General features: G+C 65.4%; 49 protein-coding genes and 1 tRNA gene (1 of these 50 running past the window's edge). 24 read left to right on the top strand and 26 right to left on the bottom strand.

The window, feature by feature from the left end; translation table 11 throughout:
• Window positions 1-49 precede the first annotated feature (49 nt).
• Window positions 50-1291 carry a CaiB/BaiF CoA transferase family protein gene (locus tag AC3WUT_RS11220; protein WP_492347157.1) on the top strand — a complete coding sequence of 414 codons (1242 nt, stop codon included), beginning with the start codon at window positions 50-52 and terminating at the stop codon, window positions 1289-1291.
• 23 nt (window positions 1292-1314) lie between these two features.
• Here the strand turns inward: AC3WUT_RS11220 and AC3WUT_RS11215 are convergent, their stop codons facing one another.
• On the bottom strand, window positions 1315-2601 hold the full coding sequence (locus AC3WUT_RS11215) for an MFS transporter (RefSeq protein WP_492347156.1): 1287 nt from the start codon (window positions 2599-2601) through the stop codon (window positions 1315-1317).
• A gap of 134 nt (window positions 2602-2735) precedes the next feature.
• On the opposite strand from AC3WUT_RS11215, the gene AC3WUT_RS11210 reads away from it, so the two are divergent.
• On the top strand, window positions 2736-3383 hold the full coding sequence (locus AC3WUT_RS11210; RefSeq protein ID WP_492347155.1) for a TetR/AcrR family transcriptional regulator: 648 nt from the start codon (window positions 2736-2738) through the stop codon (window positions 3381-3383).
• Between the two features lie 7 nt (window positions 3384-3390).
• Here AC3WUT_RS11210 and AC3WUT_RS11205 read toward each other — a convergent pair whose 3' ends face one another.
• Both AC3WUT_RS11205 and AC3WUT_RS11200 read right to left on the bottom strand, forming a co-directional pair.
• Entirely contained in the window at window positions 3391-3810 is a 420-nt protein-coding gene (locus tag AC3WUT_RS11205; RefSeq protein ID WP_492347154.1) for a Rap1a/Tai family immunity protein, read from the bottom strand.
• A 14-nt stretch (window positions 3811-3824) separates the two neighbouring features.
• Window positions 3825-4178 (bottom strand): hypothetical protein, encoded by a 354-nt coding sequence (locus AC3WUT_RS11200; RefSeq protein ID WP_492347153.1) that lies wholly within the window; start codon window positions 4176-4178, stop codon window positions 3825-3827.
• A 301-nt stretch (window positions 4179-4479) separates the two neighbouring features.
• On the opposite strand from AC3WUT_RS11200, the gene AC3WUT_RS11195 reads away from it, so the two are divergent.
• Window positions 4480-4556, top strand: a tRNA-Arg gene (locus AC3WUT_RS11195).
• 113 nt (window positions 4557-4669) lie between these two features.
• Here the strand turns inward: AC3WUT_RS11195 and AC3WUT_RS11190 are convergent.
• From AC3WUT_RS11190 to AC3WUT_RS11150, 9 genes are all read right to left on the bottom strand, one after another.
• The gene (locus tag AC3WUT_RS11190) at window positions 4670-5794 is read right to left on the bottom strand and encodes a tyrosine-type recombinase/integrase (RefSeq protein WP_492347152.1); all 1125 of its coding nucleotides are present in this window, start codon (window positions 5792-5794) and stop codon (window positions 4670-4672) included.
• A 330-nt stretch (window positions 5795-6124) separates the two neighbouring features.
• Window positions 6125-6661 (bottom strand): hypothetical protein, encoded by a 537-nt coding sequence (locus AC3WUT_RS11185; protein ID WP_492347151.1) that lies wholly within the window; start codon window positions 6659-6661, stop codon window positions 6125-6127.
• A 114-nt stretch (window positions 6662-6775) separates the two neighbouring features.
• Complete coding sequence (locus AC3WUT_RS11180) at window positions 6776-7084, bottom strand: hypothetical protein (protein WP_492347150.1); 309 nt, start codon at window positions 7082-7084, stop codon at window positions 6776-6778.
• A 26-nt stretch (window positions 7085-7110) separates the two neighbouring features.
• Window positions 7111-8307, bottom strand: coding sequence for a phage/plasmid replication protein, II/X family (locus tag AC3WUT_RS11175; protein ID WP_492347149.1), 1197 nt, complete (start codon window positions 8305-8307; stop codon window positions 7111-7113).
• A gap of 243 nt (window positions 8308-8550) precedes the next feature.
• On the bottom strand, window positions 8551-8703 hold the full coding sequence (locus AC3WUT_RS11170) for a hypothetical protein (protein ID WP_492347148.1): 153 nt from the start codon (window positions 8701-8703) through the stop codon (window positions 8551-8553).
• Window positions 8704-9083: 380 nt separating this feature from the next.
• Window positions 9084-9875, bottom strand: a complete 792-nt coding sequence (locus tag AC3WUT_RS11165; RefSeq protein WP_492347147.1) for a helix-turn-helix domain-containing protein — start codon at window positions 9873-9875, stop codon at window positions 9084-9086.
• Between the two features lie 95 nt (window positions 9876-9970).
• Entirely contained in the window at window positions 9971-10543 is a 573-nt protein-coding gene (locus AC3WUT_RS11160; protein ID WP_492347146.1) for a helix-turn-helix domain-containing protein, read from the bottom strand.
• A gap of 349 nt (window positions 10544-10892) precedes the next feature.
• Complete coding sequence (pap, locus tag AC3WUT_RS11155; RefSeq protein WP_492347145.1) at window positions 10893-12476, bottom strand: polyphosphate:AMP phosphotransferase; 1584 nt, start codon at window positions 12474-12476, stop codon at window positions 10893-10895.
• A 27-nt stretch (window positions 12477-12503) separates the two neighbouring features.
• Entirely contained in the window at window positions 12504-12755 is a 252-nt protein-coding gene (locus AC3WUT_RS11150) for a hypothetical protein (RefSeq protein ID WP_492347144.1), read from the bottom strand.
• 231 nt (window positions 12756-12986) lie between these two features.
• On the opposite strand from AC3WUT_RS11150, the gene greB reads away from it, so the two are divergent.
• Complete coding sequence (greB, locus tag AC3WUT_RS11145; protein WP_492347143.1) at window positions 12987-13556, top strand: transcription elongation factor GreB; 570 nt, start codon at window positions 12987-12989, stop codon at window positions 13554-13556.
• 51 nt (window positions 13557-13607) lie between these two features.
• On the opposite strand, the gene AC3WUT_RS11140 is transcribed toward greB, so the two are convergent.
• The 4 genes from AC3WUT_RS11140 to AC3WUT_RS11125 form a co-directional block, all read right to left on the bottom strand.
• Complete coding sequence (locus AC3WUT_RS11140; protein WP_492347142.1) at window positions 13608-15881, bottom strand: RelA/SpoT family protein; 2274 nt, start codon at window positions 15879-15881, stop codon at window positions 13608-13610.
• A gap of 96 nt (window positions 15882-15977) precedes the next feature.
• Window positions 15978-16178, bottom strand: coding sequence for a DNA-directed RNA polymerase subunit omega (gene rpoZ / locus AC3WUT_RS11135; RefSeq protein ID WP_027478290.1), 201 nt, complete (start codon window positions 16176-16178; stop codon window positions 15978-15980).
• Window positions 16179-16194: 16 nt separating this feature from the next.
• Window positions 16195-16815 carry a guanylate kinase gene (gene gmk / locus AC3WUT_RS11130; RefSeq protein WP_492347141.1) on the bottom strand — a complete coding sequence of 207 codons (621 nt, stop codon included), beginning with the start codon at window positions 16813-16815 and terminating at the stop codon, window positions 16195-16197.
• A gap of 33 nt (window positions 16816-16848) precedes the next feature.
• Complete coding sequence (locus AC3WUT_RS11125; RefSeq protein WP_492347140.1) at window positions 16849-17766, bottom strand: YicC/YloC family endoribonuclease; 918 nt, start codon at window positions 17764-17766, stop codon at window positions 16849-16851.
• A gap of 71 nt (window positions 17767-17837) precedes the next feature.
• Between AC3WUT_RS11125 and AC3WUT_RS11120 the strand changes: the two genes are divergently transcribed.
• The 5 genes from AC3WUT_RS11120 (at window position 17838) to hemW (ending at window position 22464) form a co-directional block, all read left to right on the top strand.
• A complete protein-coding gene (locus tag AC3WUT_RS11120) occupies window positions 17838-18848 on the top strand; it encodes a serine/threonine protein kinase (protein ID WP_492347139.1) in 1011 nt (336 codons plus the stop codon).
• Complete coding sequence (locus tag AC3WUT_RS11115) at window positions 18845-19747, top strand: PP2C family protein-serine/threonine phosphatase (protein WP_492347138.1); 903 nt, start codon at window positions 18845-18847, stop codon at window positions 19745-19747. The genes AC3WUT_RS11120 and AC3WUT_RS11115 overlap by 4 nt, the downstream gene beginning before the upstream one ends.
• Before the next feature lie 130 nt (window positions 19748-19877).
• The gene (gene rph, locus AC3WUT_RS11110) at window positions 19878-20618 is read left to right on the top strand and encodes a ribonuclease PH (RefSeq protein ID WP_492347137.1); all 741 of its coding nucleotides are present in this window, start codon (window positions 19878-19880) and stop codon (window positions 20616-20618) included.
• Window positions 20619-20647: 29 nt separating this feature from the next.
• Window positions 20648-21262: an RdgB/HAM1 family non-canonical purine NTP pyrophosphatase gene (rdgB, locus tag AC3WUT_RS11105; RefSeq protein WP_492347136.1), complete on the top strand. Its 615-nt coding sequence runs from the start codon at window positions 20648-20650 to the stop codon at window positions 21260-21262.
• A gap of 23 nt (window positions 21263-21285) precedes the next feature.
• Window positions 21286-22464 (top strand): radical SAM family heme chaperone HemW, encoded by a 1179-nt coding sequence (gene hemW, locus AC3WUT_RS11100; protein WP_492347440.1) that lies wholly within the window; start codon window positions 21286-21288, stop codon window positions 22462-22464.
• Between the two features lie 14 nt (window positions 22465-22478).
• Here hemW and AC3WUT_RS11095 read toward each other — a convergent pair whose 3' ends face one another.
• Together AC3WUT_RS11095 and AC3WUT_RS11090 are read right to left on the bottom strand one after the other, a co-directional pair.
• Entirely contained in the window at window positions 22479-22913 is a 435-nt protein-coding gene (locus AC3WUT_RS11095; protein WP_492347135.1) for a YidB family protein, read from the bottom strand.
• Between the two features lie 103 nt (window positions 22914-23016).
• Window positions 23017-23925: a LysR family transcriptional regulator gene (locus tag AC3WUT_RS11090; RefSeq protein WP_492347134.1), complete on the bottom strand. Its 909-nt coding sequence runs from the start codon at window positions 23923-23925 to the stop codon at window positions 23017-23019.
• A 77-nt stretch (window positions 23926-24002) separates the two neighbouring features.
• Between AC3WUT_RS11090 and AC3WUT_RS11085 the strand changes: the two genes are divergently transcribed.
• From AC3WUT_RS11085 to AC3WUT_RS11050, 8 genes are read left to right on the top strand one after another with little or no spacing between them, the layout of a single operon-like run.
• Window positions 24003-25229 (top strand): CaiB/BaiF CoA transferase family protein, encoded by a 1227-nt coding sequence (locus AC3WUT_RS11085; RefSeq protein WP_492347133.1) that lies wholly within the window; start codon window positions 24003-24005, stop codon window positions 25227-25229.
• Window positions 25230-25243: 14 nt separating this feature from the next.
• A complete protein-coding gene (locus tag AC3WUT_RS11080; protein WP_492347132.1) occupies window positions 25244-25720 on the top strand; it encodes a MaoC family dehydratase in 477 nt (158 codons plus the stop codon).
• Between the two features lie 17 nt (window positions 25721-25737).
• Window positions 25738-26730 carry a tripartite tricarboxylate transporter substrate binding protein gene (locus AC3WUT_RS11075; protein ID WP_492347131.1) on the top strand — a complete coding sequence of 331 codons (993 nt, stop codon included), beginning with the start codon at window positions 25738-25740 and terminating at the stop codon, window positions 26728-26730.
• Window positions 26731-26767: 37 nt separating this feature from the next.
• Complete coding sequence (locus AC3WUT_RS11070) at window positions 26768-27757, top strand: Bug family tripartite tricarboxylate transporter substrate binding protein (RefSeq protein WP_492347130.1); 990 nt, start codon at window positions 26768-26770, stop codon at window positions 27755-27757.
• Window positions 27754-29028, top strand: coding sequence for a CaiB/BaiF CoA transferase family protein (locus AC3WUT_RS11065; protein WP_492347129.1), 1275 nt, complete (start codon window positions 27754-27756; stop codon window positions 29026-29028). The genes AC3WUT_RS11070 and AC3WUT_RS11065 overlap by 4 nt, the downstream gene beginning before the upstream one ends.
• 40 nt (window positions 29029-29068) lie before the next feature.
• Complete coding sequence (locus AC3WUT_RS11060; RefSeq protein WP_492347128.1) at window positions 29069-30244, top strand: acyl-CoA dehydrogenase family protein; 1176 nt, start codon at window positions 29069-29071, stop codon at window positions 30242-30244.
• Window positions 30245-30281: 37 nt separating this feature from the next.
• A complete protein-coding gene (locus AC3WUT_RS11055) occupies window positions 30282-31304 on the top strand; it encodes an acyl-CoA dehydrogenase family protein (protein WP_492347127.1) in 1023 nt (340 codons plus the stop codon).
• An 18-nt stretch (window positions 31305-31322) separates the two neighbouring features.
• Entirely contained in the window at window positions 31323-32126 is an 804-nt protein-coding gene (locus AC3WUT_RS11050) for a crotonase/enoyl-CoA hydratase family protein (RefSeq protein ID WP_492347126.1), read from the top strand.
• Here AC3WUT_RS11050 and AC3WUT_RS11045 read toward each other — a convergent pair.
• The 4 genes from AC3WUT_RS11045 to AC3WUT_RS11030 form a co-directional block, all read right to left on the bottom strand.
• Complete coding sequence (locus AC3WUT_RS11045) at window positions 32117-33598, bottom strand: efflux transporter outer membrane subunit (protein WP_492347125.1); 1482 nt, start codon at window positions 33596-33598, stop codon at window positions 32117-32119. The two genes, AC3WUT_RS11050 and AC3WUT_RS11045, sit on opposite strands and share 10 nt — an antisense overlap.
• Window positions 33595-34923 (bottom strand): efflux RND transporter periplasmic adaptor subunit, encoded by a 1329-nt coding sequence (locus AC3WUT_RS11040; RefSeq protein ID WP_492347124.1) that lies wholly within the window; start codon window positions 34921-34923, stop codon window positions 33595-33597. The genes AC3WUT_RS11045 and AC3WUT_RS11040 overlap by 4 nt, the downstream gene beginning before the upstream one ends.
• 1 nt (window position 34924) lies before the next feature.
• The gene (locus tag AC3WUT_RS11035; protein WP_492347123.1) at window positions 34925-38143 is read right to left on the bottom strand and encodes an efflux RND transporter permease subunit; all 3219 of its coding nucleotides are present in this window, start codon (window positions 38141-38143) and stop codon (window positions 34925-34927) included.
• A gap of 221 nt (window positions 38144-38364) precedes the next feature.
• Complete coding sequence (locus AC3WUT_RS11030) at window positions 38365-40863, bottom strand: EAL domain-containing protein (RefSeq protein ID WP_492347122.1); 2499 nt, start codon at window positions 40861-40863, stop codon at window positions 38365-38367.
• A 487-nt stretch (window positions 40864-41350) separates the two neighbouring features.
• Here AC3WUT_RS11030 and ccoG point away from each other — a divergent pair, with 487 nt between their 5' ends.
• Window positions 41351-42787 (top strand): cytochrome c oxidase accessory protein CcoG, encoded by a 1437-nt coding sequence (ccoG, locus tag AC3WUT_RS11025; protein WP_492347121.1) that lies wholly within the window; start codon window positions 41351-41353, stop codon window positions 42785-42787.
• On the opposite strand, the gene AC3WUT_RS11020 is transcribed toward ccoG, so the two are convergent.
• The 4 genes from AC3WUT_RS11020 to thiD form a co-directional block, all read right to left on the bottom strand.
• Window positions 42788-44164, bottom strand: coding sequence for a sigma-54 interaction domain-containing protein (locus AC3WUT_RS11020; protein ID WP_492347120.1), 1377 nt, complete (start codon window positions 44162-44164; stop codon window positions 42788-42790).
• A 105-nt stretch (window positions 44165-44269) separates the two neighbouring features.
• Window positions 44270-44449, bottom strand: coding sequence for a hypothetical protein (locus tag AC3WUT_RS11015; protein WP_019577134.1), 180 nt, complete (start codon window positions 44447-44449; stop codon window positions 44270-44272).
• A 112-nt stretch (window positions 44450-44561) separates the two neighbouring features.
• Window positions 44562-45878 (bottom strand): glutamate-1-semialdehyde 2,1-aminomutase, encoded by a 1317-nt coding sequence (gene hemL, locus AC3WUT_RS11010; RefSeq protein ID WP_492347119.1) that lies wholly within the window; start codon window positions 45876-45878, stop codon window positions 44562-44564.
• Window positions 45862-46794, bottom strand: coding sequence for a bifunctional hydroxymethylpyrimidine kinase/phosphomethylpyrimidine kinase (thiD, locus tag AC3WUT_RS11005; RefSeq protein ID WP_492347118.1), 933 nt, complete (start codon window positions 46792-46794; stop codon window positions 45862-45864). The genes hemL and thiD overlap by 17 nt, the downstream gene beginning before the upstream one ends.
• Before the next feature lie 92 nt (window positions 46795-46886).
• Between thiD and AC3WUT_RS11000 the strand changes: the two genes are divergently transcribed.
• The 6 genes in view from AC3WUT_RS11000 to AC3WUT_RS10975 are tightly spaced (at most 50 nt apart) and all read left to right on the top strand, a layout consistent with a single transcriptional unit that may run on beyond the window.
• Window positions 46887-47060 (top strand): rubredoxin, encoded by a 174-nt coding sequence (locus AC3WUT_RS11000; RefSeq protein WP_492347117.1) that lies wholly within the window; start codon window positions 46887-46889, stop codon window positions 47058-47060.
• A 50-nt stretch (window positions 47061-47110) separates the two neighbouring features.
• Entirely contained in the window at window positions 47111-47509 is a 399-nt protein-coding gene (locus tag AC3WUT_RS10995) for a response regulator (RefSeq protein ID WP_019577131.1), read from the top strand.
• On the top strand, window positions 47509-47874 hold the full coding sequence (locus AC3WUT_RS10990; protein ID WP_492347116.1) for a response regulator: 366 nt from the start codon (window positions 47509-47511) through the stop codon (window positions 47872-47874). The genes AC3WUT_RS10995 and AC3WUT_RS10990 overlap by 1 nt, the downstream gene beginning before the upstream one ends.
• Window positions 47875-47902: 28 nt before the next feature.
• On the top strand, window positions 47903-48448 hold the full coding sequence (locus AC3WUT_RS10985) for a chemotaxis protein CheW (protein WP_492347115.1): 546 nt from the start codon (window positions 47903-47905) through the stop codon (window positions 48446-48448).
• 25 nt (window positions 48449-48473) lie between these two features.
• A complete protein-coding gene (locus tag AC3WUT_RS10980; RefSeq protein WP_492347114.1) occupies window positions 48474-50798 on the top strand; it encodes a methyl-accepting chemotaxis protein in 2325 nt (774 codons plus the stop codon).
• A 38-nt stretch (window positions 50799-50836) separates the two neighbouring features.
• Window positions 50837-56746, top strand: the 5' portion of a protein-coding gene (locus AC3WUT_RS10975) for a hybrid sensor histidine kinase/response regulator (RefSeq protein WP_492347113.1). Its footprint extends 606 nt past the window's final position; 5910 of the gene's 6516 nt are visible here — the first part of the coding sequence; its start codon is at window positions 50837-50839; its stop codon lies beyond the right edge, outside the window.

Below are 56746 nucleotides of genomic sequence, written 5' to 3'. Positions count from 1 at the left end.
TGTCAGGCCGTGGTTATAGAATTGTCCGTACAAATAAAGGACGTTCAACATGACTTCGCCCGAAACATCCCAAGAGACAAATGGCCGGCTGCCGCTGGCGGGCCTGCGTGTGCTGGCTGTGGAGCAATATGGCGCCGGCCCCTTTGGCACCTCTTACCTGGCCGACCTTGGGGCGGAGGTGATCAAGATCGAAAACCACCGCGATGGTGGTGATGTGGGACGGCATGTCGGGCCCCATTTCTTTGGCGATGACGACAGCCACTTTTTTCAGACCTTCAACCGCAACAAGAAAAGCCTGACGCTGGACCTCAAGCACCCCGAAGGCATGGCGGTGCTGCGCCGCCTTGCCGCTGGTGCCGACGCCTTGCTGGACAACCTGCGTGGCGATTTGCCTGGCAAGCTGGGGCTGACGTACGACGCACTGCGTGAGGTCAACCCTCGCCTGGTATGTGCACACCTTTCGGCCTATGGGCGCAGCGGGTCACGCCAGGCCTGGCCCGGCTACGACTATCTGATGCAGGCCGAGGCGGGGCATCTGTCGCTGACGGGCGAGCCTGACGGTCCGCCCGCGCGCTACGGGTTGTCGATTGTCGATCTCATGACGGGTCTGGCGGCCGCCTTCGGCCTGCTGGCCGGCGTGGTCAAGGCGCGTGCCAGCGGGCAAGGCATGGACATCGATACCTCGTTGTTCGATGTGGCTCTGCACAACCTCAATTACCCGGGTACCTGGTACCTGAACGCCCAGGTGGTGACCGGGCGCACCGAGCGCAGCGGCCACCCCAGTCTGGTGCCCAGCCAGCTTTATCGAACCCGCGATGGCTGGATTTTTGTCATGTGCAACAAGGAAAAGTTCTGGCCCTTGCTGGCGGCCGAACTGGGCCACCCCGAATGGGCCGATGACCCTCGCCTGGCCACGTTCGCTGTCCGCCTGCAGCACCGGGGCCTGGTCACGGAGTTGCTCGACGCTGCTTTCATGACCCGTGACACGGCCGATTGGTTGCAGGCCTTGAGCGGCAAGATCCCTGTGTCTCCGGTGTTCGATGTGGCTCAGGCCCTGGACAACCCCTTTGTCCACGAGCGGGCTGGGGTGGAGGACTTTCGTTACAACGATGGCCGCAGCGCCCGCATGGTTGCCAACCCGATCCGCGTTGCGGGCACGGCCCTGCCTCACCGCGCGGCCCCCGCCATGGGGGAGCACAACGAAGCCTTGCTGCGCGAGGCCGGCTTTGATGCTGAGGCCATCGAGCGCCTGCGGGGGCTGGGCGTCATCACCCCGGCGGCCACGGCTTGAGGCGGGCCGCCGCAGGCGGCTCTTCAGCGGCTGGTGGCGTTGGCTTTTACGGCGGCGGGCTGCAGCCGCATGATGATCAGGGCGGCGATCAGGCAGGCCCCGCCTGCCACGAACAGGGCCGGTGTGTAAGAGGCCAGCACCGAGCGCGACAGGCCGGCGCCATAGGTGGCTGTGGCAGCACCCAGTTGGTGGGCCGCAAACACCCAGCCAAAGACGATGCTGGCACGCTCAGGGCCGAACTCGGCGGCGGCCAGCTTCACGGTGGGGGGCACCGTGGCGATCCAGTCGAGTCCGTAGAACACGGCAAACATCGACAGGCCGACCAGGGTGAACTCTGAATACGGCAGCCAGAACAGCGACAGGCCGCGCAGTCCGTAGTACCAGAACAGCAGCTTGCGGCTGTCATAGCGGTCGGACAGGTAGCCCGACAGGGTGGTGCCCACCAGGTCGAACAAGCCCATCATCGACAACACCGAGGCGGCCGGCACCGGCCCCAGGCCGTTGTCGCCGCACAGCGAGATGAAGTGCGTCTGGATCAGGCCGTTGGTGCTGAGCCCGCAGATGAAAAAGCTGGCTGCCAGAACCCAGAATGAGGGCACCTTGACGGCGCTGGCCAGTGTGCGCAGGGGCAGGCCCCAGTCCGCACGGGCTGCGGCAGGCTGCACGTTCACGCCCGCGGGGGCGCCGTAGGCATTCAGGTTCAGGTCGGCCGGATGGTCGCGCATGAACAGCAGCATCATCACGAACACCAGCAGTGAAGCCGCGATCACCGGGGCCAGGGCCCAGCGCCAGCCATATTGCTCGATGAGCCAGACCACCAGGGGCAGGAAAACCAACTGACCGGTGGCGCTGCTGCCGGCCAGCAGGCCCATCACCAGGCCCTTGCGCTGAACAAACCAGCGGTTGGCCACCGTGGCGCCCAGCACCATGGCCGTCAGGCCCGTGCCCACGCCCAGCAGCAGGCCCCAAAGCGCAAAGGCCTGCCCCAGGCTGTGCATGAACACCCCCAGCAGCAACGAGCTGGCAATCACGGCTGCGGCAATGGCCACCATGCGCGACACGCCATAGCGCATCAACACCATGGCAGCAAAAGGCCCCAGCAGTCCATACAGCGCAAAGCGGATGGCAAAGACCGACGACAGTTCGGTGGTGGTCCAGCCAAACTCCTGGCTCAGGGGCTGCATCAGGGCGCCGGGCAGCCCGAGTGCCGCCGAGGTGACCAGCATGGCCAGAAAGGTCAGGGCGGCGATCACCCAGGCGTAATGGATGCCCAGGTGTTTCAGATACAAAGCCAGGCGGGGTGCGAGCATGCTGTGGCGTCCTAGGGGGTGAAGGGCCGCTTCGCCCGGCGTTGGACGAAGAAGGCGGCTGGCTTCGGGTTGTCGATTGTGTGGGCGTTTATGATAATGGTCGAAATCAAAAAAAGTCAACGAGGTATCCAGCCATGAAAGTGACCAAGGAACAGGCTCAGCAGAACCGGCAGGCCTTGCTGGACGCGGCCGGCAGGCTGTTCAAGAAGCACGGGATCGATGGCATTGGCGTGGCCGACGTGAGCCGCGAGGCGGGCTTGACGCCGGGGGCGCTGTACAAGCACTTTGCGGACAAGCAGGACCTGGCGGCCCAGGCGTTCAGCCACGCCTTCCGACGTGGCTTCGACCGGGTCAATGCCCCGCGGCCTGGGGCGGAGCGCAGTGTGGACACCTACCTCAAGGTCTACCTCAACCCGCGCATCCGGGACGACCTGGAGGCCGGGTGCCCCCTGATCGCCACCGCCTGCGAAACAGCACGCCAGGGTGAGCTGCTGAGTCAGAGCTTTGCGGATGCCTTCGTTGAGTTCCGCACCGGGCTGGAGTCGGTGCTGCCGGACACCGGGGATGCGGCCCAGCGGTCTGCACTGGCCAGTGTGTTCGTGGCGGCTTTCGTCGGGGCGACCGCCATTTCGCGGGGTGTGCTCAAGTCCGACCGGGCCCTGGCGGACGAGGTGCTGGACCAGGTCCGTGGTGTGCTGGCCTCGCTGGCAACAGTGCCTGATGACAAGGGCGCAGATGGCAACGGCGCAGATGGCACTTCCCCTGCGCCCGGGCCGCGCTGAAGCCAGGTCAGTTCTTGTTTTTGCAGCGGTAGGCGCGAAGGGCAGCTTCGCGGATCAGGTAGTCGGCCGGCAGGCCCCATTTTTCAGGGTGCTCGCGCACGTGTTTGGCCACGATCTGGTACATCTGCATCGACGCAAAGTCGTCGGGCGTGCACAGAAAATCGCGCTCACCGAGGGTCGAATCCCAGACGCCCATGACGTAGCCCATGAACATCAGGATGTCGCGGCCGTCCTTGGCGCTTTGAAGCCCTTGGCGCTGCCGCTCGTAGGCCTCTGACCATCGATTGAGTTCGGCGCCGTCAATGAACTCGGCGCAGGCCCCCATGCACAGCAAGCCTCCCAGCAAGGCGGCAACCCCTTGGCGAACCCAGGTCCTGGTGGGGCGGGTGACAGGGCTTTTGTCGTGGCGGGCAGAGCGTGGGGACATGGGTTCTGGGTCAATCAGGGCTGGTGGCGATTGGCTGGGCCGGGCTGTGAGGTCGAGACGCCGTTGACGTCGGTCTTGGCTGAGGCTGTGGCGTCGGCGCGGGCCAGCTCCTGGGCCGGGGGGCGGCTGGTCTCTGGCGGGCGGGCCGAGGGCAGGGGGGTTGAGTTCCAAAGCAGCATCAGCCCGACCGTGCACATCAGGGTGGCGGCCATCAAGGCGATGGCCACCGTCTGAAGAATGCGGTTGGAGGGCTCGTTGCTGGGGTGTGCACCGGTGCCAGCTTCTCCACGCCAGGCTTTGCAATGAGGGCATACGAACGCATCGGATGCGAACGTGGTACCACATTCACGGCAAGTCACCGTTGCCATCGCCTGCTCCCTGTCTGGCTCATTTCGCCACCTCCATGTGAAACTTGATTTTGCCCAATTCCTGCACTTTCCGGGCCTTGGGCCCACAGTATTCTTGGCAACCTCAGCGACCGGGCCAGCGTCGACACCGATTGCAAAAAAATCGCGGGTTTCCCCGAGGGGCCTTGAAAATGGTGCATAATTGCGGTCTTCGCACAACGAAGCGCTTCTGACCTGAAGCAACGCGATGCAAAGCAAGTAAGAAAAAATTTTTCAAACTTCGCAAAACACGCAAAAAAATCAGGTTAGAATACAAAGCTCAGCGGCTGTAGCTCAGTTGGATAGAGTACTTGGCTACGAACCAAGGGGTCGTGGGTTCGAATCCTGCCAGCCGCACCAAACGACAAGCCCTAGAACAGTGATGTTCTAGGGCTTTTTCGTTTCTAGGTCTCACTCAGCCTTGCATCTCTGCGTGACTTTTTGCGTGACTTTTCAGCCACGCCTTTTCCTCTCTACCCGTTCACCACCCTCAGAAGGGTTGTCCTGTCTTCGGTCTGGGTCACCTTGTTGGCCATTTCGACCAGGCGGGCGATCGTCGCCGTTGCATAGTGCTGCGGCATCCCTTCCATGGCATGGCCCAGCAAGAGGGCGCGATCTTCGGCAGGAACCCCGGCATCACGCAAACGCTGACCGAAGGTGTGGCGCAGGTCGTGAACTCGCATTCGCTCCAGGCCGACGAGCTTCCTGGCCGATTGAAACGCCGTGTTGTTCATGGTCCCGACTGGTTGGTAGTCCATGGCTGGAGCCTGGTCGAAGTTCTTCACCCTTTCGCGGCGCCACACGAATACGAAATCCTTGTGGCGACCGCGGCAGGCTTCGACGATATTCCAGGCCGCATCATTGAGGATCAGCACGTGAGGGCGCTTACCTTTGAACTCTTCGGCTGGGATCACAAAAACGCTGCGCTCAAGATCCGGTAGCTTCCTTTCCCAGGACCATTGCAGCCGGCAGATGTTGTCGTCACGGGCGCCGGTATTGAGTGCGAATGTGACCATCTCCCGGAGGTGTGATGGCAGCACCATGGTCAGCATTTTTTCCTGCTGCCAGGTGATGGGGTATGGCTGTCGTTTCGTCTCCTTTTCATCCAACATTTCGATCAGTGGGCTGCTTCCGAGCCAGGGCCTACCACCAGTGCGCCAGACCCGGGCAGCACGATTCAGGATCGTGCGGACCACCTCCAGAGAGCGATTGACTGTTGAGGGCTTTGCACCCTCTCGGAGCCTCGCATCCTTGAACGCCTCAAGAGACTCGTTACACACGTCAATGAGCCTCAGCATGCCAATGAAAGGCAGCAGGATTTCGACGTGGTAGCTGATGGTCTCAATTGAGCGGACGCCTTTTTGCATGCACTCCATCAGGTACTTCTGCGCAGCAGCTGCGAACAGCTGTTGATCGCCGCTTCGAAGTTCGTTTTCCCGTTGCGTGTCGATGTCGGCTTGTCTGCCCCTGAGCCAGGCTTCCGCCTCATCCTGGGAGACCTGGCCGAGGCGTTCAAAAATACGGGTGCCTCTGTATTGCTTGTCGATGCTTCGGCTTCCATCGCTGGAGAGCTGAATTCCTTTTGTCCTGGTTCGCATGTTGATCTTCCTTTCCCGGTGCGACCAGGGCGCCCACGGGATTCCTTGTAAAAGTCCGCCCAGTCGTCCAGTTCCTGGCGGTCGAATGCAATGCCCCGTTCACCGATGGGGATCTCGGTCAGCGTGGGGCGAACATCAGCATTGAAACGATTCCGATCCATGCCGAGATACGAGGCGGCCACATGGGCTCGAATGAAGCGAGGGAGGATCATTGCGCCCCCTTGAACACGTTGATAGCTGAGGCCGCCCCGCTGGGTTCATCGAGGGGGCTTCGCGGCGCGTGCTGCGAGCTGGTGAGGGAGGAAGCGTATGCCACTGCCAAATCCTCGATTAATGAACCATCGCGCGTACCTTCGGCGGCTTCGCATGCCGAACCTTTTGGACTTCGGTCGAAATGTTGGGTCGATACGTTGAATCCGTTGTCGAACGCGCATCAGGTTGATCGTTGCGCAGTAGTTCAGCAGGGGCGTGATGAGCGGTCTTTGACGGCCGGTAAGGCGACGAGGGCAGTTCATAAAATTCAGTGAGATCTGTGTAGATGGCTTCATTGGCTGAGCCGGCATGCAAGCGACGAAGGCCTGCAACAATGTCTTTGGCGCGGATGTACTGTTCTTCCACCAGGCACAGCCGCCTGTACAAATGGCGAATCTCGTTCACCTGGTCAGTGAAGATATGAGAGCGCCCAATGCTCGATTCCCAGAACAACGCCAGCACAGCAGATCGCGGCGGATTGCCCTCACGAAGCCAGCGCTTGACGGTTTTCTCCGAGACATGGAGATAGACGCTGACGATCTTTGGTCCACCCAACTCGCCGACAAAGATTTCGAACAGGTTGGGACCGTAGGTGTGTTTGGGTGCAAGGAACATGGGGCCTCATTTCTGGCCTCTGACAGGCATATCGAGTAAGCTGTCAGCGCCAATCACGGAGATGGTTTTGTGGTTTGGTATGCGCTCAGGTGTTACAGCACTTGAGCGCTTTTTTCATTCCGCCTGAGGCAGTGCAAAGGCTTGAATGAACTTGGCCTTTGTGAGGACGACTGTTGCGGTGCCGTCTTTTCCAGGCTTCACGCGAGTGGTGATGTCGTAGATCCCTGGTGCGCCGTGCTGCTTGATGGCGCTGAAAACCTCATCGGTGGTCGATACCTTCATCGGCTTCTCGCCAATGGAATTTGGCGTTTCGACCTGGCCGTCGCTGATGAAGTACACATTTGTCCCCTTGATGATTTCGCCGGTCTTTTCGCTGGGGAATTCGTAGCGGTCAGAACGCAGGATCAGGACGGTTTCGCTCATGGTTTGGGTTCCTTTCGGAGATGGCCTCATGCGGCCAGTTGGAGTAGTCCGCGCTGGAAATCGAACGCGGGTCTTTCGCGCACCGGGCACGTGCAGCGCCTCGGATTCGCACGAACTGGGGAGAAGTCAGCAGGCAGCATTTGCCCCTGACGCTCAATGAGTTGCATGTCTGTTGCGAGCCAGGAAACGCCCACGTCGACAAGTTGTTTGCGGCGGCGGTAGAAGGTGGCGCGAGTGCCTCGCTTCTTCATGTCGTCTTCGCCATGGGTGGCAAGGCCCAGCCAAAAGCCATGCAGCAGGCCGGCCAGCTCGGGCGAATAGAAGGCTTCCAAGCGATCACGCACGGCCAGGCTTGACCGGACGATGGCGGTGCCTTCTTTGCCCTCACGGAGTAGGCGCCGGATCTCTTTGTCGAACACGGCCTGCAGGTACTCGGTGGTGATCTCTTTCACCTTGGGCTTGTGCCCGAAGTCGTAGTCCAGCTTTTCCGCGTGGATTTCCACTTCGGCGCGAAGCCGGTTGTTCGCAAGGCGTTGGAGTGCTGCGACACGCCGGGATGCCTGACGGTGCGCCCAGTCGGCCCCTTCATGGGGTGGCTTGTTCTGCTGAAAGATGCCCCGCTGAACCACGTAGAGGCGCTTGCGGTCGTTCTTCTCGAATTCCGGGCCCTTGTGGTACAGCTTCACAGTGGTGGTCGTGCCAGGCACGAACACGGCTTCATTGCTGTACTTCTGCATCTTGCGACGTGGGAAAGCCACGTGATAGATGCCCTCGAAGAACTCTTGGACCGCCTGATATGGCAACTGGAAGTTTTCGGCCCAGTCCACCCGCTGAACCGTCCAATTGGCGGTGGGGGGCAGTGGCACATCGAGCAGGCGCTGCAACAGTTCCCGGAGGCGTTCTGATGCTTCCTGCAGGTCTTCAATGACCCCGTATGCGTTCTGGCCGTGCATGGCCTTTGGCAGCGAGCATTCAATGACCAGGTAGGGCGGGCTGGGGTGCCATTCGGGTTTGCCGTTCTTGGACTTGGCGCAGTCTTCGTACATGGGTTTGACCATGATCCGAGAGTCGAATGAGCCCTGCAGGTTGGTGCGGGTGATTTCCCACACGACTTCGCCAGTGGTGTTCGCGACGCGGCAATAGCTTTCGCCCTGAGCCTTGATCTTGTCCACGATGTTGCGATCCATATAGGGGGTTTTGAACCTGACCGTATCGAGTCCCATGAGCCTCTTCGCTGCGCTTGTGGTTGTCTCACTCATGAGACTCATACGGGGTGTTACTTCCCGTGAAGCGGAAAATTTGAGCCGTTTTCAAAGCCGACTCCGATCCGGATTGCACGGGTCGAATCGGCTTTGAGAAAGGACGACGCACCGGTGCTGCAATGGCGGCAGGGGCGGCCGAAGACCAGGCGCGCTGGGTGGGGGTGGCCCACCAGGCGAAAGGACGGGAGACGGTGTTTTTCTGGGTCATGCGGCCACCCGGGAAATCGTGACGGTGCGGGGATCTGCCCAGCTCAAGGCGAAACCGGCTTCACGCCAGGTGCGCACGTAGGCGTCGAACAGATGCAGGTCGATGAAGCGCATGACGCGCCCATTGGGGATGGTGACGCGGCCAATCATGCGAAGTGGTCCTGAGGAAAAGACCGAACAGCCCGCCTGGTGCCATGAGTGGTTCCCAATCCAGCGAGAGACGCAGCGTTGAGTCGTCGAGCCTCTCGCTGAGCCGAGGTCTTGGTGAGATGGTCTGAGACAGCGCAAAACTCGCCTTGAGGCCGGCGGTATGCGACTACAAAGCCACCTTGGCAGGGAAGCGTGATGAAAGTGCCGGCGCGGGCAGGGGAGCGCAGGCGCAACGCCCTGGGCAGGGTTCCCTCCCCCCCCACTTGCACATACGTGCTCGTGGGTGCCCCGGTCGGCGCCTGGTGGCGCCCTGCCTGGTGACCGCAGAGGGGCACAACGGCCCCGTTGTCATCAATGTGGTGGCTCATCGCCGCTCCGCCTCAACCGACCAATGCCTGCAGCACTTCGGTCGGCTCCGCGCGCGCCTTTCGGCGTGCGTGGGCATCCTTATCTCCGTGGACCACGTGAAGGTGCAAGTCCGCCATGGCAACACTGAGGAGGTCGCCGACAGTTTCAGCTGCAGTCGATGCCAGACTGAGCAGGGAGCCGGACTTCGGTGATTGCTCGTCAGCAATCACCGGCAGCGGGATCAGATCGCGCCCCATCAGGCGAGCGTAGAGCAAGCCGTTTTCAGCCAGGCGGCGAAGCAAAGCGACTGCTTGGGCTTGAGATGCGGGGGATGGGGCATCGCTCAAAAAGCCTTGCCTGACAGGCTGCTTCAGGCCTGTGTAAATCGCAACTTCGTTGTCTTCGATGCAGCCGAAAGCGCGGTCGATTTGCTCCGAAGTCAGCGCGGGAGAGATGCGCATGAACTGCAGGTTTGCAGCTTGCGGACGAGGCAGTTTTCCTTGGTTTTCCGAGGGAGAACCAGTGGTTTCCAGAGGGAAACCGGCAGTTCCACCGACTACGCCAGCGGGGAAAACATCCCCTCGCGCTTTGGCTTTTGCGCCCGGTGCATCCTCGTCATGGAAGTTGTACCCCTCACCCTCATAGAACTCGCGCAACTCGTCCAGGAACTGAGCATCCGGGACGTAGTTTCCGGTTTCAAAGCGCTTGATCTTGTGGTTGGGGAGGTTGGACTTCTCGGCGGCTTGTGCTTGGCTAAGGCCGAGGAAGTTACGAGCGGCGCGGGACTCGTTCGGGGAAAGCGCCAGATTGGAAAAGTCGATCATGGGTACTCCAGTCATTGGTTATCAAAACAGCGAATTGCTGTTTTGGTAACTTTATGACTGGTTACCCAAAATGTCAAACTGTTTATTCGTAACTTTTAAGGGATGGGATCGTGGCCCTGTCTGTTCATAAAGGCTTCGATCGCTTCGTCAATCTCCTGCTGGCTCCATTCCTTACCTGCGTTTGTCTTGTCACGGAAGATCTGCATTAGGAGTCGCGAAAGGCCGACCATTACGTCTGCAGCGCCGATGCGCTCTTTGACCTTTTCCTGACCGTGACGAGAGATCGCCATTGACTGAATGATGGTGAGGATGGCATCACGCTCGTCGGATGAAAGCATGCCCAAAAGGACGGTTGCCCGACCACGGGCAACCTGCTCATCTTCGCCCTCTCCTTCTGTAAGTAGGTTGGCAAAGGTCCTCGGTAGGAACGGAGCTTCGGTGCCAAAGAGAAGCTTGTTTGGAGAGATCTCCAGTGCTTGGCATAGCTCCCTGAGTTCTCGGGCCCCTGGTAAGTTGCGCCCCGTTTCATAGGCCTTGATTGCAGAAGCAGACAGGCCACTTTTCGTCGCAACTTGACTCTGTGTCAGCCCAAGCTCTGTTCGTGCTTTGATCAATTCCGACGAGAAAGCCAGTGGTGAGGGGAGAGGGGGAAGCTGGTCTGGTGTCACGGTGGGGTCCTACGAATCGCCCCTAGGATACCGCCTCTTCAAATTGCCCAGATATGGCCTTCTCTATGACAAATTGTTTGCGTAATTTTTGCGTGGGTCTCTGAAGCGCTACGAGGCATTTGGCTGCAAGCCGGCAGGCAGGGGCAACTCTAGATCGTTGATTAGATTGCCTTTTTGAAGCGGTCCTCGGGCTACGAACCAAGGGGTCGTGGGTTCGAATCCTGCCAGCCGCACCAAACGACAAGCCCTAGAACAGAAATGTTCTAGGGCTTTTTCGTTTCTGGGTCTCGTCTTTGGCCATCGCGGGGCGACCTTCAGGCCGGGCTGAGCCCGGCCCTCGCCCTGGGCGTCAGGCTTTCTTGGGTTTCTTGCGCGTTGCGGCCGGTGCGGCCTTGGGTTGCGCCGAGGCCTTGCGTGTCTTGGCCTTGCCCGCCTTGCTTGTCGCTTGATCGAGTTCGGCTTCGAGCCGTTCGCAAAGCGTGCGCAACACCTTCACCCGCGCGTGATTCTTGTCGTTGGCCTCCACCAGGGTCCAGGGCGCATTGCCTGTGCTGGTGCGTTCGACCATGTCGCAGATGGCTTGTTGGTAGGCATCCCATTTCTCGCGGTTGCGCCAGTCTTCTTCGGTGATCTTGAAGCGCTTGAAGTCAATCGATTCGCGCTCTTGAAACCGCCGCAATTGCTCCTCTTGGCTGATCTGCAGCCAGAACTTCACCACGATGGTGCCGGCATCGGCCAGTTCGTGCTCGAAATCGTTGATTTCAGAGTACGCGCGCTGCCAGTCGGCCTCGCTGCAAAAGCCTTCGATGCGCTCGACCAGCACGCGCCCATACCAGGTTCGATCAAAGATGCTGACGTTGCCCTGGCGCGGCAGGTGGCGCCAGAAGCGCCACAGATAGGGTTGGGCGCGTTCCTCCTCGCTTGGGGCGGCAACGGGAATCACCTGGTACTGGCGTGCATCGAGGGCTGCCCCGATGCGCCGGATGGCGCCGCCTTTGCCTGCGGCATCGGGTCCTTCGAATGCGCAGACCAGGGCTCTCTGGCGAAAGCCGGGGTGGCGCACCAGTTCAGCCAGACGCCCCTGCCAATGGGCCAACTCGGTCTTGTAGGACTTGTCGGCCAGAGAGCGCGCCAGGTCGAGTTGGGACAGCACGTTGCGTCCATCGGTGTCCACCCGCAGCAGGGGCGCCGCGGGCGGTGGTGGGGCGCTGGCGGCGGCGGGCTGGCCCAGGCGCTCGCGCAGCGCCTTGAGCACCAGTTGCCCGACCGTCAAGGAGCGGTAGCGATCGTCATTGCCTTCCAGCACGATCCAGGGGGCCTGGGCGGTGTTGGTGATGCGCAGCAGGTGGCCGGCGGCATCTTGCAGTTGGTCGTAGGTTTTCAGCCGATCCCAGTTCCAGGCGCTGACCCGCCAGGCGGTGCGTGGATCGCTTTCCAGGGCTTTGAGGCGCTCGCGCTGGGCGTCCTTGGTCAGGTGGAACCAGAACTTCAGGATCAGGGCGCCCTCCTGGGCCAGCATCGCCTCAAAGCGGTTGATCTGTGCGGCACGGGCGTCCAGTTCGGCCACGGTGATCTCACCGGCGATGCGCTGCCGGATGGGGTCGGAGTACCAGGATCCGGCAAAGATGCCCAGTCGGCCCTTGGGCGGCAGCGAGCGCCAATAGCGCCACATTGGCGGGCGTTCGCGTTCTTCGTCCGTGGGTTCGGAGAAGGCCAGGGTCGACAGGAACCGAGAGTCCATCCACTCGTAGAGCAGGTTGATGGCTTCACCCTTGCCAGCACCGTCCTGGCCGCTGATCAGCAACAAGACAGGGAAGGGCTTTTTTTCATACAGCTCGGCCTGGGCCTGGAGCAGGCCTGTGCGCAGTTCGGGAACGGCCGCTTTATACGCGGCTTTGCTGATCTTGTGGCCCAGCTCGGCAGATTCAAACATCGGGTCGGATTCCTGTGGGTGGGGGCGTCAGGGCTTGGCGACTGGGCGCCCTGGGTGTGGCAGGCGCTTGGCCGTCATCACCAGCACCAGGCAGTCCTGGGCGCTGAGCATCGGAAACCGCTCTTTCAGGGCGCGGTAGGCCAGATGATCATGGGAGCTGGCGCTGCCCCAGCCATTTTGCTGCGAAAAAAACGGCGCCAGCATTTCAAAGGCCTCGAAGAAGATGGCGCGCAGATCGTGCCGCGCGCGGCGCTCTGGCGAAGGGGCTTCGATGGACATGGTTTCCTTTCCGGGGCGGGGGCACCTGCCAGGGGCGAGGTCACCACAGAATGTATCGATTGCGGTCCCCTCTGTGTGGGTTGCCGGATTGACGTGGGGCAAGCTCGGGCCAAATCAGGGGCCCTCAATCGGCGATGGCCGGGCCTGCGGCAGATTCGTGCACACTCGGAGCCCTGCGGCCCACCACGGGTCAGAGGCCCTGTGCTGGCCGGGATTGTTGAAGAGGGGATCATGAACAAGGCGTTCACGCGAGAGTCAGACGCTGGGGCGGACGACGACGAAGACCTGGGTCTGCCGGCCCTGCCTGCTGGCACGCGCAACTACATCACGGCGGCAGGCTACCAACGCCTGCGCGACGAGTTATTCCAACTGATCGACGAAGAGCGGCCCAAGGTGGTCGACGTGGTTCACTGGGCCGCCAGCAATGGCGACCGTTCGGAAAATGGTGACTACCTGTATGGCAAGAAGCGTCTGCGCGAGATCGACCGGCGCATCCGCTTTCTGACCAAGCGCTTGGAGATCGCCGAGGTCACCAACCCCAGCGTGCACCATGGCAGTGATCAGGTGTTCTTTGGCGCCACCGTCACCTACGAAGACGACGAAGGCGTGCAGCGCACGGTCACCATCATGGGCATCGACGAGGCCGACAGTGCGCTGGGGCAGGTCAGTTGGGTCTCGCCGGTGTCGCGCGCCTTGCTCAAGGCGCGTGAGGGCGATGTGGTCAAGCTGATCACCCCTTCGGGTCCGCGCGACATCGAAATTCTGCAGGTGGTCTACCCGGCGCCGACGGCCGCGGACTGAACCCGCCCGACAGGGCCACTGCGCGGCCCGCGGAACGTCGTCCGGGCCTTCTCAGGCCCCCGGCTTGATGCGTGCAGCCCTCAGCACGGTGGGCGTGCGCTGCAGATGCCGCAAGGCGGCATCCAGGTGCGGGGTGTCCTGAACCGACACCAAGAAGCGCAGCTCGGCTGTGCTGGCCGGGCCTTCATCGCCCATGTCGACATGGGTGATGTCTACCTCGGAGGCGGCCAGATCGGCGGCCACGCGGGCCAGCACACCCTTGCCGTTGGTCACGGTCACCACCAGCCCGGTCTCGAATGGGCGAACCGGCTCGTCGGCCCAGTCCACCGCAATGAAGCGCTCACTGTCCTTGTGCTGCAGGCGTTTGGCGGTGGCACAGTCGGCAGTGTGAACCACCAAGCCTTCGCCGCGCCCCAGGTAGCCGACGATGGCGTCGCCCGGGATCGGGCGGCAACAGGGGGCGTACTTGACCGATGCGTTCTCGCTGCCATCGAGCAGCACGGCGCCCTGCGACAGCTTTTCGTGCGAGGTGTAGCGTTCGCGGGTCAGCAGCAGGGCATCGCGCTTCTCGCCACCCTCGGTCATCAGCACCGTCAGGCGCTTGGCCACCATGCTGGCAATGCGCTTGCCCAGGCCGATGTCGGTCATCAGCTCGCTGCGGGTCTTGTTGCCGGTGAAGCGCAGCAATTTGTCCCAGATGCCCGGGAAATGCGGGTCACGAGCTTCAGGCAACCGGTCGATGCCCTCGGCACGCAGGGCCTGGATCAGCAGCTTTTCGCCCAGCGATTCGGATTCTGTCTGGGCCAGCGTCTTCAGGTAGTGCCGGATCTTGGAGCGGGCCCGCCCTGTGCGCACAAAGCCCAGCCAAGCGGGGTTGGGCGAGGACACGGGGGCCGTGACCACCTCCACCACATCACCGTTCTTGAGTTCGGTGCGCAGCGGCACCTGCTCGCCATTGATCTTGCCCGCCACCGTGCGGTCGCCGATGTTGCTGTGGATGGCGTAGGCAAAGTCGACGAGGGTGGCGCCCCGTGGCAGGGCCATGATCTGGCTCTTGGGGGTGAACACATAGACCGCATCGGGGAACAGGTCGACCTTGACGTGGTCCCAGAACTCAGCGGCATCGCGTGTTTCGTTCTGGATGTCGAGCAGCGACTGCAGCCATTGGGTGCCCAGGCGCTCGGACGGGTCGCCTTCGTGGTCGGAGGCCTTGTACAGCCAGTGCGCGGCCACGCCGGCTTCGGCCACCATGTGCATCTCTTCGGTTCGCATCTGGAACTCGATGTTGATGCCCGAAGGGCCCACCAGCGTCGTGTGCAGCGACTGGTAGCCGTTCACCTTGGCGATGGCGATGTGGTCCTTGAACTTGCCCGGCACCGGCTTGTACATCTGGTGCAGCACGCCCAACGCCGTGTAGCAATCGGTGATGCCCGGCACGATGATGCGAAAGCCGTAGATGTCGGTCACCTGGGCAAAGCTCAGGTGTTTTTCATCCATCTTGCAATAGATCGAATACAGCGTCTTTTCCCGCCCGGCGATGCGGATGCGCATGCCCAGCGTGGCAAAGGCGGCATCGACATCGGCCTGCACCTTCTGGATCAGGTCGCGGCGTCGACTGCGGGCCTTGGCCACCGCTTTGCCCAGGATGGCGTAGCGCCAGGGGTGCAGGTGGCGGAACGACAGGTCCTGCAGCTCGCGGTAGGTCTGGTTCAGGCCCAGGCGGTGGGCAATCGGCGCATAGATTTCGAGCGTTTCGGAGGCGATCCGGCCCCATTTGCTCTTGGGCATGTCCGACATCGTGCGCATGTTGTGCGTGCGGTCGGCCAGTTTGATCAGGATCACCCGCACATCGCGTGCCATGGCCAGCAGCATCTTGCGGAATGACTCGGCCTGGTTTTCTTCGCGGGTGTTGAACTGCAGCTTGTCGAGCTTGGTCAGCCCGTCGACCAGTTCGGCCACCTGCAGGCCGAAGCGATCAACCAGCTCGGCCTTGGTCACGCCGCAGTCTTCCAGGGCGTCGTGCAGCAGGGCCGCCATCAAGGCCTGGGCATCGAGTTTCCAGACGGCGCATTGGGCCGCCACGGCGATCGGGTGGGTGATGTAGGGTTCGCCGCTGTTGCGCAACTGGCCCAGGTGGGCTGCGTCGGCAAAGCGGTAGGCCTGGCGCACCTGCTCGATGCCGGTCGGGCCCAGGTAGCCGAGGCCGTCGACCAGGGCGGCAAAGCTGGCGGCGGCGGCATTGGCGGCTGCAGTCGTGGCTGAACCGGCGGCCGCGGCAGCACTTTTCGGGGGCGTGGCAGAGGAAGAGGGCAGCACCGCAGTCATGCTTCTAATGTAGCGCTGTCAGGGATGTGTGGGACAGAGGGCAAAAAAAAGCACCGCGGCTGCGGTGCTTTTCCGGCGCCAGGGGCGCGAGCAGGTTCAGGGAACCTTTTTGAGCATTTCCAGGCCGATCTTGCCTTCTGCGATTTCACGCAGGGCAGTCACGGCCGGCTTGTTCTTGCTTTCGATCTTGGGCGAGTGGCCCTGACTCAGCATGCGGGCGCGGTAAGTGGCCGCCAGAACCAGCTGGAAGCGGTTCGGGATATTGACCAGGCAATCTTCAACGGTAATGCGTGCCATGAGGGTTCTCCGCGGGCTAGTCGATGTTCAGTGAGTGGAAGGTGTCAGCCCGGGCGCGTCGCTGGGCTGCATACTTGAGACGTTGGGCGTGCACCACGGCTTTCATGTCGAAAAGGGCGCGCTCAAACAATTCGTTGATTATAACGAAGTCGAATTTGGAAGCCTGCGCCATCTCGATGGCGGCGTTCTTCAGGCGCAGTTCGATCACGTCCGGCGCGTCTTCGCCGCGGCGCTCCAGGCGCGATCGCAGCTCTTCCCAGCTGGGGGGCAGGATGAAGATCAGGATGGCGTTGGCAAACGCTTTCTTGATCTGGATCGCGCCCTGAAAGTCGATCTCCAGCACCACATCGGCGCCTTCGGCAATGCGTTCTTCGATGGCTTTTTTCGAGGTGCCGTAGCGGTTGCCGTGCACATGGGCCCACTCGATGAAGGCGTTGTTGGCCACCATCGCGTCGAATTCGGGCTGGGACACAAAGAAGTATTCGCGTCCGTGCTTTTCCTGGCCACGGGGTGGCCGGGTGGTGTGCGACACCGAGGGCTGGACACGCGAGTCCAGCTCCAGCAGCGCCTTCACAAGGCTGGACTTGCCGGCCCCGCTGGGGGCGGCCACGACAAACAGGTTTCCTGGGTAATCCATGATGGGCTCGGAGTCTGGGTTGGGCTCTGGGGCTTATTCGATGTTCTGGACTTGCTCGCGCATCTGCTCGATCAGCACCTTCATGTCCACGCTGATGCGGGTCAGTTCCAGGGCGGCCGATTTCGAGCCCAGGGTGTTGGCCTCGCGGTGCAGTTCCTGGATCAGGAAGTCGAGCCGTTTGCCCAGCTCGCCGCCCTTGGTGAGCAGGCGCTCCAGCTCGTCCAGGTGCGAATCCAGGCGGGTGATCTCTTCGGCCACGTCGATTCGGATGGCGAAAGCGGTGGCCTCGGACAGGGCGCGGTCCTGGGCCGCCTCGGGCAGGGTGCTGCCTTCGGTCAGGTTCATGGCTTCTTTCCAGCGCTCCAGAAAGCGCTGGCGCTGCTGCTCCACCAACTGGGGCACCAGCGGGGTGGCCTGGGCGGCCAGGGCGCGCAACTGGCCGATGCGGTCTTGCAGCATGGTGCTCAGGCGGGCGCCTTCACGCTGGCGCGCCGACAGCAGTTCCTTGACCACCTTGGCGGCCAGGGCCTGCACCTCTTCGGCACTGGGCAGCAGGGTGTGGGCATCCGAGCCCCCCAGCCGGATCACATCCGCCACGCTCAGCGGCGTGGCCTGCGGCAGCCAGGCCCGCACCTGGTCCTGGATGGCATTGAGTTTTTGCAGTTGGCGGGTGGTGGGCTCTTTCAGGCCGTCGCCGCCTTCCTGGTCCAGGGCGGCGCGTACTTCCACCTTGCCCCGTTTGAGCTTGGCGGTCAGCAGCTCGCGCAGGGCGGGCTCGTGCTGGCGCAGCTCTTCGGGCAGCCGGAAGCTCAGGTCCAGAAAGCGGCTGTTCACGGCGCGGATTTCCAGGCCGAACCGGGTGGTGGCACTGCTTTTGGCGTCGCCGCCGACCTCAGGGGTGGCCACGTCCTGCTGGGCAGTGGCGTAACCGGTCATGCTGTAAACTGGCATTGGGTTCTATTACATAAATCAATACAGGGATTATCCCGCCTGGACGGGGTACCCGTCCCGTCTATCTCCACATGTCGAAGGTCAAACCGGCACCGCTTCCACCGGATACCGTCATCGGTGGCTACCGTGTGGTGCGCCGTCTGTCTGCGGGCGGCTTCGGCGTGGTGTACCTGGCCCTCGACATGGAAGGTCAACAGGTCGCTGTCAAAGAGTACCTTCCCTCGTCGCTGGCCACGCGCGGTGCCGGTGAGTTGCTGCCCAAGGTCCAGCCCGAAAAGCTGTCGCTTTACCGACTCGGCCTGAAGAGCTTTTTTGAAGAGGGGCGCTCGCTGGCCCAGATCTCCCACCCCTCGGTGGTGAGTGTGCTGAACTTCTTCCGCGAGAACGAAACCGTCTACATGGTGATGAACTACCTGGAGGGGGCCACCCTGCAGGATTTCATCATCACCGCGCGCGACCTGAAAACCCAGAAGGTGTTCCGCGAGTCGACCATCCGGTCCCTGTTCGACGAGGTCTTGCGCGGCTTGCGCATCGTGCACCAGCACAAGATGCTTCACCTGGACATCAAGCCGGCCAACATCTTCATCACCGACGACAACAAGGCCGTGCTGATCGACTTCGGGGCGGCCCGAGAAGTGCTGTCCAAGGAGGGCAACTTCATCCGCCCGATGTACACGCCTGGCTTTGCGGCCCCCGAGATGTACCGGCGCGATGCTGCCATGGGCCCCTGGACTGACATCTACGCCATCGGTGCCTGCATCTATGCCTGCATGCAGGGCTATCCCCCCAACGAGGCCCCCCAGCGCATCGAAAAAGACCGCCTTTCGCTGGCCTTGTCGCGCCTGCGCGGTGTCTATTCCGACAACCTCATCGAGGTGGTCGAGTGGTGCATGGCGCTCGACCCACTGGCCCGACCGCAGTCGGTGTTCGCGCTGCAAAAAGAGCTCAGCCGCGAAGGCGAGCGCCGCTACACCAAGCTCTCCGTGGGTGAGAAAGTTCGGCTGCAATTCGACACCCTGGTGTCCGACAACAAGAAAAAAACCGGCCGTGAAGCCACGGACGTGGGTGCCAAACCGAAATGAAATTCTCAGTTTTCCAGGTCAGCCGCCGAGGTGGTCGCGAAAAGAACGAAGACCGCATGGGCTATTGCTATACCCGTGATTCAGCCCTGTTCGTGCTGGCCGACGGCATGGGCGGTCACCCCGAAGGCGAGGTGGCGGCCCAAATTGCCTTGCAGACCATCTCGGCGCTGTTCCAGCGCGAGGCCCAGCCCCGTTTGGCTGACGTGACCGAGTTTCTGACCACGGCGCTGATGGCCGCACACCACCAGATCCTGCGTTACGCCGCCGACAAAGGCATGCTGGACACCCCGCGCACTACCCTGGTGGCCGGGGTGGTGCAAAGCGGCAGTGCAAGTTGGGTGCACTGTGGTGACTCCCGCCTGTACCTGGTGCGTGATGCCGAGTTGCTCACCCGCACCCGCGACCACTCTTACCTGGAGCACCGCAGCCCGGCCATGATGCTGCCCGAGCGCATCAACCGCAACGTGCTGTTCACCTGCCTGGGGTCGCCCACCAAGCCCGTCTTTGATGTGACCGGACCGGTCATCCTGCAGCAAGGCGACAAGATCATGCTGTGCTCCGACGGGCTTTGGGGCAGCGTCCATGACGACGAAATCGTGCGTCAACTCAGTCGCTCCTCGGTCTCGGAGGTGGTGCCTGAGCTGGTCGAGACCGCCCTGCGCAAGGCCGGCGACAGCAGCGACAACGTCACGGTGATCGCGCTCGAGTGGGAAACCCCTGACACCTTTGAGTCCACCCGCGGCATCTCCACCGACAGCATCAGCGAAGGGGTGTTTGCCTCGACCATCCAGTCGGGCGCCCTGGACAATTTTGTCGACGATCTGGACGACGCCGCCATCGAGCGCTCCATCGCCGAGATCAACGCCGCCATCCGCCGCTCGGCCCAGCGCAAGCATTGAGCAGGCCCGGGATTGCCCTGGTGCGATGGCGGGGCATCCCGGCGCGGGCTTGAACCCAGGCCTGCGGCAGGTTCCAATCACGCCCTGCCGGCCGCCCAGCCGGCGCGTTTCATACCAACGGATTCTCAACATGACGGCCAACCCAACCCTTTATCAACGCAGCCAGCAGCGGGCCGCCGCCCAATTGCGTCCGGTGCGCATCACGCGGGGCTACACCATGCACGCCGAAGGCTCGGTGTTGATCGAATTCGGTCACACCAAGGTCTTGTGCACCGCCTCGGTCGAAGAGAAAGTGCCCCCGCACAAGCGGGGCAGCGGTGAGGGCTGGGTCACGGCCGAGTACGGCATGCTGCCGCGTGCCACTCACACCCGCAGTGACCGCGAGGCCGCGCGCGGCAAGCAGACGGGCCGCACCCAGGAGATCCAGCGCCTCATCGGGCGCTCGCTGCGCGCCGTGTTCGACCTCAAACGCCTGGGTGAACGCACCTTGCACCTGGACTGCGACGTGCTGCAGGCCGATGGCGGCACCCGCACCGCGGCCATCACTGGCGCCTTCGTGGCCGCCCAGGACGCCGTCAATGGTCTGCTGGCCGTGGGCAAGATCAGCGAGTCGCCCATCCTCGACCACGTGGCCGCCATCTCGGTGGGCATCGTCGAAGGCACCCCGCTGCTCGATCTTGAATACACCGAAGACTCGGCCTGCGACACCGACATGAACGTGGTCATGACCGGCGCCGGCCACTACGTCGAAGTGCAGGGCACCGCCGAAGGGGCTGCTTTCACCCGCCGTGAAATGGACCAGTTGCTGGGCCTGGCCGAAGCGGGCATTGCCGAACTGGTGCAGTTGCAGAAACAAGCCCTGGCCGCCTGAACCCGACCCCCTGATGTGAGAACGCTGTCATGAAACTGGTCCTGGCCTCCAACAACCAAGGCAAGCTGGCCGAACTGCAGGCCCTGTTCGCGCCCCTGGGCGTCGAACTGGTGCGCCAGGGCGAGTTGGGCATTCCCGAAGCCGCCGAACCCTTCCGCACCTTTGTCGAAAACGCCCTGGCCAAGGCCCGCCACGCCAGCGCCCACAGCGGCCTGCCGGCCCTGGCCGATGACGCCGGTCTGTGCGTGGACGCTTTTGGCGGCCTGCCCGGCGTCGACACGGCCTACTACGCCACCCAGTTTGGCTATCCCAAGGGCGATGACAACAACGTGCGCGCCTTGCTCGAACAGATGCAGGGCATCGACCAGCGCCGCGCCGCCCTGGTCAGCACCCTGGTGGCGGTGCGCTCACCCGAAGACCCCGAGCCCCTGATCGCGGTGGGCCGTGCCGTCGGGCAGATCACCCGCCAACCCGTGGGAGAGCACGGCTTCGGCTTCGACCCCGTGATGTTCATCCCCGAATTCGGCCAGACATTTGCCCAGTTGGCCCCCGAGGTCAAGAACGCCCACAGCCACCGCGGCCGCGCTGCGCGCCAGATGCTTCAGCTGATGCGCGACAACTGGCTGCCGGAGGCCTCCGCGTGAGTCCGCCCGACCTGACCCACTACATGCGCCCAGGCACCCTCAGCCTGCCCGCGCTGCCGCCGCTGTCGCTGTACGTGCACCTGCCCTGGTGCCTCAAGAAGTGCCCTTACTGCGACTTCAACTCGCACGAGTTCCGGGGTGAGGGCGGTGAGCCGGCTGCGGCCCCCGAGGCGCGCTACATTGACGCCCTGATGGCCGATCTGGAGGCCTCTCTGCCCCTGATCTGGGGCCGCGCGGTGCACAGCATCTTCATCGGGGGGGGCACGCCCAGCCTGTTCTCGCCTGAATCGATCGACCAGCTCATCAGCGGCCTGCGGGCCCGCCTGCGCCTGGAGGCCGAGTGTGAGATCACCCTGGAGGCCAATCCCGGTACTTTTGAGAAGGATCGATTCCGCGCCTTCCGCCAAGCCGGAGTCACCCGCCTCTCGGTGGGGGTGCAGAGCTTCAACGACCAGCATCTCCAGGCCTTGGGCCGGGTGCACGACCGGGCCCAGGCCCTGGCGGCGGTGGAGGAGGCGCGCAGCGCCTTCGACACCTTCAACCTCGACCTGATGTATGCACTGCCCGGCCAGAGCCTGGAGGGGTTTGCGCAAGACCTGGACACCGCGCTGGCGTTGTCGCCGCCGCACCTGTCGGTCTACCACCTGACCATCGAGCCGAACACCTATTTCGCCAAGTACCCGCCCGTGGTGCCCGAAGACGACACCGCTTACGCCATGCTCGATCTGATCACCGAGCGCACTGCCGCCCGTGGCATGCAGCGCTACGAGGTGTCGGCCTACGCCCAGCCCGGCCATGGCTGTTTCCACAACACCAATTACTGGCAGTTTGGCGATTACCTGGGCATTGGTGCGGGCGCGCACGGCAAGCTCAGCTTTGCGCACCGCGTCATCCGGCAGGTGCGGGTGCGCGAACCGCGCCTTTACATGGACAAGGCCCTGGCCGGCGAGGCCATCGCGCAAGAAACCGAAGTCAAGCGCAGCGAACTGCCCTTCGAGTACATGCTGAACGCGCTGCGCCTGCGCGAAGGCTTTGCGCTGCAGGATTTCTGCGACCGCACCGGCCTGCCCTTGTCGGCCATCGCTGCCGGCCTGGACGAGGCCGAACGCAAGGGCCTGATCGAGCGCGACTTCGCGCGCGTCAAGCCCACCGAGCGGGGTTTTGACTTCCTGAGCGATCTGCAGGCTCTGTTTCTGGCCTGAGGCTTCAGGTCACATCAGCCCAGCAGGCCCTTGAGCAGGCTCAGCCCTTCGGCCACCAGGGGTGACTCGCCTTGGGCGCCCTGGGCTGGCAACTGCCCCTGGGGGGTCAGGTGATCGACGATCTGGGGCAGCCACTGCGCCAACTGAGCCGACAGCTCGCCTGTGTTCAGGCCCAGCTGGCCCGCCAGACGCTGCACCGTGTCGCTGCCCAGCACGGCCTGCAGCTGGCTGGCGTCGATCGGCAGGTTCTGACCATTCGAGACCCAGGAGGCGACCACATGGGCCAGCCCCTGCTGCTCAAAAACCTTCACCAGACCCGACAAGCCGCCGGTCTGCGGGTCGTTGAGCCAATGCAGCACCACCTCGGGCAGGCCGGCCCCGGCGGCGCTGCCACCCTGCTGGGCCGCCAAGCCCCCGACCGTGCTCAGTACCTGATCGAACAAACCCATGGTGATCCTCTCTTGGCCCGCAGGCACTTGATTTGATGAATGTGCGCTCAGTCTAGTTGGATGGTCTTGACCCGCCTGTGAACAAATCCCGCAAACCTCCAATTCATGGCGTGGCCGATGCTTCCTGGGCCACCCTCAGGGCGTGGGCCGCAAAGGTGCTCACCAACTGGTTGCCATGCCCCGGTCGGGTGGCCAGGGCCATGTCGAGTCGGGCATCGGCCGGGGTGTCGGTCAGGCGCAGCAGCTTCACGCCCCGGCGCATCTGGTGGCGGGCCACGCCGGCCACCAGGGCCAGGCCCAGGCCGCTTTCGACCAGGCTCAGGATGGTGGACACCTGCATCGCCTGCTGGGCCACGCGAGGGCTGAAGCCCGAGTGCTGGCAGCGCAGCATGGCCAACGCAAACAGCCCTGGCACCCTCGCCTGCTCGTAAAGAATGAAGGGCTCCAGCGCCACGGCCGACAGCGCGATGGCACTGCGCCGGGCCAGCGGGCTGTTGCCGGGCACGGCCAGCATGAACTCATCGCGCTCCAGCACCGTGAACTCGCAGTCACCCGGCGTCAGCACCGGGTAGCGCACCAGGCCCACGTCCAGGCGTCCGGCGGCCAGGCCGTCGAGCGCGGCCTGGGTGGTCGACTCGGTCAGTTCCAGCTCGATCTTCGGGTAATGGGCGCGAAAGCTCGGGATCAGCCGCGGCAGCAGCGAGTAGGTGGCTGTGCCGATGAAGCCCACCCGCAGCAGCCCGCCCAGGCCATGCAAGGCCGCGGCCACCCGCTGGCGGCACTGGGCCGCGTGCGCCAGAGCCTGTCGTGCGTCGGCCAGCATGGCCTGGCCGGCCGCCGTCAGCACCACGCCGGCCGGTGTCCGGTCGAACAGGGCGCCGCCCAGCTCGTCTTCCAGCTTGCGGATCGACACCGACAGCGGTGGCTGGGCCATGTGCAGGCGCTCGGCCGTGCGGTGGAAGTTGCCGGTTTCGGCCAGATCGACAAATTGCGCCAGTTGCCTGAGGTTCATTTTGATACTCGAACGGTATTGGATCGACGCTAATCAATATTGGACGCTCTGACAAGCGATTCCTACAGTCGATCCCCATGACGGAGACAACAAAGGCGGCCCAGCCACTGGCGGGCCTGCGCGTGGTGGATGCCAGCGCGGTGGTGATGGGCCCCTACGCCAGCCAGTGGCTGGCCGACCTGGGGGCCGAGGTGATCAAGGTGGAGCCCCCCGAGGGCGATTCCACGCGCCACACCGGCCCGGCGGCCGAAGCCGGCATGGCTGCGATCTTTCTGGGCGTGAACCGCAGCAAGCAAAGCGTGGTGATCGACCTCAAGCAGGCCGGCGGCCAGGCCGCGCTGCAAGCCTTGATTGCCGGGGCCGACGTGTTCATGCACAGCATGCGGCCGCAGAAGCTGGCCCCGTTGGGGCTGGACCCGGCCACGCTGTGCCAACGCTACCCTCGCCTGGTGTTTGCCGGTCTGCACGGCTTTGCCGACGGCGGGCCCTACAGCGGCAAGCCGGCCTACGACGACATCATCCAGGGCTTGTCGGGCAGCGCCGCGCTGATGCAGGCCCAAAGCGGGGTGGCGCGCTACCTGCCCACCATCGCCGCCGACAAGACCTGTGGCCTGGTGGCCGCCCTGGCCATCGTGGCGGCGGTGGTGAAACGGCAGGCCACCGGGCAGGGCGGCTTTGTCGAGGTCCCGATGTTCGAGACCATGGTGGGCTTCAACCTGGTCGAGCATTTCTATGGTGAGCATTTCGAGCCGCCGCGTTCGGCCCCAGGCTACCCCCGGGTGCTGGCCGACTGGCGTCGCCCCTATGCCACGGCCGACGGCCACGTCTGCCTGATGCCCTACACCGATGCCCACTGGCGCCGCTTCTTCGAGGCCGTGGGCGAGCCCGCCCTGGCCGTCGACCCGCGCTTTGCCAGCATGGCCGCGCGTACCCGCCACATCGAGGCCTTGTACGAGACCACCGGCCGCCTGGTAGCCCTGCACGACACGGCCCACTGGCTGGCCTTGTGCGATCGCATCGAGGTCCCGGTGGCGCGCATGAACCGGCTCGAAGACCTGCAGCACGACCCGCACCTGCAGGCCACCGGCTTTTTCGAGCCGATCGACGACCCGGCCATGGGGGCCCTGCGCTTCCCGGGCGTGGCCCCGCGCTTTGACGGCCAGCGCGCCGCGGTCGGCCTGCCGCCCCGCCTGGGGGCCGACACCGCGCGCGTCCTGAGCGCGGCCGGCGTGCCGGCCGACACCCTGGCCGGGTGGCTGGCCACGGGCGCTGTGGGTGCCCCGGCCCAACGAACACCTTCCTGAACCTGGAGCCTTCCATGCCCCACACCACGCCCCCGCTGCCGCCCCGCCTGGGCCAGGGCTTTCATTGGCAAGACCTGTCGGTCGGCCAGAGCTTTCGCACCTTCCGGCGCACCCTCACCGAGACTGACCTGGTCAATTTCATCTCGTGCACCGGCATGCTGGAGGCGATCTTCATTGACACCGAGTTCGAGGGCGGTGCCATGGCCGGCCGCCCGGTGCCCGGGGCACTCACCTACACCTTGATCGAGGGCTTCATCCTGCAGACCATGATCCAGGGCACTGGCCTGGCCATGCTGGAGCTGCACCAGAAGATCCTGCACCCGGTGCGGGTCGGCGACACCATCCACGCCCGCATCACCGTGACCGAGGTGCGGCCCACCTCGGCCAAGGGGCGGGCAGTGGTCAGCTCTGACATCACCGTCTTCAATCAGCATGACATCGAGGTCATGCACTACACCGCCAAGCGCTTGCTGGCGGGCCGTCCCGAATGAAACCCAGGAGCCCCGGCATGATCTTCAGCCCCTTTTCGCGCCGCGTGTGCGCCAGCCTGGCACTGGCGCTGCTGGCCCCGTTGTGCCTTGCCCAGCCGGCCACACCGGCGGCCCGCTACCCCGACAAGCCGCTGCGCCTCGTGCTGGCCTTCCCGCCCGGCGGCCCGACCGATCTGGTGGCCCGCGTGCTGGCGCAGAAGCTCGGTGAGCAGTTGGGGCAGTCGGTGCTGGTCGACAACCGCCCGGGCGCCAACGGCAACATCGCGGCCGAGATGGTGGCCCGCGCCCCGGCCGATGGCTACACCCTGTTCTACAACACCTCGGCCGTGGCGCTCAGCCCGGCGCTGTACAAGAAGCTCAGCTACGACGTGCGCACCGACTTTGCGCCGGTGGCCCTCACGGCGGTGATTCCGCTGGTGCTGGTGGTGCACCCCTCTCTGCCCGTCCACACGCCGGCCGAGTTCCTGGCGTACGCCCGGGCCCAGGGCGAGCGGCTCACCTTCGGCTCGGCGGGCAACGGCAACATCACCCACCTGGGCGCCTTCCTGTTGCTCAAAGGGCAGGGCCTGCAGGCCACCCACGCGCCTTACAAGGGCAGCGCGCCGGCCCTCACCGATCTGGTGGGCGGGCAGCTGCAGTTCATGACCGACACCGTCAACTCGGCCTTGCCCTTCATCCGCGACAAGCGCCTGCGTGCGCTGGCCGTCACCAGCCTCAAGCGCACCAGCGTGCTGCCCGAGGTGCCCACCCTCAACGAGACCGTGGCCCCCGGTTTCGAGGCCGGTGCCTGGCAGGGCCTGCTGTTGCCGGCGCGCACCCCGCCCGAAATCGTGAACCGGCTCAACGCCGAGGTGCTCAAGGCCCTGGCCAGCGCCGATGTGCGCGCCAAGCTGGCCCAGCAGGGCGCCGAACCCCTGGGCTCGACCCCGGCCGAGTACGGCGCATACATCGACAGCGAGATCCGCCGTTGGACCGAGGTGGTGCGTCAGACCGGCGCCGCCCTCGACTGAGTCACCGCCACCGGCCCCGTTGAACTGGAGACCCCCCATGCAACGCAAAACCCTGTTCGCCCTGGGCCTGGCCCTGGTGGGCGCCTGCCTGACGCTCAGCGCGCCTGTGGTGAAGGCGCAGACGCCCCTGCCCGATGCCGCCAACCGCCCCATCCGCTTCGTGGTGCCGTTTCCGCCCGGCAGCGGCACCGACACCTCGGCGCGCTACTTTGCCCGCAAGCTCACCGAGCTCAGCGGCCAGCCCGTGGTGGTTGACAACCGGGCGGGCGGCAATGGCTTCATCGCCGTGCGCGCCGTGCTGGCCGCCCCGGCCGATGGCAGCACGGTGTTCGTCGGCAGCAACTCCACCCTGGCCGTCAATGCCGCACTGTTCAAGTCGCTGCCCTACGACCCGGTGGCTGACTTTGCTCCCCTGTCCATGCTGATGCGCTCGCCCGCCTTGCTGGTGGTCCCTGGCCAGGCCGAACAGCAGAGCCTGGGCGATCTGATCAACGCCGCCCGGGCCCGCCCCGATGCGCTCAACTACGGCGCTGGCTCGGCGGGCTATCAGCTGATGGCCGAGCTGTTCAACGATGCCGCCCGCGTGCAGACGCACCATGTGCCTTTCAAGGGCGCTGGTGAAGCCGTGACGGCGGTGGTGGGCGGCACGGTGCAGTTTGCCTTTGCCGAAACCACCAGCGCCCAGGAGCTGATCAAGGGCGGCAAGCTCAAGGCGCTGGCCGTGGCGTCCGAGCGCCGCGTGCCGGCCTTGCCCCAGATTCCGACCGCCACCGAGGCCGGCCTGGCCGGCTTCAGCGCCTACACCTGGGTCGCGGCCATGGTCTCGGCCAAGACGCCGCGCACCGAGGTCGACCGCCTGGCCGCCTGGTTCACCCGCATCGAGGGCCTCCCCGAAACCCGCGAGTTCTACGAGCGCCTGGGGGCCGAGGTGATGTCGGGTGGCCCCGACGAGATGCGCGCCTTCCAGGCCAGCGAGATCCAACTCTGGAAGCGCATTGCCCAGAAGGCCCGGGTGGAGCTGCAATGAGTGCGGGCGACTCGCCCTTGGCCGCCCCGGCGGACAGGGCCCCAGTGATGGCGCTGGCCGGCCTGCGCGTGCTCGACCTGTCGCGCGTGCTGGCGGGCCCCTGGGCCAGTCAGACCCTGGGCGACTTGGGGGCTGAGGTGATCAAGGTCGAACGCCCGGGCTTCGGTGACGACACCCGCCTGTGGGGCCCTCCCTTCCTGAAAGACCCGCAGGGTCAAGCCAGCCACGAATCGGCCTATTACCTGTGCGCCAACCGCAACAAGCGCTCCATCGCAGTGGATCTGACGCAGCCCGATGGCCAGGTCCTGATCCGGCGCCTGGCCCAGGACAGCGACGTGCTGATCGAGAACTTCAAGGTCGGCGGCCTGAGTGCCTATGGCCTGGACGCCGAGACCCTGTGTGCGCTCAACCCGCGGCTGGTGTATTGCTCGATCACCGGCTTTGGCCAGACCGGGCCCTATGCCGCGCGGGCGGGCTACGACTTCCTCATGCAGGGCATGGGGGGCTTGATGAGCGTCACCGGCCAGCCCGAGGGGCAGCCCGGGGCCGGGCCGTTGAAGGTGGGTGTGGCGCTGACCGACATCCTCACCGGCCTGTACGCCAGCACCGCGGTGCTGGCCGCCTTGCGCGCCCGCGACCACACCGGGCGTGGCCAGCACATCGACCTGGCCCTGCTCGATGTGCAGGTGGCCTGCCTGGCCAACCAGGGCATGAACTACCTCTACAGCGGCCAGGTGCCACAACGCATGGGCAACGCCCACCCCAACACCGTGCCCTACCAGGACTTTCCGACCGCCGACGGCGACATGATCCTGGCCATCGGCAACGACAGCCAGTTTGCCCGCTTCTGTGCCGAGGCCGGTCACCCCGAGTGGGCGCAAGACCCGCGCTACGCGAGCAACAGCGCCCGCCTGGCCCACCGCGCCACGCTGATCCCGCTGCTGCGCCAGTGCACGGTGATGCACACCACGGCCGACTGGGTGGCTCGCCTGGAGGCTGCCGGTGTGCCCTGCGGCCCCATCAACAACATGGCCCAGGTGTTTGCCGACCCCCAACTGCAGTCGCGCGGCGTGATCACCCACCTGCCGCACCCGGTGGCCGAGGGGGACATCCCCTTGGTAGCCAGCCCCATCCGCTTGTCCGACACCCCGGTGCAATACCGCCAGGCCCCGCCCACCCTGGGCCAGCACACCCGCGCCGTGCTGGCCGAGCGCCTGGGCCTGGGTGAAGCCGAACTCGATCGCCTGACCCGGCAAGGGGTGCTGGCATGAGTTTCATCGGCGGATACCCGCCCTCTCACAAGGAAGCTGAATGAGTGCCCTCGACTCACTGGACCTGACCCCCATCCCCGCCGAGGACGAGGCCCTGCGCGCCCCCGTGCGGGCCTTTCTGGCCGAGGCCCTGCAAGGTGTGCCCGGGGTCACCCGGGCGCGTTCCTGGTCGGGTTACGACCCGGCCTTCAGCCGGGCACTGGGCGCACAGGGCTGGCTGGGCATCACCCTGCCCACCGCTTATGGCGGCGGCGGGCGCAGCCCCTTTGCCCGCTACGTGCTGGTCGAGGAGTTCCTCAATGCCGGCGCGCCCGTGGGCTCGCACTGGATTGCCGACCGCCAGAGCGGCCCGCTGATCCTCAAGTACGGCAGCGAGGCGCAAAAGCGCCAGTACCTGCCCGCCATCTGCCGGGGCGAGGCCTTCTTCTGCATCGGCATGAGCGAGCCCGGGGCTGGCTCCGACCTGGCCAGCGTGCGCACCCGGGCCACCCGCACCGACATGGGCTGGCGCCTGAATGGCCAGAAGATCTGGACCACCAATGCGCACCACTGCCATTACATGATCGCGCTGGTGCGCAGCTCCGGCGAGGCGGGCGACCGCCAGCAGGGCCTGTCGCAGTTCATCGTCGACCTGTCGCTGCCCGGGGTGACCGTGCGGCCCATCACCGACCAATCCGGTGACCGCCATTTCTGCGAGGTCTTTTTTGACGACGTGGCGCTGGCGCCCGAGGCCCTGATCGGGGCCGAGGGCCAGGGTTGGGCCCAGGTGACGGCCGAGCTGGCCTTTGAGCGCAGCGGGCCCGAGCGCCTGTACTCCAGCATCGTGCTGTTTGACGAGTGGCTGGCCTTTGTGCGCCAGGACGCCGCTACCCACCCACAGCGCAATGCTGCGGCCCTGCGGCTGGCCGGGCGGGTGCTGGCCCAACTGGCGCCGCTGCGGGCCATGTCGGTGGCGGTCACCGGGCGTCTGGCACGGGGCGAGAGCCCGGTGGTCGAGTCGGCCCTGGTCAAAGACCTGGGCACTGGTGTCGAGCAGCTGATCCCGGCGGCACTGGCTGACGACCTGGGGGCCCGCCTGGCCGAGGGCCAGCCCGTGCCGTTCGGCCTGCTGCACACCCTGAACTACGTGATCCAGGTGGCGCCTTCGTATTCGCTGCGTGGCGGCACGCGCGACATCCTGCGCGGCATGATCGCGCGCGGCCTGGGCCTGCGTTGATGAGCCCGCTGACAACCCCATCGAGAAAGGCTGGTTGATGAACGACGAGCAAGACCTTTTCGCCGCCTCGCTGCGCACCCTGCTGACCGACCATGCCGGCCCGCCCGTGGTGCGCGCCATCGAGGCCGGTGGTCCGCATCAGGCCCTGTGGCAGACCTTGCAGGATTCGGGCTTTGTCGACGCCCTGTTGCCCGAGACGCAGGGCGGGGCCGGCCTGGATCTGGGCCAGGCTTTCAGCCTGCTGGCCCTGTGTGGTGAGTTCGCGCTGCCCGTGCCGCTGGGCGAAACCCTGCTGGCGCGCGGCCTGCTGGCCCAGGCCGGCCTGGCCCGGCCCGAGGGGCCCCTCACGCTGGCCGCCCAGGCGCTGGATGACGGGGAGCGCCTGATCTGCACCAGCGTGCCCAGTGCCCGCGTGGCCAGCCATGTGCTGCTGCGCCACCTCGATCGCTGTGCCCTGCTGCCGGTGGCCGAGGCCCGGGTGGAAGCCACCGGGCTGGCCCAGGAGGCCACGCTGAGCTGGCCACGGGCCTCCTGGCTGGCCACGCCCGCCTGGCCCGGGGCCCTGCCGCCGCTGCGCGAGCTGCAGGCCGTGCTGTATGCGGCCCAGATGGCTGGCGCCATGAGGGCGGTGTTCGAGCGCAGCCTGCAGCACGCCAATGAGCGCCAGCAGTTCGGCCGCCCGATTGGCAAGTTCCAGGCCATCCAGCACCAGCTCAGCGTGATGGCTGAGTTGGTGTTTGCCTCGCGCATGGCGGCCCGTCTGGGCTGCCAGGGCCCGGTGCAGGCGCCTGACCTGCTGCGGGCCGCCGTGGCCAAAGCCCGTTGCAGCGAGGCCGCCCCTGAGGTGGCGGCGTTGGGCCACTCGATCCATGGCGCCATCGGCTTCACCGCCGAGTTCGACCTGCAGCTTCACACCCGCCGCCTGCACGCCTGGCGTCAGGCCGGGGGCAGCGAATCGCATTGGCAGGGTGTGCTGGGCGAGGCCTTCGTGAACGGGCACGAAGGCCTGGCCCTCGACCTGTTGCGACAGCTCACCGACACCGAATCCCTTCCCGCCTGAGCCCTGACGGAGTTTTCCATGACCCAACCGACCCCTTTCCTGAAATCCGAGCGCGACGGCGCGATCCTGATCCTCACCATGAGTCAGCCGGCCACGCGCAACGCGCTGACCGGCAACACCGCGGTGGCCGAGTTCGTGCAGGCCTGCGATGAGGTGCGCCGCGACCCCAGCGTGCGGGTGGTGATCCTGACCGGCGAAGGCCCGGTGTTCAGCTCGGGCGGCAACGTCAAGGACATGCAGCGCTACGAGCGCGAGCGACCTTCGCCCGATGCGATCCGCGAGGAGTACCGCCAGGGCATCCAGCGCCTGCCGCGCGCGCTCTATCAGCTCGATGTGCCGGTGATTGCGGCCATCAACGGGCCCGCCGTCGGCGCCGGGCTGGACCTGTGCTGCATGTGCGACATGCGCATCGCCGCCGAAGGCGCCACCTTTGCCGAAAGCTTTGTGCGCGTGGGCATCGTGCCCGGCGATGGCGGCGCCTGGCTGTTGCCGCGGGTGGTGGGCCTGTCCAAGGCCTCCGAGATGGCGTTCACGGGCGAGGTCATCGATGCGGCCGAGGCCCTGGCCTGCGGCCTGGTCTCGCGCGTGGTGCCGGCCGGTCAGCTGATGGCGGCGGCCCGCACCCTGGCCGGCAAGATTGCCGCCAACCCGGGCGGCGTGCTGCGCATGACCAAGCGCCTGCTGCGCGAGGGCGAGCGCAGTTCGCTGGAGTCGCTGCTGGAGCTCTCAGCCGCCTACCAGGCCCTCGCCCACACCACCGAAGACCATTTCGAAGCGGTGCGGGCCTTTGTCGAGAAACGAGCGCCGCGCTTTCAGTCCTGAGCCACGCGGGCCGGGCTGGCCTGGCCCAACGTGGTGTCGGTGGCTTTCCAGCCGCCGCCCAGGGCCTTGATCAGTTGCACCGAGGTCAGCAACTGCTGGCTCTGGTTCTGCACCTGCTGGCGCTGGTAGCCCAGCAGGGTCTGCTGGGCCAGCACCACCTCCAGCAGGCTGGAGGCACCAGCCCGGTAGCGGGCCTGCGACAGCTCCAGCACCTTGCCGGCGCTTTTCACGGCCTGCTGCAGCGAGCGTTGGGCTTCGCGCAGCGCGGCCTGGGTGCTCAGGCTGTCCTGCACTTCCTGGAACGCCTGCAGCACGGTCTGGCGGTAGCTGGCACTGGCCTGCTGGTAGCCGGCCTTGGCCACGTTCACCGCCGCGGTGGTGCGGCCGCCGTCAAACAGGGTCTGGGTGGCGCTCAGGCCCAGCGACCACAGCAGGCTGGGGGCCGAGAACAGCTTGCTGAAGCCGTTGCTGTCGTCGCCATAGAGGCTGTTCAGGGTCAGGCTGGGGTAGTAGGCGCTGGTAGCGATGCCGATCTGGGCATTGGCCGCTGCCATGGCGCGCTCGGCGCTGGCGATGTCGGGGCGGCGCTCCAGCAGCGAGGCCGGTGTGCCCAGGGGCAACTGCGGCGGCTCGGGCAGCCGGGTGTCGGCGGCCAGTTGAAAGCTGGGGGCCGGCTGGCCGGTGAGCGTGGCTATCGCGTGCTCGAAACGGGCCCGGCTGTCGCGCAGGCCTTGCAACTGGGCTTCGGTGCCCGAGACCAGGCCCTGTTGCTGCTCCAGATCGATGCCGGAGGCGGTGCCCAGATCGTGCCGGGTGGTGATGAAATCCAGCGTCTGGCGCTGCGCCTTGAGGGTCTGGTTCAGCACCTCGATTTCGGCGTCCAGCCCGCGCAGGGCCAGGTAGCTGCTGGCCAGTTGCGCGGTCAGCACCAGGCGGGTGTTTTCAAAATCGGCGCCCGACTGGGCCTGGGCGGCGCGGGCGCTTTCCAATTGGCGCCGTACCCGGCCGGCCAGGTCCACCTCATAGCTCACGGTCAGCGCGGTCTGGTAGTCGGTCTGCTCAACCGAACTGTTGGCGCTGGTGTAGCTGCTCAGCGGCCGGTTGGCCGAGGTCCGAAAGCGCGAGGTTCCGGCCTGCAGGCCCACCCTGGGCAGCAGGGCACCCAGGGCCGAATCGGTCTGGGCCCGGGCCTGGTCCAGGCGCGACTGGGCCAGGGCCAGGGTGTTGTTCTGCTTCAGGGCGGTATCGATCAGGCCCTGCAGCGTGGGGTCGGCGTACAGCAGCCACCAGGGGCCTTTGAGTTCGTCGTCTCGCGGTTGGCCGGCCTGCCAGCCGGCTTCGGCCTGCCAGTGGGCCGGGGCCACGGTGTCGGGGCGCACGTAGTCGGGCCCCACGGCCGAGCAGCCGCCCAGCAGGGCCAGGCCCAGCCAGGCGCCGTGCCGCGCCAGGCGGTGCAGCGCAGGGGCGTTCATGAGGTGCTCCGCTCGGCCTTGGCCGGCTGGGCCTCGGGCTTGGCATCCTTGCCGGGCCCCTCTTTCGAACCCTCTTTGCCGCCTTCCTTGGCACCTTCCTTGTTGTTGGTCGGCACCGGCGCCTCGCTGGCCACCACCGCATCGCCTTCGGCCAGCGAATCGGGCGGGTTGATGATCAGCTTGTCTTGGGGCGACAGGCCGCTCTGGATCTCGATGCGCACGCCCAGGTCACGGCCCAGGGCCACCTTCTTGAGTTGCACCTTGCCGTCGACCACGGTGGCCACCAGCGTGCCTTCCGGGCGGAACAGCAGGCCGTTGTTGGGCACGGTCAGCACGGGCTTGTCAGCGCCGGCGGCCTGCAGGGCCACCTGCACGTACGAGCCCGGCAGCAGCTTGCCCTCGGGATTGGGCAGGTTGATCTCCACCTGCAGGGTGCGGGTGGCCGGGTCGATGGCGCCGGCGGTGCGCACCACCTTGCCGGTGAAGGTCTGGCCGGGCAGTTCGGACAGGGTGACCTGGGCTTCCTGGCCGGCCTTGATGCGCGGCGCGAAACTTTGGGGTGCCGACACGTACAGGCGCAGCACATCGGTCTGCGACAGCGTGAACAGCAGCTTCGGGGCGCCGCCGTTGCCAGCGTCCACCAGGCTGCCCACATCGATGTTGCGCTTGGTGACCACGCCACTGAAGGGCGCCACGATGCGGTTGTAAGACAGCTGCAGCTCCAGCCTTTGCACCACCGCCTCGCTGGCGGCCAGGTTGGCCTGCACCAGCTTCAGCGTGTTCTGGCGCTCGTCGAGTTCCTGCTGCGACACGGCATCGCGGGCGCGCAAGCCCTGCCAGCGCTCGAACGAGGTGCGCGCCAGTTGCAGGTTGGATTGCACCTGGGCCCGGTTGGCCCGGGCTTCGGCCAGTTGCTGCTCGATTTCGCCAGTGGCGATTTCGGCCAGCAGGTCACCCTTGCTCACGCGCGCGCCGATGTCCTTGAACCACTGTTTGACATAGCCGCTGCTGCGCGCATAGATCGGGGTCTCGATGTAGCCCTGAAGGCTGCCCGGCAGTTGCAGTGTCTGCTGGCCCCGGCCGGGCCGTGGCGAGACCACATACACGTGCACCTGGGCGTTCTCCTGGGTGCTGGCCGCCAGGGCCTTGGCCTGGGCCGCGCGCTCGGTCATCACCAGGGCCGCGCCTGCACCGAGCACCAGCAGCACGCCCAGGGCGGCCCAGCGGGCGCGTCGCAGCAGCCGGATGCGCTTGATGTTGTGGGCCCCTTCATGCTGATGCAGGCCATGGATTCCGATGGAAGAGTGTCGCTGTGCGTGGCTCATGTCAGGCATTTCCTTGGGCGGGGGTCGGGACGGGCTGCGGGCGCCGGGCGGCCCGGTGCTCCAGCGCGCGGTGCACGGCGGCAAACACCACCGGCACGAAGAACAGGGTGGAGACGGTGGCAAACAACAGGCCACCGATGGTGGCGCGGCCCAGTGGCGCGTTCTGTTCGCCGCCTTCGCCCAGGCCCACGGCCATGGGCAGCATGCCGATGATCATGGCCAGGGCGGTCATCAGCACCGGGCGCAGGCGGGTGGTGCCGGCTTCGAGTGCGGCCGACAGGGGCGGCGCGCCGTCCAACAGGCGCTCGCGGGCAAATGAGATCATCAGAATGCTGTTGGCCGTGGCCACGCCCATGGTCATGATGGCCCCGGTGAGCGCGGGCACGCTGAGCGTGGTGGCGGTCAGGAACAGCATCCACGCAATGCCGCCCAGGGCGGCCGGCAGGGCGGTGATGATGATGAAGGGGTCGACCCAGGACTGGAAGTTGACCACGATCAGCAGGTACACCAGCACGATGGCCATGATCAGGCCCACGCCCAGGCCGAGGTAAGAGCTCTGCATGGTCTCGACCTGGCCACGCATCTTCACGTTGGTGCCGCGGGGCAGGTCGGCCTTCATGCTGTCGATGACCTTCTGAACCTCGCCGGCCACGCTGCCCAGGTCACGCCCGGACACGCTCACGAACACATCCACCACGGGCTGGATGTTGTAGCGTGACACCACGGTCTGCTCACGGGTGGGGCGCACGGTGACCAGGTTGCTCATCAGCTGGGCCGGGGGCTGCACGAGGGCGGTGCTGCCCGTGGGCACGCTGTTGGTGATGGGCACGCCCACCGGGATCTGCAGCAGGTTGTCCAGCGAGTCGACCTGGTATTGCGGGGTCTGTACCGCAATGCTGTAGACCACGCCGTTGGCCGGGTTCAGCCAGAAGGCCGGTGCGGTCTGGAAGCTGCCCGACAGCGAGACCAGCAGGTTTTGCGCCACGTTGTTGGCGTTCAGGCCCAACTGCTGCAGCTGGGCGCGGTCGATGTCGAGCTTTTTGGTCGGCTGGTTGATGCGCTGCTGGATGTGCACATCCACGGCGCCATCAATCTGCCGCACCTTGCTCTGCAACACACTGGCCAGGCGGTAGTTCTCGGCGATGTTGGCACCGCTGAACTGCACGTCGATGGCCGCGGGCTGACCGAAGTTGAGGATCTGGGTGATGATGTCGGCCGGCTGGAAGAAGATCTCCACGCCTGGGAAGCGCTTGGGCAGTTCGGCGCGCAGGCGCTTGACGTGTTCGTCGGTGGGGCCATGGCCATGGCGCAGCGCGATCTGGACTTCGCCGTCCAATGTGCCGATGGTGCCGGCATTGCTGTAGGACAGGTTGATGCCGCTGTAGGGCAGGCCCAGGTTGTCGAGAATGGTCTCCAGCTCTTCGGGCGGGATCAGTTCGCGCACCGCGTTCTCGATGCGGTCGGCCAGGCGGGCCGTCTCCTCGATGCGGGTGCCGGTGGGGGCACGGAAGTGCAGGCGGATCAGGCCGGCATCCACGCTCGGGAAAAAGTCGCGCCCCAGCACGCCATACAGCCCGCAGGACGCGATGCAGAACACCAGGAAAGCGGTGATGAAGCTGGCTCGGCGCGTCAGCAGGCCGCTCAGGATCACCACATAGACGCCGCGCAGGTTTTCGAAGCCGGCGTCAAAGCGCAGGTAGATGCGGCGGAAAAAGCCGGGCCGGCTGTCGTCCACGGGCGGGGCGTTGCGCATCAGCAGCTTGACCAGGGTGGGCACCAGGGTGCGCGACAGCACATAGGAGGCCATCATCGCGAACACCACCGATTCGGCCAGCGGCACGAACAGGTAGCGGGCGACACCGGTCAGAAAGAACATGGGTACGAACACGATGCAGATGCACAGGGTGGAGACGAAGGCCGGCACGGCGATCTCGCCAGCCCCCTCCAGAATGGCCTGCTCCAGTGGCGTGCCCAGGTGCAGATGGCGCTCGATGTTTTCGATGGTCACGGTGGCGTCGTCCACCAGAATACCCACCGCCAGCGCCAGACCACCCAGGGTCATGAGGTTGATGGTCTCGCCCAGCGCGTAGAGCATCAGGATGGCCGACAGCACCGACAGCGGGATCGACACGGCAATGATGCAGGTGCTGCGCCAGTTGCCCAGGAACAGCAGGATCATGGCCGCGGTCAGGCAGGCGGCGATCAGCGCTTCGTGGATCACGCCGCTGATGGCGGCCTTCACGAACAGCGATTGGTCGAACAGGGGGGTGATTTTCAGGTCGGGCGGCAGGGTCTGGGCCACCGAGGGCAGCAGTTCGCGCAGTTTGGTGACGATCTCCAGGGTGGACGAACTGCCATTCTTCAGCACCGACAGCAGCACGCCACGGTTGCCGTCCTGGCGTGCGATGTTGGTCTGGGGGGTGAAACCGTCGCGCACATTGGCCACGTCGCTGAGGGTGATGGTGGTGCCGTTGCTGGAGCGGATGGGCAGGGCGTTCAGGCCCTCCAGATTGGCTGGCGAGCCATTCATGGCCACGGTGTATTCGGTGTCACCCAGCTTGGCGGTGCCGCCGGGCAGGATCAGGTTCTGCGCATTGACGGCGTTCACCACGTCCGAGGGGGTCAGGCCCTTGGCCTGCAGGGCCCGGGTGTTCAGGTCCACGGAGACCACCCGGTTCTTGCCGCCGTAGGGGAAGGGCACGGCGGCGCCCGGGATGGTGATCAGGCGCGGCCGCAGAAAGTTGACGGCGGCGTCGAACAGGCCCTGCTCCGACATGGACGGGCTGGCCAGGCCCAATTGGATCACCGGGATGCTGGAGGCCGAATACTTGATCACCAGCGGTGGCGTGATACCCGGCGGCATCTGCCGCACGATGGCTTGCACCGAGGAGGTCACCTGAGCCAGCGCGGTCTGGATGTTGGCGTCGGGCTGGAAGAACACCTTGATCACCGCAATGCCGGCCAGCGACTGCGACTCGATGTGCTCAATGTCGTTGACCGTGGTGGTCAGCGAGCGTTCATTGACGTTGGTGATGCGGGTGCCCACCTCTTGGGCCGACAGACCGGTGTAGTTCCAGATGATGCTGATCACCGGAATGTTGATTTCCGGAAAGATGTCGGTGGCCATGCGCACCAGCGCCAGGGGCGTGGCCAGCACGATCAGCAGGGCCATCACGATGAACGTGTAAGGTCGGCGCAGCGCAATATTGACGATCCACATGGGGCAGGCATCCGGTTGGCAGGCAGGCGTCGCGCGCCCAGGCCCATCCCCGATGGAGCTGACGGCGCTCAACGTAACCAAACATTTTGCAGGAGAAGCATGACCCAGGCCGGTGCCGGGCCATGGCAGATCCGGTAAAGCTCAGGGTCAGTGAGGCATCGTGCTGGTTTTTCTGAAATAAATGCTGGTACTGATGATTTTGACCCGTGCTGGCCGGATGGCTAGGGCAGCCAATCTGCTGCCAGCAGCCGGGGCGGCAGCGCCGGGGCGTAGTGGTAGCCCTGGGCCTCATCGCAGCCGAGTGCCAGCAGGGTTTGGGCCTGTTCAGGGGTTTCCACCCCTTCCGCCACGGTGCGCAGACGTAGAGCCCGTGCCATGCTGATGACGGCCGTCACGATGGCCTGGTCGGCCGGGGCGCGCAGCATGTCGTGCACGAAGCTCATGTCGATCTTCAGCTTGCCCACCGGGAAGTTCTTCAATTGCGCCATCGAGGCATAGCCTGTGCCGAAATCGTCGAGCGTCAGGTTGAAGCCCGCGGCCACCAGTTGGCCGGCCACGCGTCGGGCACGTTCAGGGTCCAGTGTCATCGCGGTCTCGGTGATCTCCAGCTCGATCGCTTCAGGACGGGCGCCGGCGGCGCGTACCAATTGGGTGGCCCGGAGCGGGAAAGATTCATCACTGAGCTGGGCGGCCGACACGTTCACCGCAATCGGGGGCGGCGCGGCCAGGGCCGGCGCGTGCCATGCCGCCCATTGGCGACTGGCTTCGCGCAGGGCCCAGTCCCCCAGCTGAGTAATCAGTCCCCGTTCCTCTGCCACCGGGATGAATTCACCGGGGCTGATTGACCCCAGCTCGGGGTCGTTCCAGCGGGCCAGGGCTTCCAGGCCGATCAGCCGGCCGCTGTTCAGGTCGATCTTGGGCTGGTAGTGCAGGTGCAGGCCGCCACTGTTCAAGGCCTTGGCAAGGCGTGTGGCCAGGGTGTTGCGGCGATGCAGTTTTTCACTCATCTGCTGCTCGTACAACTGGCAATGGCCACCGCCCAGGGCCTTGGCCTTGAACATGGCCAGATCCGCATGTTTGAGCAATTCCTCGACAGTGGCGCCCTGGCTGGGGAACAGCGCCATACCGATGCTCACGCCCACCTCGACCGGGGGGGCGGCTGCGCCGATGGGCTGGGCCAGGGTGTGCATCAGGTTGCGACTGATGTGCTGGGCGTCTTCCAGGTTGTCGATTTCACAGGCCACCATGAACTCATCACCACCAATGCGGGCCAGCAACTGGTCCTTGCACAGCAGGGCCTGACAGCGGTGCGCCACCTCGCGCAACACCTGGTCGCCCATGGCGTGCCCCAGGATGTCGTTGGTCTCCTGCAGGCGGTCCAGGTCCAGGAACAGCAAGGCCAGTTGCCGGCCCGCGCGCTCGCAGCGGTCCAGCATCTGCTGTGCCAGCACCAGGCCATGGGTTCGATTGGGCAGTCCGGTCAGCACGTCGTAAAGCGCCAGGCGTTGCAGGTGTTCGGCCGCCAGGTGGCGCTCAGAGGTATCAAGCAGGGTCCCATGGCCTTTCAGTGGCCGGCCTTGGGCGTCGTATTCGAGGCGGCCACGCGCCTCGATCCAGCGCAGCCCCTGGCCCATCTTGAGGCGGTGCTCCACTCGGAAAGGGGCCCCTTCCAGCGCGGCCTGCCAGGCCTTTTCCACGCCTTCGCGATCTTCGTCATGGATGTGCTCCATCAGGCTGCGGAAGGTGCAGACCCGGTCTTCGGGCCAGTTCAGGATGCTGCAGGCCTGGGGGCTGAGCAGCATCACATCGGTGGCCAGGTCAATCTGCCAGGTGCCGACGCTGGCCACAGCCTGGGCATTGAGCAGGTCGCGCGTCAGGCGGGTCTGCTGGCGCAGGTCTTCCAATACCAGCAGCAGGTGGGGCTCTCCTCCGTGGAGGGCATCGCGCAGAAGGCGTGTCGTGGCACGCACCGGGATGGCCAGGGCCTCGGGGTGCCCACTGCGGCACAGGGTCAGGGTCTCGCTGGCCAGGTTCTGATGGAAGACCTGTTCGGCCAGTGGGATCAGGCGTGTCACGTCCAGCCATTCGTGCAGCGCACTCCCGTGCAGGCTGCCAGCGGGCAGATTCAACAGGGCTTCGACTGCCGGGTTGGCGAAAACGACCGTCAGGTCCGGGGTCAGCACCAGGGTGCCGCAGGGCAGCCCGGCAAAGGCCGCGCCGTAATTGTCAAGACGGGGTGCGTTTCGTCGCCGGTGGCGCTGCAGTGCGTCGGTGGCCAGACCCATGTCATGCATCAGCGCCTTGCTCAGGGCCAGCACCTGGTCCAGCAACTGGTCGGGTTGGCCGGCATGCGCCTGCACCAGGCAGGGCAGCACCGTCTGCAGGTAATGCCGGTAGGCCTCGGTCAGCCAGCTCGGGGGCAGGTCCAGGCGGGCCATGGCCTGGCCCATCTGGTCCCGGCTTTGTCGATAACCCTCTCCGTAGGGGCCTTCGGTGAGGTTGGCGAAATAGGCTGCCTGCAGTTGCTCCAGTTGGCCCTCGGACGCGTCATCAGGCCAGTGCGCCTGACTGACAGGTTCTTGCAGCAGGTGGCGGGCCGCAACCCGAAATGCGTCGGGGCAGTGCTGCCTCAAATGCGTGTGCAGGGATTGCAGGGCATTCAGGTCGGCAGCAGTCAGGGGCTGCGAGGGGGACTGTTCTGGACTGCAGACGTGTGCCATGGGGGATCAACCTTGGGGGATGCAACGGCCTCGGTGGGGTGGTGCCAAGCGTTGAGTGTGTCTATTTATTTGAAATATATACTAAATATGAAATTCAACAAGCATTTTGTAATTCTTTGGCGTCCAAATGAATCATTTCATCTATTTTCAGATGATAAATATTAAAAATGATTATTTTCAATATGCCATGGATGCAACAGGTCGGCTCAATGCCTCAGACCACCGACCTCGTGTGGCAGTGAATTGGCAGTGTTATGGCACTGAAGTGGCGGATGTTTGGCAGTGGAATGGCTGTCAGAATTCGAGGTGATCAGGTGTTCTGCGCATAAGCCCCTGTATTTAAAGAACATTTCCTGCGCGAATGGGCTGGCATGAAAACTGCCCTTAGGAAGCCTTGATCTGAGTGCCCGGGATGTCCCCGGGCGCGTGTCGGCTCATCCGCGTGGCATCCCGCCTGCGGAGGAGCGCCTCACTGAACCGGGTTGCCATGGATTCCACGCCTTCCTCCACGAACAAAGTCATTCCCATCGTTGCGGCACCGCCGGAAGACGCCGAGGTGTTCCTGTACGCCGCCACCAAAAAGATCCATCCGCGCTCGGTCAGTGGCCTGTTTGCTCGCTGGCGCTGGGGCCTGGTGTTCCTCACGCAGATCTTCTTTTATGGCTTGCCCTGGCTGGAGTGGGGGCAGCGTCAGGCGGTGCTGTTTGACTTGGGAGCGCGGCGCTTCTACCTGTTCGGCATCGTCCTTTACCCGCAGGATTTCATCTACCTGACCGGCTTGCTGGTGATCTCGGCCCTGTCGCTGTTTCTGTTCACGGCCGTCGCCGGTCGCCTGTGGTGCGGCTATGCCTGCCCCCAGACGGTGTACACCGAGATCTTCCTGTGGATCGAGCGGCGCTTCGAGGGAGACCGCATGGCCCGCATCCGCCTGGACGAGGCCCCCATGTCGCTCAACAAGCTTTGGCGGCGCGGCGGCAAGCACGGGGTCTGGCTGGCCGTGGCCGTGTGGACGGGCTTCACCTTTGTCGGCTATTTCACGCCCGTGCGCACGCTGGGCCTGGAGGTCTGGACCAACTCACTGGGCCCCTGGGAGACCTTCTGGGTGCTGTTCTACGGCTTTGCCACCTATGGCAACGCCGGCTTCATGCGCGAGCAGGTGTGCAAATACATGTGCCCCTATGCCCGCTTCCAGAGCGCCATGTTCGACAAGGACACCCTGATCGTCACCTACGACGAAGCGCGCGGCGAGCCGCGCGGCAAGCGCTCGCGCAAGGCCGACCCGGCGGCGCTGAAGCTCGGGGCTTGCGTGGATTGCGAGTTGTGCGTGCAGGTCTGCCCCACCGGCATCGACATCCGCAAGGGGCTGCAATACGAGTGCATCGGCTGCGGCGCCTGTGCCGATGTGTGCGACACGGTGATGGACAAGCTCAATTACCCGCGCGGCCTGGTGCGCTACTCCACCCAGAACGCGGTGCGCAACGGCTGGACGCGCGCACAGATCCTGCGCCATGTGATGCGCCCCCGGGTGCTGGTGTATGCCACCGTGCTGCTCGCGCTGACCGTGGCGCTGTTCTCCCACCTGGTGCTGCGCACGCCCTTGCGCGTGGATGTGGTGCGCGATCGCGCGGCGCTGTCGCGGATTGCCCCGGGCGGCATGCTGGAGAACGTGTACCGGCTGCAGATCATGAACGCCACCGAAAAGCCACAGACCTACCGGCTGGGCGCCACGGGCCTGGAGGGCCTGAAGGTGGCCTCGGAGGTGTTGGTCGAGGTGGGGCCGGCCGAATCGCGCTGGGTGCCCGTGCGCCTGCAGGTGCCCTATGGCTCGGCCCCGGCAGGTTCGCACACCGTTTATTTCTCGATCGGTGCCGAGGGGGGCGAGGCCCATGTGTCGGAGAAGTCGGCCTTCCTGGTGCCGCGCTGATCACGGCCTGCCGGCCAGCCCGAGGTCCTTCAGGCGCCGGTAGAGAGTGCGCTCGCTCAGGCCGAGTTGGCGCGCAAGTGCCTTGCGGCTGCCCTGGAAGCGGGTGGCCAGTTCGCGCAATGCGTCGGGTGTCTGGAGCCGGTCGGTGGTCAGCGGAGGCGGTGGCGCCGTGGCCACCGCTGGGCCGCCGCGGGCGTCGGACTGCAGGGTGTCCGGCGGCAACTGGGCCAGTCCGATCACGCCATCGTCGGCAAACAGGCGCGCCCGGTCGATCACGTTGCGCAGTTCGCGGATGTTGCCCGGCCAGGCGTAGTGCTGCATGCAGCGCATGGCCTCGGCATCGACCCGATAGCGCAGGCTGCCGGACTGGCTGCGCGCCAGGATGGAGTCCACCAGCAGCGGAATGTCGTCGGCCCGCTCGCGCAACGCGGGCAGGTGCACCGGAAATGCGTTGATGCGGTAATACAGATCCTGCCGGAACTGCCCCTGCTCGACCATGCGTGCCAGGGGCTTGTGGGTGGCTGCCACCAGGCGGAAATCGGCACGCAGGGTCTCGATGCCGCCCACCCGCCGGAAGGTGCCCGACTCGATCAGGCGCAGCAGCTTGACCTGCATGCTCAACGGAACGTCGCCCATCTCGTCGAGGAAGAGCGTGCCCCCGGTGGCCGTCTCGACCAGGCCTTTCTTGCGGCTGCTTGCACCGGTGAAGGCCCCTTTCTCGTAGCCGAACAGCTCGCTTTCGAACAGCGTCTCGGTGAAGCCCGAGCAGTCCACGGTCACGAAGGGACCGTGGGTGCGTTCGCTGGCCTCATGCAGCGCCCGGGCGAACAATTCCTTGCCCGTGCCAGACTCGCCCAGCAGCAGCACCGGCAGGTTCGAAGGCGCCACGCGCTGCAAGGCGGCCAACGCCTGGGTGAAGGCGCTCGAATGCCCCACCAGGCCGTCGGCCCGCACCTGGGGCGAGGCGCTGCGCAGCGTGGACAAGCGCTCGACAAACGCAATCACCTGGCCTTGGCTGTCCTGGATGGGGCGCAGTTCGACGTCGACATGCTCCAGCCCGCGCGGGGTGTGGTGCACATGCAGCACGCGGTCGGCACGCCGCCGCTCCAGCGCGTGGCGCATGGGGCAGTGCTCGCCCGCCTGGTCGCAGGGCACGTCGTAGTGGTGTGAGACCTCGTAGCACTTGCGCCCCAGGGGCGAAGTGTCGGCTGCCCCGAACTGGCGCCGGTAGGCGGTGTTGGCAGCCAGGATGTTGTAGGCCGGGTCAAGCACCATCATCGGGGCATGGTCGTGCTCCAGGAAGGACAGCAGGGCATTGAGCTCATCCTGGCTCGGCAGGGCCGCCGTGGGGCGGAGCGTGGGGCGGGTGCGGGGCATGGCAGGCAGTCGTTTGGCAGTGACTGCCAATACTGCCAAAGAAATGGCAGGCCGTGGGAAGTGATGAAGCGTCGCAGGTCGATGAACTGCGACTTGAGTTTCAACTCAGGGGCGTCCGGTCAGGATCTGGAAACCCCACATCAGCAGGCCTGGAATCACCACCGGCAGGGTCAGAAACAGGAACACTGAAGTGAACTGGGCCAGCACGAACAGGTCGATCAGGGTCTGCTTGGCCCACTCCAGCAGATCGACTTCCCAAAAGCGAAGCGGCTTGTTGTTGCTCATGACGCCCTCTTTTCATGGCCGCAGGGCGCGGTCAGTGCTTCATTTTTAGCACAGCGGTGCGCAAGCACAAGGGCTTTGGGCGCACCGGGCGGTGGCCCGGCGCGTCAGGGGATCAGCTCGCGGCCGCCAGGGTCTTGAACACCTCGCGGGCGGCGGCCACGGTCTGGGCGATGTCGTCGGCGCTGTGGGCGCTGCTGACAAAGCCGGCTTCATACAGGGCCGGAGCGATGTACACGCCGCGGTCCAGCAGGCCGTGGAACAGCTGGTTGAAGCGGGCGCTGTCGGTCTTCATGACCGTGGCGTAGTTCTGCGGCAACTCCGGCATCAGGAAGAAGCCGAACATGCCGCCCTGGCAGTCGGCGCTGAAGGGGACGCCCTCGGCGGCAGCGGCCGCCTTGAGCCCGTCCACCAGCGACTGGGTGCTGGCCGACAGAGCCTCGAAGAAACCGGGTTGGCGGATCTCGCGCAGCGTGGCCAGGCCACAGGCGGTGGCGACCGGGTTGCCCGACAGGGTGCCGGCCTGGTAAACGCCCCCCAGCGGAGCCAGGTGTTCCATGATGGCGCGGCGGGCGCCGAAAGCGGCCAGCGGCATGCCGCCGCCAATCACCTTGCCCATCACCGTGATGTCGGGTTCAAAACCGGGGATGGCCCGCGCATAGACGCTCTGGGCACTGCCCAGGGCCACGCGGAAGCCGGTCATCACCTCGTCGAGGATCAGCAGGGCGCCGTGTTCCGAGCACAGCTCGCGGCAGCGCTTCATGAAGGGCACCGAAGCGCGCACGAAGTTCATGTTGCCTGCGATCGGTTCGATCATCACACAGGCCAGTTCCTTGCCGTGCTCGGCAAAGGCCTGTTCAAGCTGCTCGATGTTGTTGTACTCCAGCACCAGGGTGTGCTGCACCACCTCGGGCGGTACGCCCGCGCTGGTGGAGGTGCCGAAGGTGGCCAGCCCCGAGCCTGCCTTGACGAGCAGGGCATCGGCGTGGCCGTGGTAGCAGCCCTCGAACTTGATCAGCTTGCTGCGGCCAGTGGCGCCACGGGCCAGGCGGATCGCGGTCATGCCGGCTTCGGTGCCCGAGCTGACCAGGCGCACCATGTCCATCGAGGGCACCAGGCTCAGGATTTCTTCGGCCAGTTCGACCTCGCGCTCGGTGGGGGCGCCGAACGAGAAGCCCTCCAGGGCCGCCTTTTGCACCGCTTCCAGCACGGCTGGGTGACCATGGCCCAGGATCATCGGCCCCCAGGAGCCGATGTAGTCGATGAATCGCTGGTCGTTGGCGTCCCAGAAGTAGGCGCCCTGTGCCCGTTGGACAAAACGTGGCGTGCCCCCCACGGCGCGGAAGGCGCGCACGGGCGAGTTCACGCCGCCGGGGATCACGCGCTTGGCACGTTCGAACAGGGGCAGGTTCAGGTCAGTGTTGAGTGTCATGGGGAGGAATCACAAACCCGGCCAGCGTGTCGCTGGCGTCGGGGTCTTCGTTGTCGTCTTCACCTTCTTCGGGCTGGGCCCAGAACAGGCGGTCGGGGATCACATGGCCCATGCCGGGGCGGAAGCCCGCGTCCAGACATCGGTCCAGGTAGCTCAAGGCCTCGCTGGTGGCTTCGCCCAGATCCATGCCGGTGGCGACCAGGGCGGCCAGCGCGGCCGACAAAGTGTCGCCGGCACCGGCGAACACGGCGTCGAACAACTCGAACTGCACGTGGCCCAGCACGCTTTGCGGGCTGGCCAGCACGTTGTCGACATGTTGCTCGGGCAGGGGGATGCCCGTGACCAGGGTGTAGGGCACGCCTTGTTTGGCGGCGGCAGTGGCAATGTCACGGGCGGTGGGGGACCGGTCACTGTTCCAGTCGGGCAGCAGCCATCGCCACAAGGTACTGTGGTTGCCAACCAACACCGAGGTCTGGGGCAACAGCAGTTCGGAAAACGCGTCCAGGTAGCTGTCGATCTTGTCCTCCTGCCACCAGGACAGGTTGGGCATGTAGGCCACCACCGGGATGTCGGGGTAGTCTGAGCTGATCTCGGCGATCGAGCTGAGGTTCTCCGGGTCGCCCACAAAGCCCACCTTGATCACCTGCACCGGCACATCTTCGAGCATGGTGCGCGCCTGCTCGGTGACGACCTCGTCATCGAAGGCGGCATGGTCGAAGATTTCGGAGGTATCGCGGATGTAGCTGCCGGTCACCACGGGCAAGGCGTGTCCGCCAACCGAGGCGATGGTGGTGATGTCTGCCGTGAGGCCGCCAGCCCCGCTGGGGTCGCTGGCGTTGAACACCAACACACACGCCGGCGTGCTCTCTTCGTCGCTGGCCGCGGGGGCGCTGGGGGGGGAGGTGAGGGTGGTCATGAAGTCCGGAAATGGGCAGTCTGCTCAGGGTAGCAGAAGCGGCCGCAGGACTCGATACAATCATTGCATTCTATTCGAAGGCCCCTTAAGCTGTGACTGATAACAAAACTTGGATGTGTCTTATTTGTGGCTGGATTTATGACGAATCCGCCGGTGCTCCCGAGCATGGCATCGAGCCAGGCACCCCCTGGGAAAAGGTTCCGATGAACTGGACCTGCCCTGAGTGCGGAGCCCGCAAGGAAGACTTTGAAATGGTCCAGATCTGAACCCGTGACTCCCTTGCTGGCGTCGATCTGGCGACAGGAGGAACGCACTGATGTCCATTGACAGTTCAGGTCTCAAAGTGCTGGTGGTGGACGACAGCAACACCATCCGCCGCAGCGCTGAAATATTTCTCAAGCAGGGCGGTCATGACGTTCTGCTGGCCGACGACGGCTTTGATGCGCTCGCCAAAGTCAATGACTACGAGCCGCAGCTGATCTTCTGTGACATCCTGATGCCCAAGCTGGATGGCTACCAGACCTGTGCCATCATCAAACGCAATGAGCGCTTTGCGGCGACGCCGGTCGTGATGCTGTCCTCCAAGGATGGCGTGTTCGACAAGGCGCGCGGACGCATGGTGGGTTGTCAGGATTACCTCACCAAACCCTTCACCAAGGACCAATTGCTGCAGGCCGTGCGGCAATTCGGTATGCCGACTCTAGGAGCGTTGTGATGTCGATTCACAAAGTGCTGATCGTTGACGACTCGAAGACGGAGCTGATGTTCCTGTCTGAACTGCTGCAGAAAAACGGGATGCAGGTCCGCACCGCTGAAAACGCTGACGAAGCATTCAAGCGCCTGGCCGAAGAGAAGCCCGACCTCATCCTGATGGATGTCGTGATGCCCGGCCAGAATGGCTTTCAGCTCACGCGCTCGATCAGCCGGGACCCCAAGTACGCCGATGTGCCCATCATCATGTGCACCAGCAAGAACCAGGAGACCGACCGGGTCTGGGGCTTGCGACAGGGCGCGCGGGGTTACATCACCAAGCCGGTCGATCCCGCCGAACTCAAGGCCAAGATCAACGCGCTGAACTGATCGCGCCCAGACCTGCGACCCCCCCCCAATGGCCAATCGAGATGCTCTCCGTGAACTCCAAAGCCGCCTGGCCGCCCGTCTTCAGGCTGCGCAAGCCGAAGGGCCCTCGATTGCCTGGCTGGCAGTGCATGCCGGCGCAGGGCGTTACCTGATGCCCCTGGCCCAGTCGGGCGAGATTTTTCCATGGTCGCCGGTGCAGCCGGTGCCTTACACGCAGCCCTGGTTTTGGGGGGTGGCCAATCTGCGCGGCAGTCTGTCCGGCGTGGTCGACCTGGCCGCTTTTCTGGTCGAAGTCTGGCCAACAGCGCCTGCTTTGCGTCCTCGCTCCGAGCTGGCCCTGGCCGATTGCAGCCTCCTGGCGCTCAATGCCGCCCTGGATGTGAACGTGGCCCTGGTGGTCGACCGCCTTGCCGGATTGCGCAGCCCCGACGCTTTTGTTTCCAGCGCCCCCCCTGCCGAAGATGCCCCGGGCTTCTTCGGTGCCCTCCACACCGATGCGCAAGGCGAGACCTGGCAGGAGATCCAACTCCTGTCGCTCTCGCAGTCTGCGCAGTTCCTCAGTATCAGTGCCTGAGTGCCTCAGCCATCAAGGTCGTTCCATGTCATTTGCGGATCAAATCGGAAAGCTGTTTGCCAAGAAGAAGTCTCCGGCCGAGGCCGAGTCCTCGGTGGCGGTGGGGCTGGCGGGGCCTGACACCCTGCATGAGTTGCCCGGCCACCCGGACGCCATGCAGGATCTGAGGCAGGACGGCGGCGGACTGGGCGACTCTCTGGCCCCTGAAACCGAACTGGACAACCGCCAGGTCAACTTTGCCGAAACGCGCCTGGCTGAATCCGAGATCAAGGATGCCACCGAAGGGCAGATCGAGCTGCCCCTGCTGGGGCGCGGCACCGTGGCACGCCATCAGCGCGTGCTGTTCATTCTGTTGGGGGTGGCCTTGCTGGTGCTGGCCGCCATTGCCGGTGTGGCGCTGAGCCAGGCGGACAAGGTGGCTCAGCAGCTTGCAGCCTCAGGGCAGTCGCTGATGCAGTCGCAGCGCCTGGCCAAGTCGGTATCACAGGCCCTGGTGGGCAGCCCGCAGGCTTTCCCTGACGTCGTCGAGAGCGCGGGGGTGTTGGTCAAGACCGTGCGTGGCTTGACCAATGGTGATGACCAGATGCGCCTGGATCCGCTGGGCACCGATTTCAAGGCCGACCTGGACAAGGTCATGCCGCTGATGGAGCGTGCCGAACGCAATGCATCCGTGGTGATGAGCCAGCAGAAGATCCTGACCCAGGTGGGTGAGGCCCTGCGCACCATCAACCGCCAGTCTGCCGACCTGCTGGAGATCGCCGAAACCATCTCCTCGCTCAAGCTGCAGCAGAACGCACCGGCGTCCGAGATCTCGGCCGCCGGCCAACTGGTGATGCTGACCCAGCGCATCGGCAAATCCGCCAACGAGTTCCAGACCACCGAAGGGGTCAGCCCCGAAGCCGTGTTCCTGCTCGGCAAGGATTTGAACTCCTTCCGCGAGATCGCCCAGGGCTTGCTCAACGGCAGCCCGGAACTGCGTCTGGCCGCCTCCAAGGACGCCCAGACCCGCGAGCAGCTCGAAAGCCTGATCAAGGTCTATGACCAGACCCGCAGCCAGGCCGGTGCGATTCTGGGCAACCTGCAAGGGCTGGTGTCGGCCCGTGAGGCGCAGTCCGCCATCCTCAACGACTCCGAGCCGCTGCGCCGGGGCCTGGAAGACCTGCAGGGTCGCCTGTCCTCGCAGACCGGTCTGAGCCTGACCTCCATCCTGTCCCTGGTGGTGGCTTCGTTCTTCGTGTTGATCTGTGCTTTCGGGTTGGCCCGTGTGCAGCTGCTGGACAGCCGCAACCGCCAGACCGCTGCCGAGTTGCAGCAGCTTGAAGCCCAACGCCAGGAGCAAGAGGCCAAGCGCGTCAACGACGCCAACCAGGCCGCCATTCTGCGACTCATGAACGAACTGCAGACGGTGGCCGAAGGCGATCTGACCCAGGAAGCCACGGTGACCGAAGACATCACCGGCGCCATCGCCGACTCGGTGAACTACACGGTGGAAGAGCTGCGTGTTCTGGTGGGCAACGTGCAGAACACGGCCACCCGCGTGGCCCAGACCACGGCCCAGGTGGACAACACCTCGACCGAGCTGCTGGCGGCCTCCACCGAGCAGCTGCGTGAGATCCGTGAAACCGGCCGCTCGGTGCTGGAAATGGCCTCGCGCATCAATGGTGTGTCGGCGCAGGCGCAAGAGTCCGCCTCGGTGGCCCGCCAATCGCTGCAGGCGGCCGACTCAGGTCTGCAAGCGGTGCAGAACGCCATCGGGGGCATGAACGCCATCCGTGACCAGATCCAGGAAACCTCCAAGCGCATCAAGCGACTGGGCGAATCCTCGCAAGAGATCGGTGAAATCACCGAGCTGATCTCTGACATTACCGAGCAGACCAACGTGCTGGCCCTGAACGCCGCCATCCAGGCCGCCTCGGCCGGTGAAGCCGGTCGAGGCTTCTCGGTGGTGGCGGAAGAAGTGCAGCGTCTGGCTGAGCGTTCGGCCGATGCCACGCGCCAGATCGCGGCGCTGGTGAAGGCGATTCAGACCGACACCCAGGACGCCGTGGCCGCCATGGAGCGCTCCACCCAGGGTGTGGTGGAAGGGGCTCGACTGTCCGACAGCGCCGGTACTGCTCTGACCGAGATCGACCGCGTGTCGCAGCGACTGGCCGAGCTGATCGAACAGATCTCGTCGTCAGCCTCCAAGGAAGCCACGCTGGCCAACGAGGTGGCCGACAACATCCAGCACATTTTTGCCGTGACCGAACAGACCGGAGAGGGCACTCGGACCACAGCCCAGCAGGTGCGCGAACTGTCGCAGATGGCCGATGAACTGCGTCACTCCGTGGCGCGGTTCAAGATCGCCTGATCGGGGCCAGTCGCCCCAACGCCTGACCGGAACCCTTCATGCGACCCACCGACGCTGTGTCCCCCGCTGCCCTGGATGCGGCAGACCATGACCTGGGCCCTCTGGCCTGGGTGCTGGACGAACTGCGCAAATCCCTTGACGGCTCGATCAAGGCCATGCGCCGCCATGTGCGCGAGGCTTTGCTGAGCCACGGGGCCGAACTGGCCAGCGCGGATGTGAGTGCGCTGCGCCTGGCGCGACAGCAGATGCACCAGGCCACCGGGGCGCTTGAGATGGTGGGCATGGCGCCGGTGGCGCTGATGATGCGGGCCCTGGAGGCGATGACACAGAAGTTCATCCAGGCCCCATCAAGTTGCACCGACGATGCCATCGCCGTGATCGAGCGGGCCAGCTTTGCCATCAGCGAGTATCTGGAGGCGGTGCTGGCGGGCCACGAGGTGTCGGCGGTCAGCCTGTTTCCTCAGTACCGCGACGTGCAGCAGTGGCTGGGCGTCGAGCGCATTCATCCGGCCGATCTGTGGGGCAACGAGCGCCGCGTGGCCGATCCGGTGTTGCCCGACGGCCTGGTGCCGCTGGCCTATGACGCCGAGGTGCGCTCTCGTTTCGACCACGCCATGCTCAAGCTGGTCAAGACCGGACGCCCCTCGGGGGCCCGTGCCATGGCCCAGATCGCTGCTGGCCTGGCCCATGCGGGCACCCAGGGCGGGCGTCTGTTCTGGAAGGTGGCGGCGGGTTTCTTTGAAGGACTGTCCCTGGGCCTGGTGCCGCTGGATGTCTACGTCAAGCGGGTCATCTCGCGTGTGCTGGTGCAGTACTCGGCGCTGGCCCGTGGCGAAGCCGCGGTGTCCGAGCGTCTGTTCCAGGACCTGCTTTTCTACTGCGCCCAGGCCCGCCTGACCGAGCAGCAACCTGCGCCCCTGCTGCGTGCCGTGCGCGAGGCCTATGGCCTGCAACGCCACGCCCCGGCCGATTACGAGGCGCGCCGTTTCGGCCGTTTTGACCCGGCCGTGCTGGTGCAGGCGCGCAAGCGCATCGCCACGGCCACCGACACCTGGTCGGCCCTGGCCGGTGGCGACCGCAACAAGCTGCGCAGCGCCGTCGATCAGTTTGCCCTGGTGGGTGAATCGCTGTCCAAGCTGCACCCGGGTAGCCAGCCTTTGGGCCAGGCGCTGCAACGGGCGGCCGAAGCCACGGCTCACGGGGGCGACGCACCTGGGGCTTCGGTGGCCATGGAAGTGGCCACGGCCGTGCTGTTCCTGCAGGCCTGCTACCAGGAAATGGACATTGACGAGGCCCAGATGAGCGAGCGCTCGCGAGCCCTCGCTGATCGCCTGGACCGCGTGCTCGCCGGCGAGGAAGTGGGCCCTCTGGAACCCTGGATGGAAGAGCTGTACCGGCGTGTCAGCGATCGCCAGACCATGGGCAGTGTGGTTGAAGAACTGCGCTCCACCCTGACCGAAGTTGAAAAGTCGCTCGATACCTTCTTCCGCCAGCCTTCCGACAGCCAGGTTCTGACGGCGGTGCCGGCGCGCCTGTCGCAGATGCGTGGGGTGCTTTCGGTGCTGGGGCTGGAGCAGGCCGCCCACGCGGCCATGCGCATGCGCGACAGCGTCGAGCGGCTGATGGTCGATGAAGTCACCAGCGACGCCGTGCGTGCCGGCACCTTCGAGCGCCTGGGCAACAGCCTGGGGGCACTGGGGTTCCTGATCGACATGCTGAGCTATCAGCGCACGTTGGCCCGCAAGCTCTTTGTTTATGACGAAGAGGCGGGCGAACTCAAGTTCCTGGGCGGGCGCCAGCGCCAGCAGTTCGGCCCCACCGAAAGCCCTGAAACCCCGCTCGAGCCACCGCTGTTTGTGGACTCACTGGCATTGGGTGCCCCGTCGTCTGGTCTTGCGCAAGCTCAGGAGGCCCCGCTCGGCACGGCCTTGCCGGCCCCTGCAGCGCCGGTCCAGGCCCCCGAGCCTGCCGAGCTCGGTGACGACGCACTGGGCGACGAAGTCGCAGCCCCCTCGTTGCCGCCGCCCGCCCGCACCGAGGCGCCCGCGATCGAAGAGGACGAACTCATCGACGTTTTCCTGGAAGAGGCCCGCGAGGTCTTTGCCCAGGGGGCCGCCACCATCGATGCGCTGCACCACGACCCGGCCTCCCTGGGCGACCAGACTGCCTTGCGCCGAGCCTTCCACACCCTCAAGGGCAGTTCGCGCATGGTGGGCCTGGGCGAGTTTGGCGAAGCCGCCTGGGCACTTGAGCAATTGCACAACGCCTGGCTGGCCGACCAAAAGCCTGCCAGCAAGCCTGTGCTGACCCTGTCCATCCAGGCCCTGAATCAGTTCTCGCGCTGGGTGGACGACATTGCCGCCCACCAGGCCCATGCCTGGCGCGCCGCACCCTTCCGCGAGGCCGCCGATGCCCTGCGGCTCGAAGATCGCCTGTTGCCCCTGCTCGATGCCGTGGCTGAGCCCACGCCGGCACCCACCGGGTTGCCTGAGCTGCCGCCGCTGGCACCGGAAGAGGTCGGTGAGGGCGCTGATGGGGACCTGTCGCTCGACGGCCTGTCCCTCGATGCGGGGCTGCCGGTGGCCCAAGACGACGGCGTGCCGCTGGTCGACTTTGCGCCCACGGCAATGATGTCGTTCGCTCACGAGGCGCCGGTCGAGACCGCAGCCGCACCCGAGGCGGCCACGGCATCGTTCGATGTTGAGGACATTGATTTCGCCCAGTTCGAGGCAGCCCTGGCCGAAGCCCCTGCAGAGGCTGTCGCGCCTGTCGACGATGTGCCGCCTGATGCGGCCCTGCCGGAGCTGCTGCTTGATTTGCCGGGCGTAGAGACTGACGCTGAGGCCGAGGCAGCGCCGCAGGCCGACGCTTTGCCCCACTTTGAGCTGGACTTTCCGCTGGAGGCCGATGCCGGACTGGAGCGTCCACAGCCGCCGGCCTTGCCTTTGGATGAAGCCAGTCTGGATGCGGCCGTGGATGCCGCCCTGGACGATGAGCTGTTGCGCTCTTTCGAGGCCCTGTCGTTGGAACCCGCGGCTGAATCGCTGTCTGAACCCGGGCTGCAAGCCCTGCCGGATGCGCTGCTGGACACCCCGCATGACATCCCGCAGGACACCTTGCAAGCGGACTTGCTCCTGGCCGCGGATGCCGCCGAGGAACCACCGCCACCTTCGCCCGAGTCCGACGGGGATCTGGAGCCTGCGCTGGCCGACCCCGCCATGGCGCCAGAGGACCATCCTGCCGAGCCCGAGCCCGAGCCCGAGCCCGTCGACTTGCTGATGCCTGCCGGTGATGATGAATCAATCCGGGTCATTGGCGACCTGCGCCTGAGCATTCCGCTTTACAACGTCTACCTCAATGAGGCTGACGAGTGGTCGCGGCGTTTGCAGACCTCGCTGGGTGAGTGGGCGCTGGAGTTGCACGAGCCTGTGCCCGATACGGCGGTGGCGCTGGCCCATTCCCTGGCCGGCAGTTCGGCCACGGTGGGCTTCAAGGCCTTGTCGTCGCTGGCCCGCACGCTGGAGCATGCGCTGCAGCATGTGCAGCTGCAAAGCCGGGGCACCGAGTCGGATGCGCGTGCCTTCGTCGATGCGGCGGACGACATCCGCCGCCTGCTGCATCAGTTTGCGGCGGGCTTTCTCAAAGAGCCGCAGCCGGCCGTGGTGCAGGCCCTGGAGGCCATTCTGGCGACCGAGGCAGGCGCGCCCTTGCCGGAGGGCCTGGCCCTGGCCGAGCCCTCGGAGTGGATCGATGCGCCGGCGCAAGCCTCGAATGAACCGGCTTTTGATGAACCGGCCTTCGATGAGGCCGGGCTGGATGAAGCCGTTGAAGCCTTTGAAGCGATCGAAACGGTTGAAACTCTTGAATTGGGTCAGCCAGAGCCGCTGACCCTGCCGGGCGACATGGACGCGCCCATGTCCGTGCCCATGCCCGAGCCCCTGCTTGAAGCCGAGCCGGAGCCCCTCCTCGTGACGGAGGCGCCCACCACCGACCTGGTGGACGCGGCCCTGAGCCCTGAGCCGGTGCTTGAGCCGGTGTCAGCGTGGCAGGCAGAGCAGGTGTCGGATGCGGCCGATGTGGCCGATGTGGCGAATTTGGCGGATGCGTCGCAAGTGCTGCCGGTGGACCCCCTGCCGCCCGCCGAAGAGCCTGCGCCCAACGCGCAGCCGAGCCTGGAAGCCCTGCAGCCCTCGGCCCCCGACGCCGCGCCTGAGGGGGCCTACGACGACGAATTTGACGCGGTCGACGTGATCGACCCCGACCTGTTCCCGATCTTCGAAGAAGAAGCGCTCGAACTGTTGCCGCGGGTGGCGGCCAGCCTGCGCCACTGGCAGGACGAGCCCACCCAGGCCGAGCCGCGGGCCGAGTTGCTGCGGCATTTGCACACCCTCAAAGGCAGCGCGCGCCTGGCGGGCGCACTGCGCCTGGGCGAGATGGCCCACCGCATGGAGTCGGTGATCGAAGGGCTGGACGAAACGGGTGCCGATGCTTCGGCCCTGGACGCCCTGGTGAACCGCTTTGACGGTTTGCAGGCCAATTTTGATGCGCTGCGGGGCTACAGCGATGCGGCCACCGAGGCCGATCTGCAGGCCGCCACCCAAGTGTTGTCAGGCGAGGTTGTGGCGGCCGCCGTGCCGCGGCCAGCCTTGCCCCCAACCGTTCAGTGGGTGCCGCAGAAGACGCTGGCAGGCCAATCGGTGCGGGTGCGCTCGCAACTGCTGGACCGGCTGGTCAATCAGGCCGGCGAGGTCATGATCTCGCGATCACGCCTGGAGTCGCGCGTGGGGCAGATGCGCAGTTCGCTGGGTGAGCTCACCGGCAACCTGGATCGCCTGCGCGAGCAGTTGCGCGACATCGAGCTTCAGGCCGAGTCGCAGATGCAGTCGCGCCTGGCCCAGGCCAAGGATTCGGATGCGGGCTTTGACCCGCTGGAGTTTGATCGTTTCACCCGGGTGCAGGAGCTCACCCGCATGATGGCCGAGTCGGTCAACGACGTGGCCATGGTGCAGCGCAATCTGCAGCGCACGGTGGACAGCACCGAAGACGAGCTGGTGGCCCAGGCCCGCCAGGCGCGTGAACTGCAGCGTGATCTGCTGCGCACCCGCATGGTTGAGTTTGACGGCATTGCCGAGCGTCTGTACGCCATCGCACGCCAATCAGCGAAGGAAACCGGCAAGCAGATCAAGCTCGACATCACCGGCGGCAGCATCGAGATGGACCGCGGCGTGCTGGACCGCATGACCCCGGCCTTCGAACACCTGTTGCGCAACGCGGTGGCGCACGGCATCGAAAGCCCCGAGCAGCGCGCGGCCGCCGGCAAGCCGGCCACCGGCAGCATCGGCATCCAGGTCACGCAAAGCGGCAACGATGTGTCGGTCGAGTTCGCCGATGACGGTGCCGGGCTGGATCTCGCGGCGATTGGCGAGCGTGCCCAAAGCCAGGGCCTGATGGCGCCCGGTCACGTCCTGTCCGAGGACGAGGCCGCCCAGATGATCTTCATGCCCGGTTTCACCACTGCCAGCGAGGTCACCGAACTGGCGGGCCGCGGCATCGGCATGGACGTGGTGCGCACCGAGGTCAACGCCTTGGGTGGGCGCATTGAAACCCGCAGCCGCAGCGGGCAGGGCAGCCGCTTCAAGCTGGTGCTGCCCCTGACCACGGCGGTCACCCAGGTGGTGATGCTGCGCATCGGCCAGGCCACCCTCGGCGTGCCGGCCAGCCTGGTCGAGATCGTGCGCCGCTCAGGCCCCGGCGAACTGGATGAAGCCTACCGCAGCAGCCAGTTCGATCTGGGGGTCGAGACCGTGCCCTTCTACTGGGGCGGGGCACTGTTGCAACTGGCGGCGCACAGCACCGAGGCGGCGGCCCGCACGCGGCCCGTGGTGATCTTCCACAGCGCGGCGCAGCGCATCGCGGTGCACGTCGATGAAGTGCTGGGCAACCAGGAG

The sequence above is a fragment of the Curvibacter sp. EU05-FHT14A10 genome (assembly GCF_058791075.1).
Note: the sequence above shows the minus strand (reverse complement) of the source record. Positions and strands in the feature narration are given on the sequence as shown.

Coding starts and splice junctions, on each gene's coding strand:
- AC3WUT_RS11175 (WP_492347149.1), bottom strand. CDS start 8,307: ATGGGACTCGATACGGTCAGGTTCAAAACCCCCTATATGGATCGCAAC.
- AC3WUT_RS11125 (WP_492347140.1), bottom strand. CDS start 17,766: ATGCCAGTTTACAGCATGACCGGTTACGCCACTGCCCAGCAGGACGTG.
- AC3WUT_RS11075 (WP_492347131.1), top strand. CDS start 25,738: ATGATCTTCAGCCCCTTTTCGCGCCGCGTGTGCGCCAGCCTGGCACTG.
- rdgB (WP_492347136.1), top strand. CDS start 20,648: ATGAAACTGGTCCTGGCCTCCAACAACCAAGGCAAGCTGGCCGAACTG.
- AC3WUT_RS11165 (WP_492347147.1), bottom strand. CDS start 9,875: ATGATCGACTTTTCCAATCTGGCGCTTTCCCCGAACGAGTCCCGCGCC.
- gmk (WP_492347141.1), bottom strand. CDS start 16,815: ATGGATTACCCAGGAAACCTGTTTGTCGTGGCCGCCCCCAGCGGGGCC.
- AC3WUT_RS11020 (WP_492347120.1), bottom strand. CDS start 44,164: ATGCCCCGCACCCGCCCCACGCTCCGCCCCACGGCGGCCCTGCCGAGC.
- AC3WUT_RS11150 (WP_492347144.1), bottom strand. CDS start 12,755: ATGTCCATCGAAGCCCCTTCGCCAGAGCGCCGCGCGCGGCACGATCTG.
- ccoG (WP_492347121.1), top strand. CDS start 41,351: ATGGATTCCACGCCTTCCTCCACGAACAAAGTCATTCCCATCGTTGCG.
- AC3WUT_RS10995 (WP_019577131.1), top strand. CDS start 47,111: ATGTCCATTGACAGTTCAGGTCTCAAAGTGCTGGTGGTGGACGACAGC.
- hemW (WP_492347440.1), top strand. CDS start 21,286: ATGCGCCCAGGCACCCTCAGCCTGCCCGCGCTGCCGCCGCTGTCGCTG.
- AC3WUT_RS11030 (WP_492347122.1), bottom strand. CDS start 40,863: ATGGCACACGTCTGCAGTCCAGAACAGTCCCCCTCGCAGCCCCTGACT.
- AC3WUT_RS11220 (WP_492347157.1), top strand. CDS start 50: ATGACTTCGCCCGAAACATCCCAAGAGACAAATGGCCGGCTGCCGCTG.
- AC3WUT_RS11210 (WP_492347155.1), top strand. CDS start 2,736: ATGAAAGTGACCAAGGAACAGGCTCAGCAGAACCGGCAGGCCTTGCTG.
- AC3WUT_RS11120 (WP_492347139.1), top strand. CDS start 17,838: ATGTCGAAGGTCAAACCGGCACCGCTTCCACCGGATACCGTCATCGGT.
- AC3WUT_RS11095 (WP_492347135.1), bottom strand. CDS start 22,913: ATGGGTTTGTTCGATCAGGTACTGAGCACGGTCGGGGGCTTGGCGGCC.
- AC3WUT_RS11215 (WP_492347156.1), bottom strand. CDS start 2,601: ATGCTCGCACCCCGCCTGGCTTTGTATCTGAAACACCTGGGCATCCAT.
- AC3WUT_RS11205 (WP_492347154.1), bottom strand. CDS start 3,810: ATGTCCCCACGCTCTGCCCGCCACGACAAAAGCCCTGTCACCCGCCCC.
- AC3WUT_RS11180 (WP_492347150.1), bottom strand. CDS start 7,084: ATGAGCGAAACCGTCCTGATCCTGCGTTCTGACCGCTACGAATTCCCC.
- AC3WUT_RS11065 (WP_492347129.1), top strand. CDS start 27,754: ATGAGTGCGGGCGACTCGCCCTTGGCCGCCCCGGCGGACAGGGCCCCA.
- AC3WUT_RS11185 (WP_492347151.1), bottom strand. CDS start 6,661: ATGTTCCTTGCACCCAAACACACCTACGGTCCCAACCTGTTCGAAATC.
- AC3WUT_RS11055 (WP_492347127.1), top strand. CDS start 30,282: ATGAACGACGAGCAAGACCTTTTCGCCGCCTCGCTGCGCACCCTGCTG.
- AC3WUT_RS11070 (WP_492347130.1), top strand. CDS start 26,768: ATGCAACGCAAAACCCTGTTCGCCCTGGGCCTGGCCCTGGTGGGCGCC.
- AC3WUT_RS11140 (WP_492347142.1), bottom strand. CDS start 15,881: ATGACTGCGGTGCTGCCCTCTTCCTCTGCCACGCCCCCGAAAAGTGCT.
- AC3WUT_RS11035 (WP_492347123.1), bottom strand. CDS start 38,143: ATGTGGATCGTCAATATTGCGCTGCGCCGACCTTACACGTTCATCGTG.
- AC3WUT_RS11085 (WP_492347133.1), top strand. CDS start 24,003: ATGACGGAGACAACAAAGGCGGCCCAGCCACTGGCGGGCCTGCGCGTG.
- AC3WUT_RS11060 (WP_492347128.1), top strand. CDS start 29,069: ATGAGTGCCCTCGACTCACTGGACCTGACCCCCATCCCCGCCGAGGAC.
- AC3WUT_RS11040 (WP_492347124.1), bottom strand. CDS start 34,923: ATGAGCCACGCACAGCGACACTCTTCCATCGGAATCCATGGCCTGCAT.
- AC3WUT_RS11015 (WP_019577134.1), bottom strand. CDS start 44,449: ATGAGCAACAACAAGCCGCTTCGCTTTTGGGAAGTCGATCTGCTGGAG.
- AC3WUT_RS11170 (WP_492347148.1), bottom strand. CDS start 8,703: ATGATTGGCCGCGTCACCATCCCCAATGGGCGCGTCATGCGCTTCATC.
- AC3WUT_RS11115 (WP_492347138.1), top strand. CDS start 18,845: ATGAAATTCTCAGTTTTCCAGGTCAGCCGCCGAGGTGGTCGCGAAAAG.
- rpoZ (WP_027478290.1), bottom strand. CDS start 16,178: ATGGCACGCATTACCGTTGAAGATTGCCTGGTCAATATCCCGAACCGC.
- thiD (WP_492347118.1), bottom strand. CDS start 46,794: ATGACCACCCTCACCTCCCCCCCCAGCGCCCCCGCGGCCAGCGACGAA.
- AC3WUT_RS11050 (WP_492347126.1), top strand. CDS start 31,323: ATGACCCAACCGACCCCTTTCCTGAAATCCGAGCGCGACGGCGCGATC.
- greB (WP_492347143.1), top strand. CDS start 12,987: ATGAACAAGGCGTTCACGCGAGAGTCAGACGCTGGGGCGGACGACGAC.
- AC3WUT_RS10990 (WP_492347116.1), top strand. CDS start 47,509: ATGTCGATTCACAAAGTGCTGATCGTTGACGACTCGAAGACGGAGCTG.
- AC3WUT_RS11045 (WP_492347125.1), bottom strand. CDS start 33,598: ATGAACGCCCCTGCGCTGCACCGCCTGGCGCGGCACGGCGCCTGGCTG.
- rph (WP_492347137.1), top strand. CDS start 19,878: ATGACGGCCAACCCAACCCTTTATCAACGCAGCCAGCAGCGGGCCGCC.
- AC3WUT_RS11080 (WP_492347132.1), top strand. CDS start 25,244: ATGCCCCACACCACGCCCCCGCTGCCGCCCCGCCTGGGCCAGGGCTTT.
- pap (WP_492347145.1), bottom strand. CDS start 12,476: ATGTTTGAATCTGCCGAGCTGGGCCACAAGATCAGCAAAGCCGCGTAT.
- AC3WUT_RS11200 (WP_492347153.1), bottom strand. CDS start 4,178: ATGGCAACGGTGACTTGCCGTGAATGTGGTACCACGTTCGCATCCGAT.
- AC3WUT_RS11190 (WP_492347152.1), bottom strand. CDS start 5,794: ATGCGAACCAGGACAAAAGGAATTCAGCTCTCCAGCGATGGAAGCCGA.
- AC3WUT_RS10985 (WP_492347115.1), top strand. CDS start 47,903: ATGGCCAATCGAGATGCTCTCCGTGAACTCCAAAGCCGCCTGGCCGCC.
- AC3WUT_RS11090 (WP_492347134.1), bottom strand. CDS start 23,925: ATGAACCTCAGGCAACTGGCGCAATTTGTCGATCTGGCCGAAACCGGC.
- AC3WUT_RS10980 (WP_492347114.1), top strand. CDS start 48,474: ATGTCATTTGCGGATCAAATCGGAAAGCTGTTTGCCAAGAAGAAGTCT.
- hemL (WP_492347119.1), bottom strand. CDS start 45,878: ATGACACTCAACACTGACCTGAACCTGCCCCTGTTCGAACGTGCCAAG.